45 protein-coding genes and 1 pseudogene (1 of these 46 running past the window's edge) are annotated in these 57,671 nt (G+C 44.8%); 26 read left to right on the top strand and 20 right to left on the bottom strand.

The features are described from left to right. Together GTQ48_RS13855 and GTQ48_RS13850 are read right to left on the bottom strand one after the other, a co-directional pair. Positions 1-529: the 5' portion of a Na+/H+ antiporter NhaC family protein gene (locus GTQ48_RS13855; RefSeq protein WP_163107291.1), read on the bottom strand. The gene continues 770 nt to the left of window position 1, outside the view; the window shows 529 of its 1,299 coding nt (coding positions 1-529); the start codon lies at positions 527-529; its stop codon lies beyond the left edge, outside the window. Between the two features lie 362 nt (positions 530-891). After that, positions 892-1,311, bottom strand: coding sequence for a CBS domain-containing protein (locus tag GTQ48_RS13850; RefSeq protein ID WP_163107203.1), 420 nt, complete (start codon positions 1,309-1,311; stop codon positions 892-894). Positions 1,312-1,654: 343 nt separating this feature from the next. Here GTQ48_RS13850 and sbcB point away from each other — a divergent pair, with 343 nt between their 5' ends. Continuing rightward, complete coding sequence (gene sbcB, locus GTQ48_RS13845) at positions 1,655-3,085, top strand: exodeoxyribonuclease I (RefSeq protein WP_163107202.1); 1,431 nt, start codon at positions 1,655-1,657, stop codon at positions 3,083-3,085. 196 nt (positions 3,086-3,281) lie between these two features. Beyond that, complete coding sequence (locus GTQ48_RS13840) at positions 3,282-4,937, top strand: DUF342 domain-containing protein (RefSeq protein ID WP_163107201.1); 1,656 nt, start codon at positions 3,282-3,284, stop codon at positions 4,935-4,937. Between the two features lie 148 nt (positions 4,938-5,085). On the opposite strand, the gene GTQ48_RS13835 is transcribed toward GTQ48_RS13840, so the two are convergent. From GTQ48_RS13835 to GTQ48_RS13820, 4 genes are all read right to left on the bottom strand, one after another. Next, positions 5,086-6,495 carry a diguanylate cyclase gene (locus tag GTQ48_RS13835; protein WP_235207814.1) on the bottom strand — a complete coding sequence of 470 codons (1,410 nt, stop codon included), beginning with the start codon at positions 6,493-6,495 and terminating at the stop codon, positions 5,086-5,088. Positions 6,496-6,649: 154 nt separating this feature from the next. After that, complete coding sequence (gene kynU / locus GTQ48_RS13830) at positions 6,650-7,885, bottom strand: kynureninase (RefSeq protein ID WP_163107200.1); 1,236 nt, start codon at positions 7,883-7,885, stop codon at positions 6,650-6,652. Further along, positions 7,878-8,828 carry an alpha/beta hydrolase family protein gene (locus GTQ48_RS13825; RefSeq protein WP_163107199.1) on the bottom strand — a complete coding sequence of 317 codons (951 nt, stop codon included), beginning with the start codon at positions 8,826-8,828 and terminating at the stop codon, positions 7,878-7,880. Before GTQ48_RS13825 ends, kynU begins: the two co-directional genes overlap by 8 nt. Positions 8,829-9,188: 360 nt before the next feature. Continuing rightward, positions 9,189-10,364 (bottom strand): thiolase family protein, encoded by a 1,176-nt coding sequence (locus tag GTQ48_RS13820; protein WP_163107198.1) that lies wholly within the window; start codon positions 10,362-10,364, stop codon positions 9,189-9,191. Between the two features lie 359 nt (positions 10,365-10,723). Here GTQ48_RS13820 and GTQ48_RS13815 point away from each other — a divergent pair, with 359 nt between their 5' ends. The 6 genes from GTQ48_RS13815 (at position 10,724) to GTQ48_RS13790 (ending at position 18,025) form a co-directional block, all read left to right on the top strand. Continuing rightward, positions 10,724-11,131, top strand: coding sequence for a MerR family transcriptional regulator (locus GTQ48_RS13815; RefSeq protein ID WP_032095765.1), 408 nt, complete (start codon positions 10,724-10,726; stop codon positions 11,129-11,131). After that, positions 11,128-12,297, top strand: a complete 1,170-nt coding sequence (locus GTQ48_RS13810; RefSeq protein WP_163107197.1) for an isovaleryl-CoA dehydrogenase — start codon at positions 11,128-11,130, stop codon at positions 12,295-12,297. The genes GTQ48_RS13815 and GTQ48_RS13810 overlap by 4 nt, the downstream gene beginning before the upstream one ends. A 352-nt stretch (positions 12,298-12,649) precedes the next feature. Beyond that, positions 12,650-14,257, top strand: coding sequence for a carboxyl transferase domain-containing protein (locus GTQ48_RS13805; RefSeq protein ID WP_163107196.1), 1,608 nt, complete (start codon positions 12,650-12,652; stop codon positions 14,255-14,257). 11 nt (positions 14,258-14,268) lie between these two features. Continuing rightward, positions 14,269-15,102: an enoyl-CoA hydratase/isomerase family protein gene (locus GTQ48_RS13800; RefSeq protein ID WP_163107195.1), complete on the top strand. Its 834-nt coding sequence runs from the start codon at positions 14,269-14,271 to the stop codon at positions 15,100-15,102. Continuing rightward, a complete protein-coding gene (locus tag GTQ48_RS13795) occupies positions 15,102-17,120 on the top strand; it encodes an acetyl/propionyl/methylcrotonyl-CoA carboxylase subunit alpha (RefSeq protein WP_163107194.1) in 2,019 nt (672 codons plus the stop codon). Before GTQ48_RS13800 ends, GTQ48_RS13795 begins: the two co-directional genes overlap by 1 nt. 5 nt (positions 17,121-17,125) lie before the next feature. After that, on the top strand, positions 17,126-18,025 hold the full coding sequence (locus tag GTQ48_RS13790; RefSeq protein WP_163107193.1) for a hydroxymethylglutaryl-CoA lyase: 900 nt from the start codon (positions 17,126-17,128) through the stop codon (positions 18,023-18,025). A gap of 199 nt (positions 18,026-18,224) precedes the next feature. Here GTQ48_RS13790 and GTQ48_RS13785 read toward each other — a convergent pair whose 3' ends face one another. After that, complete coding sequence (locus tag GTQ48_RS13785) at positions 18,225-19,385, bottom strand: MFS transporter (RefSeq protein WP_163107192.1); 1,161 nt, start codon at positions 19,383-19,385, stop codon at positions 18,225-18,227. Between the two features lie 162 nt (positions 19,386-19,547). After that, the gene (locus tag GTQ48_RS13780; protein WP_163107191.1) at positions 19,548-20,081 is read right to left on the bottom strand and encodes an SRPBCC family protein; all 534 of its coding nucleotides are present in this window, start codon (positions 20,079-20,081) and stop codon (positions 19,548-19,550) included. Between the two features lie 499 nt (positions 20,082-20,580). On the opposite strand from GTQ48_RS13780, the gene glgC reads away from it, so the two are divergent. Continuing rightward, the gene (gene glgC, locus GTQ48_RS13775; protein ID WP_032096867.1) at positions 20,581-21,846 is read left to right on the top strand and encodes a glucose-1-phosphate adenylyltransferase; all 1,266 of its coding nucleotides are present in this window, start codon (positions 20,581-20,583) and stop codon (positions 21,844-21,846) included. 28 nt (positions 21,847-21,874) lie between these two features. On the opposite strand, the gene GTQ48_RS13770 is transcribed toward glgC, so the two are convergent. Further along, positions 21,875-22,681 carry an alpha/beta fold hydrolase gene (locus GTQ48_RS13770; RefSeq protein ID WP_163107190.1) on the bottom strand — a complete coding sequence of 269 codons (807 nt, stop codon included), beginning with the start codon at positions 22,679-22,681 and terminating at the stop codon, positions 21,875-21,877. A 93-nt stretch (positions 22,682-22,774) separates the two neighbouring features. Further along, entirely contained in the window at positions 22,775-24,100 is a 1,326-nt protein-coding gene (locus GTQ48_RS13765) for a spinster family MFS transporter (protein WP_163107189.1), read from the bottom strand. A gap of 169 nt (positions 24,101-24,269) precedes the next feature. Between GTQ48_RS13765 and GTQ48_RS13760 the strand changes: the two genes are divergently transcribed. Continuing rightward, a complete protein-coding gene (locus GTQ48_RS13760; RefSeq protein ID WP_163107188.1) occupies positions 24,270-25,085 on the top strand; it encodes an acyl-CoA thioesterase in 816 nt (271 codons plus the stop codon). Positions 25,086-25,177: 92 nt separating this feature from the next. On the opposite strand, the gene GTQ48_RS13755 is transcribed toward GTQ48_RS13760, so the two are convergent. Beyond that, positions 25,178-26,023, bottom strand: coding sequence for an HDOD domain-containing protein (locus GTQ48_RS13755; protein ID WP_163107187.1), 846 nt, complete (start codon positions 26,021-26,023; stop codon positions 25,178-25,180). A gap of 447 nt (positions 26,024-26,470) precedes the next feature. Between GTQ48_RS13755 and GTQ48_RS13750 the strand changes: the two genes are divergently transcribed. Then, entirely contained in the window at positions 26,471-27,802 is a 1,332-nt protein-coding gene (locus GTQ48_RS13750) for a glycosyltransferase family 4 protein (protein ID WP_163107186.1), read from the top strand. A gap of 71 nt (positions 27,803-27,873) precedes the next feature. Here the strand turns inward: GTQ48_RS13750 and GTQ48_RS13745 are convergent, their stop codons facing one another. Both GTQ48_RS13745 and GTQ48_RS13740 read right to left on the bottom strand, forming a co-directional pair. Next, positions 27,874-28,275, bottom strand: a complete 402-nt coding sequence (locus GTQ48_RS13745; protein ID WP_203565241.1) for a SufE family protein — start codon at positions 28,273-28,275, stop codon at positions 27,874-27,876. A 30-nt stretch (positions 28,276-28,305) separates the two neighbouring features. After that, on the bottom strand, positions 28,306-28,866 hold the full coding sequence (locus GTQ48_RS13740) for a DUF2750 domain-containing protein (RefSeq protein WP_203565246.1): 561 nt from the start codon (positions 28,864-28,866) through the stop codon (positions 28,306-28,308). A 175-nt stretch (positions 28,867-29,041) separates the two neighbouring features. On the opposite strand from GTQ48_RS13740, the gene GTQ48_RS13735 reads away from it, so the two are divergent. The 5 genes from GTQ48_RS13735 (at position 29,042) to GTQ48_RS13715 (ending at position 34,345) form a co-directional block, all read left to right on the top strand. Next, positions 29,042-29,734 carry a heme oxygenase-like domain-containing protein gene (locus GTQ48_RS13735; RefSeq protein ID WP_163107185.1) on the top strand — a complete coding sequence of 231 codons (693 nt, stop codon included), beginning with the start codon at positions 29,042-29,044 and terminating at the stop codon, positions 29,732-29,734. 197 nt (positions 29,735-29,931) lie between these two features. Further along, positions 29,932-30,738 (top strand): exodeoxyribonuclease III, encoded by an 807-nt coding sequence (xthA, locus tag GTQ48_RS13730; RefSeq protein ID WP_163107184.1) that lies wholly within the window; start codon positions 29,932-29,934, stop codon positions 30,736-30,738. A 92-nt stretch (positions 30,739-30,830) separates the two neighbouring features. Then, complete coding sequence (locus tag GTQ48_RS13725) at positions 30,831-31,472, top strand: energy-coupling factor ABC transporter permease (RefSeq protein WP_163107183.1); 642 nt, start codon at positions 30,831-30,833, stop codon at positions 31,470-31,472. 108 nt (positions 31,473-31,580) lie between these two features. Next, on the top strand, positions 31,581-32,759 hold the full coding sequence (locus GTQ48_RS13720) for an FIST signal transduction protein (RefSeq protein WP_163107182.1): 1,179 nt from the start codon (positions 31,581-31,583) through the stop codon (positions 32,757-32,759). Between the two features lie 68 nt (positions 32,760-32,827). Continuing rightward, entirely contained in the window at positions 32,828-34,345 is a 1,518-nt protein-coding gene (locus tag GTQ48_RS13715; protein WP_163107181.1) for a sensor histidine kinase, read from the top strand. Between the two features lie 70 nt (positions 34,346-34,415). Here the strand turns inward: GTQ48_RS13715 and GTQ48_RS13710 are convergent. Next, positions 34,416-34,640, bottom strand: a pseudogene (locus GTQ48_RS13710) (hypoxanthine phosphoribosyltransferase); the annotation flags it as partial. 36 nt (positions 34,641-34,676) lie between these two features. Next, positions 34,677-35,909, bottom strand: coding sequence for a lipoprotein-releasing ABC transporter permease subunit (locus GTQ48_RS13705; RefSeq protein ID WP_163107288.1), 1,233 nt, complete (start codon positions 35,907-35,909; stop codon positions 34,677-34,679). 196 nt (positions 35,910-36,105) lie between these two features. Between GTQ48_RS13705 and GTQ48_RS13700 the strand changes: the two genes are divergently transcribed. From GTQ48_RS13700 to GTQ48_RS13675, 6 genes are all read left to right on the top strand, one after another. Continuing rightward, on the top strand, positions 36,106-36,705 hold the full coding sequence (locus GTQ48_RS13700; RefSeq protein ID WP_163107180.1) for a PilZ domain-containing protein: 600 nt from the start codon (positions 36,106-36,108) through the stop codon (positions 36,703-36,705). A 70-nt stretch (positions 36,706-36,775) separates the two neighbouring features. Then, entirely contained in the window at positions 36,776-40,279 is a 3,504-nt protein-coding gene (gene mfd / locus GTQ48_RS13695) for a transcription-repair coupling factor (protein WP_163107179.1), read from the top strand. A 1-nt stretch (position 40,280) separates the two neighbouring features. Continuing rightward, positions 40,281-41,825: a CsiV family protein gene (locus GTQ48_RS13690; protein ID WP_163107178.1), complete on the top strand. Its 1,545-nt coding sequence runs from the start codon at positions 40,281-40,283 to the stop codon at positions 41,823-41,825. Positions 41,826-41,837: 12 nt separating this feature from the next. Then, complete coding sequence (locus GTQ48_RS13685; RefSeq protein ID WP_163107177.1) at positions 41,838-42,353, top strand: cob(I)yrinic acid a,c-diamide adenosyltransferase; 516 nt, start codon at positions 41,838-41,840, stop codon at positions 42,351-42,353. A gap of 112 nt (positions 42,354-42,465) precedes the next feature. Continuing rightward, positions 42,466-44,409: a TonB-dependent receptor domain-containing protein gene (locus GTQ48_RS13680; protein ID WP_163107176.1), complete on the top strand. Its 1,944-nt coding sequence runs from the start codon at positions 42,466-42,468 to the stop codon at positions 44,407-44,409. 30 nt (positions 44,410-44,439) lie between these two features. Continuing rightward, the gene (locus tag GTQ48_RS13675) at positions 44,440-45,576 is read left to right on the top strand and encodes an MBL fold metallo-hydrolase (RefSeq protein ID WP_163107175.1); all 1,137 of its coding nucleotides are present in this window, start codon (positions 44,440-44,442) and stop codon (positions 45,574-45,576) included. Positions 45,577-45,645: 69 nt separating this feature from the next. On the opposite strand, the gene nagZ is transcribed toward GTQ48_RS13675, so the two are convergent. Then, positions 45,646-46,662: a beta-N-acetylhexosaminidase gene (gene nagZ / locus GTQ48_RS13670; protein WP_163107287.1), complete on the bottom strand. Its 1,017-nt coding sequence runs from the start codon at positions 46,660-46,662 to the stop codon at positions 45,646-45,648. A gap of 123 nt (positions 46,663-46,785) precedes the next feature. Between nagZ and GTQ48_RS13665 the strand changes: the two genes are divergently transcribed. Both GTQ48_RS13665 and ybaK read left to right on the top strand, forming a co-directional pair. Continuing rightward, positions 46,786-49,221, top strand: coding sequence for a penicillin acylase family protein (locus GTQ48_RS13665; RefSeq protein WP_163107174.1), 2,436 nt, complete (start codon positions 46,786-46,788; stop codon positions 49,219-49,221). After that, positions 49,218-49,703, top strand: a complete 486-nt coding sequence (gene ybaK, locus GTQ48_RS13660) for a Cys-tRNA(Pro) deacylase (RefSeq protein WP_163107173.1) — start codon at positions 49,218-49,220, stop codon at positions 49,701-49,703. The genes GTQ48_RS13665 and ybaK overlap by 4 nt, the downstream gene beginning before the upstream one ends. Before the next feature lie 137 nt (positions 49,704-49,840). On the opposite strand, the gene GTQ48_RS13655 is transcribed toward ybaK, so the two are convergent. The 4 genes from GTQ48_RS13655 to pheS all read right to left on the bottom strand — a co-directional run bounded on the left by GTQ48_RS13655 (position 49,841) and on the right by pheS (position 54,219). Next, a complete protein-coding gene (locus tag GTQ48_RS13655; RefSeq protein ID WP_163107172.1) occupies positions 49,841-50,404 on the bottom strand; it encodes a hypothetical protein in 564 nt (187 codons plus the stop codon). 129 nt (positions 50,405-50,533) lie between these two features. Beyond that, positions 50,534-50,833: an integration host factor subunit alpha gene (ihfA, locus tag GTQ48_RS13650; protein ID WP_032095099.1), complete on the bottom strand. Its 300-nt coding sequence runs from the start codon at positions 50,831-50,833 to the stop codon at positions 50,534-50,536. 3 nt (positions 50,834-50,836) lie between these two features. Beyond that, a complete protein-coding gene (gene pheT, locus GTQ48_RS13645; RefSeq protein ID WP_163107171.1) occupies positions 50,837-53,224 on the bottom strand; it encodes a phenylalanine--tRNA ligase subunit beta in 2,388 nt (795 codons plus the stop codon). Positions 53,225-53,238: 14 nt separating this feature from the next. Beyond that, entirely contained in the window at positions 53,239-54,219 is a 981-nt protein-coding gene (pheS, locus tag GTQ48_RS13640; RefSeq protein WP_032095097.1) for a phenylalanine--tRNA ligase subunit alpha, read from the bottom strand. A 334-nt stretch (positions 54,220-54,553) separates the two neighbouring features. Between pheS and GTQ48_RS13635 the strand changes: the two genes are divergently transcribed. Together GTQ48_RS13635 and GTQ48_RS13630 are read left to right on the top strand one after the other, a co-directional pair. Then, the gene (locus tag GTQ48_RS13635) at positions 54,554-55,387 is read left to right on the top strand and encodes a class I SAM-dependent methyltransferase (RefSeq protein WP_163107170.1); all 834 of its coding nucleotides are present in this window, start codon (positions 54,554-54,556) and stop codon (positions 55,385-55,387) included. Between the two features lie 631 nt (positions 55,388-56,018). Then, a complete protein-coding gene (locus GTQ48_RS13630) occupies positions 56,019-57,581 on the top strand; it encodes an acyltransferase family protein (protein WP_163107169.1) in 1,563 nt (520 codons plus the stop codon). Positions 57,582-57,671: the final 90 nt, after the last annotated feature.

The following is a 57,671-nucleotide window of genomic DNA, read 5'->3' as shown; positions in this document are numbered from 1 at the left end:
GGGTTCTGGTTGCAGCAATAGTGGTATCTGACACAAACGAGAGGTTATCACCAAACATAGCTCCGCCAACAACAATTCCCAGTGCCATTTCAATAGGAAGCCCGAGATTAGTAGCAAGGCCGGCGCCTATAGGTGATAGCGCGGTTATCGTTCCCATCGAGGTGCCCATTGCAAAAGAAATAAAGCAACAAATTAGGAATAAGCCCGGCAAAATGAGTGACGACGGGACAAACTGCAGCGCCATGTTAACTGTGGCATCACGGGCACCAATATCAATCGTAACGGCATAGAATGCCCCCGCAAGGAGGAAGATGAGCACCAGCAAGATGATGTTCTTATCACCACCGCCTTTACAGAAAGTTTGGACTTTTTCAGAAAAGCTCACTTTTTCGTTCTTGGGGTTAAGACAAAGGCCGTATCCAGCGCTGATAAAAAACGCAACTAAAATAGGCATTGAAGTGATGTCATTGGTCGTCACACCCGTCACAACAACAAGAACAACAAAAAGAAGAATGGGCGTTAGCCCCATTGGATTTGGCGCGACAGAATTAGTTGGATGCACAGGAACTCGTTTGTGTTTCGTCAAATTTCATTAGGTGGAGAGGATAAAAGGTTTTGATTATATTGCAAAAGAAAATTAAAAACCTAATGGGCTTTCAATTTATCACGCACGTGTTCTGTGCATTAAAAAGTGACACGTCCAAATGAGGGTAGAAGTACAAAGCGTAATGTATACGCTGCTTTGAATTTTCACCACGCCCAATGCATTTAAGGGGGCGCATTGAAAAAGAGGGAAATAGACAGATTGCAGTCTTACTTGGCGTGTTGACCTTGTCCCTTTTAGATAACCTCGCAACTATCGGTAAAAAGAGACAAAGCCAATGCATTTGATTAAACCGCGTGTCGATAGCCATCATTTAATTGCACATCAATGGCTTTTAACACCGACGTTCTATTAATGCATCCCAACAAAATGCCGTCATCATCTACCACCGGGTAGACTTTGGGTTTTTGTTTCAAAAATAATTCCCCTAACTCAATCACTGACATATAGGGTTTTACGGAGAGTACCGGTGTTTTCATAATATCGCCCACCCGACATATCTGCTCTCGGTAATAGCTAGACGCAATCATTGTAGCAATGCAATCTTGCTCGGATAAAAACCCGATGACTCTACCTTTTATATCGAGCACCGGACCTCCGCTTTGTTGGGTGGATAATAGTGCTTCTACAGCCTGCGCAACTGGCATCTCAGCGTTCAACTTTACTGGATGCGTATTCATATAATCACTGACTTGCAACGATTCCATTTTTGTTCTCCAGCCGACGCGCCTATTAGCAATTAAATCGTAAAAGAATAAGCGATGCGACATTTTCATTATTATAAAAATCCGTGAAAGCGACATTCCCTCACTGTTTTAGCGTAGACCGAGAAATTAGCTCAGGCCAGTTGATTTAACAAAATTTTTACAGTGATGATATGCAACCGTTAAAAATACGGATAAACACGATGCTTCTCACCGACGTTTGATGCTTTTTACAAACAAAATAATGCCACTGATAAAAGGTTAAAATGTAGCAGGACAGAAATTTGGCGCTGGCCGTATCCCAGTGTAAACTGGAGCGCAAATTTAAGGGAACATCTCGGTGGTTATGCAAACACCTACTTTTTTATGGCACGACTTTGAAACCTTTGGCACTAACACCCATAAGGACTTACCCTGCCAATTTGCAGCGGTGCGCACGGACGAAAACTTAAACATTGTGGGAAAGCCCATTAATATAATGAGCGCCATAGCCAATGACTATCTTCCCCACCCTGAAGCCTGCTTAGTGACAGGAATTACACCGCAGCAAACATTGCGTGATGGTTCTAATGAAGCTGACTTTGCTGCAAAAATTTATCAAGAAATGGCTACGCCCAACACATGTAGTGTTGGGTACAACAGCATTCGTTTTGATGACGAAGTTGCCCGTTTTTTGTTTTATCGCAATTTTTACGATCCGTACTCAAGAGAATGGAGAAACGGCAATAGCCGCTGGGACATCATCGATCTGGCCCGAGCGTGTTATGCACTTCGCCCTGAAGGTATTGAATGGCCTGAACGGGATGACGGCTCGCCAAGCTTTAAACTAGAACTGCTCACCAAGGCCAATGGACTTGAGCACGGTAACGCCCACGACGCATTAAGTGATGTGTACGCTACCATTGCCCTTGCAAAGCTAATAAAAGAAAAGCAGCCAAGATTGTTCGATTACGCCTTTTCTCTTCGCAGTAAACAGGCGGTAATGCAGCAAATCGATCTCTCAAAGCCATCGGTGTTGCTTCACATTTCTTCCAAGCTACCTGCTTCACAAGGCTGTTGTACATGGATAATGCCTATTGCCAAGCATCCAAAGAACGGTAATGGATTCATTACCGTCGATTTATCTCACGATGTTGATAGCTTACTGAACGACACACCGGAAGAGATAAAACAAAAACTTTATGCCCCAGCGGAGCAATTTACTAGCAAGCAAGAACGACCTGGTATTAAGGTTATTCATGCAAATCGTTCTCCGTTCATTACCACTGCGAAAGCCATGTCTGAAGAAAATGCACAACGGTTAGGCCTTGATCGCGACCGCTGTCTAGATAACTACAAAAAAATTGCGGCAAGCCCCGAGATAGCGCAAAAGCTAGTGGCACTGTATGACATTGAGGAGGAGCATGGTGAACAGGATATCGACCATGCGCTGTATAGTGGTGGCTTTTTAAGTGAGGAAGACAGGCGCTGGTGCGAGCAAGTCATTGAGTCTCGTCCAGAAAACTTGATAGCTATTGCTGACAATACCCAACATCAGGGGTTACGAGCACTACTTTTCAGATATCGCGCTAGAAACTTTCCAAATACCCTTACCGCTGATGAGATGACACGATGGCAGCGTCATCGCCACGCCCGTTTAACCGATGCTTCGTCTAATGGTTCTATCACCTTAGATACCTATTTGGTTAAACTCGAACAGCTTGCCCACGAGTATAGTGATAACCCTGACAAGCAGGCAATTTTGCGTGCGTTGTATCAATACGCTGAAAACCTCTGATACGCTGAAAACCTTTGACGCAAAGCCAGTATCAGAATAAATTGTTGGGTATAAGGAAATAATGGCCGATTGTCGCAATAGGTACGTTTTGTACTAACGATACGTCAGACAGTGACAATAGTCATAGAAAGTACCATTAAGTAACAATACGAGCGGCCGATAACACATCAAGGTGTGCTCAGAGGATTATGTTGTCATGAATGGCGTTACAATTAGTTTCGATAAATCTAGAACGTATATAAATATTCAGCTCGACCCTTCTTTATTTGATGCCGATATTGATATCAGTAGCATTCGCGCCGAGCTTGAACGCGGCGAAACATCGGGTCTATACGTTTCAGAAAAATCACTAAAGTCTGCATGTGATACTGCCAACCATTATTTTAAAACTGGCGACAGTACAATAGTAAGAGAGCGTATTGGCGAGCGAAAAAATGCCGAAGTAGAGTTTCGTATTCCCGAAGACAATATGTCGGCAAATTTAGTGTTAACAGCACCTTATGGCGGCAAACTCCCCTCAATGGGTGCAATAATGTCTCTTGCAATGAAAAGTAAGATTGTTAAGGGCATTAGCACAAAGCGCATTAAGACGTTGCTGATACGGGCGAAACACGCCACAAGCGGCGAAATCCTTGAAGACACCATAGCAAAGGGCCTTCCCCCAAGAAATGGTAAAAATTCTAAATTTATCCCCCTCGTTCCTAACGCATTAGAACGAATTTTAAAACCGCAAACCCAGGTGGGTGAGCGAGTTGATATGCGTAATTTGGGCGAGGTAATTTGCGTTAAAGTAGACACACCAGTATTGAAACGCACGGCACCTACAAAGGGCCGCACTGGATTTGACATCAAAGGCAACAAGCTTCCATCCGTGCCAGGCGAATGGCTTGATTTCAAAATGGGAAGCGGTACCGTCGTATCAGACAGCGATTCAAATCTGCTTGTATCAAGCATATCCGGCATGCCGAAATATCGCGATCAAATAATGAATATAGACGACACCTTTATTTGCACAGGCGTAAATGTGGGCTCCGGGCATGTAAATTATGAAGGTGCTGTACTGGTTAACGGCGATGTTACCGAAAAAATGCAAATTAAAGCGTCAGGCGATGTCACCATCAATGGCTTTGTAGAATCGGCTCTTATCGAATCAGGCGGCGATATCATTATTACTGAAGGAGCCATGGGCAAGGTTAACGATAACGATGGTGAATACCATTGTAAATTGATTGCTGCAGGCAGCATTCACGTTCAGCACGGACAAGGTGTTGAGGTGCAGTGCAAAGGCGATGTCACTGTTGGCAGACAGCTAGCCTACAGCAGGTTGCGCTGTGGCGGCGCTGTTATCGTTGGTCAGTTAGATAACCCCATGGGGAATTTGTTTGCCTGCGACATCATCAGCCAAGGGCGTGTTGAAGCGGGCACACTAGGCGCGGTATCTGGCAGTACGTTAAAAATAGATTTTAGCCCGGGCTTTAACTTATTATTGGAACGAAAAGACGGCTTAGATGAACTGCTTAAGCAAATTCGGGAAAATAACTCAAAGCACAAAGAAAAAATCGATTTACTGAAAAGTAAAAAAGTCCCTAAAGAGCTCAAACAAAAAATGACTGATGCTCTTGAGCTATTTAACAACGAAACTGCGTTACTTGAATGGATTGAAGGAAAAGCCTCTGAAGTGAAAGGCGCCAAAGAATCCTATCAATCAGACGTTAAGCTGATAGCGAATAAGCGACTTTACCCTGGGGTTACTGCCAAACTTAACAACAGAAACTGGCGTTCAGAGCGCGAGTACAATCGCTCCCAGATTCGCTACGATGCCCACCAGTGGCACTACGACCCTATTGTTTAGACGTTTTGTTTACCTTATGTGGTCGGGCTGTTTTTGATTGTGAGTGAGTCTTTTTGTGGGGGTATAAGCTAAGTCTCTGTATTGACCGAGCTAAGCGCAAGCGCTTAGCTCGTACGCCCAGCCCTTTAGCCCAACTTATGAGCTTGAATTATTTCTCGGCCACAGAGATGCTGTCTACACCTTCGCGCTTTGTTTTATTTAAAGCTTTGAGTGTTCGCTCGTACCAATCGGAAAACTCTTCTTCATCTTTCAGTTCAGCTAACCCCATAGACACACTCATTAGCGATGAAATTGCGTCTTCTTGCTTCATTCGTTCTAACAACCGATGAGCAAGCGTGGTTGCCGCATCCAGTTCTGTTTGAGGGCACAGAATAATAAACAACTGTTCGTTGAAACGAGACACCACATCCACTTCTCGTATTGTGCTTAAACAGCTTGCCGCTGTTTTTCTCAACAAATCCTCACGCACAAAGTCGTCGATAGCTCTCGCATTAACATCTCGCTGTGCTAAATCAATAAGAATGAGCGTTGCGGTTGTGTGAAAGCGCTGGAAACGAGAAATTTCCTCTTCAGCTCGCTGTATCATATGGTTTCGGTTATACAGCCCGGTTGTTTTGTCGTGGGCAGATAAGAAAGCGAGCGTACGGTTCTTTTCTAACAGCGTTGCCTGAAGCGCTCCTATTTCTTCATCTTTTTGCGCCACGATATGTTGGTATTTTCGCACATATCGATTGCGGTAAATTAACCATAGCAACACAAGCAATACGATAGTTACCCAAAGCATTAATTGAGAATAGCTGCGGCTATAGCGCATTTTAACGTTATTCCAGCGCTTATAGATTTCTACTTTCTTTTCTTCAGGAATGCGCTCTATGGCGAAATTCAGCTTTGGTATTAGGTGGCTCGACGATTTGTTCACGCCAAACGCTAGAGAGTCGTGTGGCTCTGCATACCCTACTATGCTTAAGTCTTTTAGGTTTTGATTATTGATATGCATGTTCACGCTAAGCAGTGAACCAACCATTACGTCGAACTTATCTTCACCGAGAAGATTAAGTCCTTCTTGCTCAGACGGCACCATCGCTAAACGTACATTGGGGTAATGACGATAAATGTATTCAAGCTGGCGATAGCCATCAACGATACCAACCGTTCGGTTACCTACCCCTGCATACCCTTGTAACATCGGAGTTCCCTCTTTTGCAATCAGCACATTCGGGGCTTCAAAGTAAGGGAGACTAAAATCGAGAAATTGCCGGCGATAGTCTGAAGTATTCAGCATAGGAATGACTTGGCAACGCCCTTGTTGAACAAACTCTAAGCTTTGCTGCCAGCTCTCTGTAGGAACTAATGTAAAAGAGAGGTTGCCGATGTCGGCGATAATGTCGAGGTATTCAGCAGATATACCAACATGAAGGTTATTGCGGATGGCTTCGTAGGGCGCCCAATTAGGATCGACGCAGTAGGTCACATTCTCAATAGTATTGTCGAGTATTTCGCTCTCAAACTCATTTTCAATTTGAGCGGATGCCGCGCAAATAAGCATATTTACGCTCAAGAAAACTGTCCACCCGACATAGCTAAATAATTTCAAAGCCTTACCATTAACACTACTTGCAAAAACAGCGAGAAAGTATTCATTCTTCACCGCCATTTTGCAATGTTTTCAAGAACGTTTTTCTGTGAATTTCTGTGATTTTGCAGTTAACTGGTTACGTAACGTGCTGTTTGCGTTGAAACTCGGCCTTTTCATATGTCTTTTTTTGCATGATATCGGCCAGTTTAGACACCGCGACTTCAATATCCTCAAATGATAAATAAAGTGGTGCAAAGCCTATTCGCAAAATATTGGGGGCCCGAAAATCTGCAATAACCCCCTTAGCAATCCACGCCTGGCATATTGCATAGGCTTCTGGGTGCGACAGTGCCACCTGACTACCTCTGTTTTCGATAGGAGGGCTGACAATATCCATATAGTCGCAAAGGCCTGCGCGCTTTCCTTCTGCGGCGAAAAAAGCTTGAAGCTTTTTGGATTTTTCATCTATCGCTTTCAAGCTTATATCGTCAAACACTGACAAAGCGGCATCAAGCACACTCATGCTCAAAATACCCGGGGTGCCGCATAGGTTCTGACTCACTGAATCATCAGCTTCGTAATCGGGCGTAAATGCAAATGGAGATTGATGACCCATCCATCCTGACAAAGGCTGTCTATATTGCTGTTGATGTCTTTGCGCTACATACACAAACGCCGGCGCACCCGGGCCACCGTTTAGGTATTTGTAGGTACAGCCTACCGCAAAATCCACGTTACACTTGTCTAATTCTACTGGAAACGCTCCTGCACTGTGGGCTAAATCCCACAATGTAAGAATACCGAGCTTCTGTGCTTGGCGAGTTATCGTCTCCATATTCAATTTAAAGCCGGAGCGAAAGTTTACCTGAGTTAGCATAAGTACCGCTATGTCGTCAGACAACTGGCCTTCAATATCGCCTTCATCTATGTAACGAATACTGTAGTCATCACCCAGCAACGTGAGTAGCCCCTGAACCATATAAATATCGGTTGGGAAATTGTCACGGGTGGTTGCTATCACCTTTTTGTCAGGCTGCATATTGAGCGCCGCGCTTAGCACTTTAAACAGATTAATGGATATTGAGTCACAAGAAACGACTTGCCCTGCCTCTGCTCCAATTAGCGCGCCTATTTTATCGCCTACTTTTTGAGGAAGTCTTATCCAGTCGTGACAGTTCCAACTTTTTATTAAATCCTTACCCCACTGGTTAGTTACCACGTCGCGAGCTCGCTCCTCAGCGGCCTTTGGTAGTGGCCCAAGTGAATTCCCGTCTAAGTAAATGGTATCGGGAGGCAGTGCAAATTGACTGACAACGTGGCGTAAGGGATCTTTATCGTCTAACTGCTTGGCGGAAAAAACCTTGTTAATCATTTGCTGTCACTACCTTTAGAAGTGCTTTGTAGGAGTCTGATTTAGGATGTAGCCAATCAAAATGGCCACCGTTTACAATAGAGATTGTTTTGGCATGCTCGCTTTCGCTGTGCAAAGCGGGCACTATGGCGTCCGCATCACCCTGCATCAGCACAACCGGATACCCAATACGCTCTAAATGTGGTGTTGCTTGCTTATACGCCTCAACACGCACTTCGGGCTTGCCGCCCATAAAATCAGGCGTTGCGGTTTGACAACTATTTGTACCCTTGGCGTACTCGGTTACATTGGTAATCGCTGCAAGGCCGATAACGGCTTTAATATTTACGCTCTTCGGTATATTTAGCTCAGAAGCGGCAGCAAGCAGGGCCAAGTGACCTCCTGCCGAGTGGCCTACAATGTAGACATTTTTTTCTTCATTTGTTTGGGAAAGTGAGCGCGTTATTGTGTTTATCGCGTCTTGAATATCGTTAAAACTGCCGGGCCAACCTCCTCCTTCATCGCCCGTTCTTCTGTACTCCACAGCGTAAGTATCGATGCCTGTGTTAGCCAAAGCTGAATAGAAGCCAGCGCCATGGGAGGCATCATACGCATTGAGCCAGCAGCCTCCGTGGATAAAAATAATGGCAGAATGAGATGCGCTTACTCCATCGCTATCTCTTTGAGCTTCGTATACTGACACCGTTTGAAGCGCATCGCTGCCGTAAGACATTATGCGTGTCGGCACAGATTTAGGTAGCAGTAAAAGTGAGCTGTAGGGAACTTGGTCGAAGGACGTTAATGACTCTGGCGTCTTAGTGTCGTTGTGTTTTTCATCCACAGCGGTCAGTGATGAACACCCGGCCAAGATCAAAATGGTAACGACTAGCAAAAGTAATTTATTCGGTAGCCTAATCAATGCAGGCAAGGCTTTCTCATGCCAATCCGTAGCAGCACAGTTCATGACAGCGCTAATTTTGTGGGTGCGTTTTTGATAGCGTTGATGCTTGCAGTGACGTTTGTACTTATATTTAAGTTAGCGTCAGTGAAAGTGAAAACTAAATTTCCAGTATAAGCTTTAAACTTCATATAACGTTCTTATTATGTATTTTTTGATTATTTAGACATAAATGGCACCACAAATGGTGCCATTTAAGCTATTAAAATTATGTAACTATTTATGTACTTACCTCTATATTTATAGGTGTATTTATTGATGTACGTACATAGTTATTTATCTACCTAGCTACATAATCGCTGTTAAGTGCATTTAACTTGCACTCAATGACTTTTTACTCAATGAAAAACGTTGTAGTAATCTAACCTACAGCATCTCAACAGCAAGTGCTACACCTTCACCACCGCCGATACATAAAGAGGCAATGCCACGCTTTTTATTGCGCTGTTTAAGCGCATGAAGCAACGTAACAAGTAAACGAGCACCCGAAGCGCCAATTGGATGACCAAGAGCACAAGCGCCACCCTTAACGTTTACTTTACTCTCATCGAGGCCTAACTTTTTAATGGCAAGCATAGTGACCATGGCAAATGCTTCGTTTATTTCAAACAGGTCTACTTCTTCTTTTGTCCAACCCGCCTTGCTTAGTACCTTTTCCATTGCACCTACTGGGGCCACGGTAAAGTTTTCTGGTTCAATAGAATGTGTTGCGTGGGCCACCACTTTGGCTAGCGGCGTTAGCCCCATTTCTTTTGCTTTTTCTTCGCTCATTACCACTAGTGCTGCTGCACCGTCTGAAATTGAGCTGGAGTTTGCGGCTGTAACGGTGCCGTCTTTTTTGAAAGCAGGTCGAAGCGATGGAATTTTTTCTGGACGGGCTGAGCCCGGACCTTCATCGGTATCGACAACCACATCGCCCTTGCGACCAGAAATAGTGACTTTGGCAATTTCGTCACCAAAGGTTCCGCTATTAATGGCTTCATGAGCTTTTGATAATGAACTTAACGCAAACTCATCCATTTCTTCTCGAGTAATGTTTTCACTGTCGGCGGTATCTTGGGCAAAGCAGCCCATTGCTTTTCCGTCGTAGGCGTTTTCAAGTCCATCCAGCATCATGTGATCGAGCACCTGACCGTGCCCCATTCGATAACCAGAACGGGCCTTGTCCAGCATGTAGGGTGCGTTACTCATACTTTCCATACCGCCAGCTACAACGGTGTCTGCACTACCCGCTTTAATTAAGTCATGGGCAAGCATGACAGCCTTTAGCCCTGAACCACATACTTTATTGATTGTGGTAACACCTGCACTTAGCGGTAAACCTGCACCTAGCGACGCCTGACGGGCAGGCGATTGACCAAGACCCGCTGGCAATACACAGCCCATTACCACTTCGTCGATTTGAGAGACATCCATGCTTTCACACGCGGCTTTAATCGCCACATTACCTAAATCTGTTGCACTCACTGGCGCTAGGCTACCGTTAAAACCGCCCATTGGCGTACGTTTAGCGGCAACAATCACTACTGTTTTATCACTCATAATCCAACCCTCAATATATAATAATTTCAATTACTTAAATGTGATCACTTTGCGTCATGTATACAAAAGTAAACACCTTGAACTGTGCTAAACAAAGACCGTCATCATGAAAAATTGACGTTAGCAAAATGTTACTTTACCTTTACGTAAAATGTAATTAACGTTAACGTAAACCTGTAACAAGGAACTGTCAACCAAACGCAACATTCTTACTTCACACAGAGAGTAAGCAAAGCCGAAGCGTAATCAAAAGAATGGCAGTAAATTATGCGCAATAAAGTATGCGCGCAACGTTAAGGACATGAGTCCACGTTTAAATTTTGGACAGCAAGAAAATGCTATACGACAAGGTACATGTAATGAGTCAGTCGGACAATGAAACTACTTTCGCCATTGGTGAGCTTGCGAGAGAGTTCGATATTACGCCCCGCTCCATTCGTTTTTACGAAGAGCAAGGGCTTTTATCTCCCACTCGCACTGGGCAAAACCGCGTTTATTTAAATAAAGACCGGGTTCGCCTAAAGCTAATATTGCGCGGCAAGCGTCTTGGCTTTTCACTTGCCGAAGTCAAGACACTATTCGACATGTACGACAGTAATCCAAACTCGGCCGTTCAGTTAGAAGCGATGCTAGAAATGTCCGAGCAAAAGCGTGCAGTGCTTAATCAACAATTAGAAGACATACAAATGTTGATGACAGAGCTGGACGACGTTGAAACCAGATGTAGAGAAGAACTCGCAGAACTTAAACGAGGAAAAATTGCATGAACACCTCCTACCCTACGATGAATTTTGGACTTGGCGAAGAAATCGATATGCTTCGAGATCAGGTCTATCAGTTTGCTCAAAACGAAATTGCACCACTTGCTGCACAGGCTGACGAAGATAACCAGTTCCCTAACCAGCTATGGACGAAGCTAGGCGACATGGGCCTTAACGGCGTGACGGTTTCAGAGCAGTATGGCGGATCAGGAATGGGTTATTTAGCTCATACCATAGCAATGGAAGAAGTAAGCCGTGCTTCTGGCGGCATTGGCCTAAGCTATGGCGCTCACTCAAATTTGTGTATCAACCAAATATACCGTAACGGCAACGAAGCCCAACGAGAAAAGTACCTTCCAAAACTCGTTTCTGGTGAGCATATCGGCGCCCTTGCGATGAGTGAGCCAAACGCCGGTTCTGACGTGGTAAGCATGAAGCTGCGCGCAGAGAAACGAGGCGACAAATACATCTTAAACGGTAACAAAATGTGGATCACTAACGGTCCAGATGCGCATACCTTTGTTATCTACGCAAAGACCGACCCAGCAGCGGGTCCAAGAGGCATAACGGCGTTTATCGTTGAGCGTGACTTCCCAGGCTTCAGCCGTGCACAGAAGCTAGATAAACTCGGCATGCGCTCATCAAATACATGTGAACTTGTGTTTGAAGACTGTGAAGTGCCAGCTGAAAACATCTTAGGAAACTTAGGCGAAGGCGTTCGCGTGTTAATGAGTGGTTTAGACTACGAAAGACTTGTGCTATCTGGCGGACCACTTGGCATCATGCAAGCATGTATGGATATTGTAGTTCCTTATGTGCACGACCGAGAGCAGTTTGGTCAATCAATCGGACAGTTTCAGCTAGTTCAGGGCAAAGTTGCCGACATGTATACGCAAATGAATGCATCAAGAGCCTATGTTTACGCGGTAGCACAGTCTTGCGATCGCGGTGAAACCACCCGTAAAGATGCGGCGGGCGCCATTCTTTATTCTGCAGAGCTAGCAACGAAAATAGCATTGGACGCCATTCAATTACTTGGTGGTAACGGCTATATCAACGAATACCCTACGGGTCGTCTTTTGCGCGATGCCAAGCTGTATGAAATTGGCGCAGGTACCTCTGAAATTAGACGTATGCTGATAGGTCGAGAGCTATTTAACGAATCTAAATAAGGTTTGTGAAATAAACAAGGCAGAGCGTCGTTAAAGGCTTAGTTAAATCGCATTGAACGCTCAGCGATAGCTGAGTGTACGAAGCGATTGGAAAGCGCGCAGACGCTAGAGACTGTAATTGCGAGACATGTATATTCAGTGAACTTCTGGTATAGATGTCTCTCGCACTTGCTTCCTAAGATTCAAGCCTATGCCAGAAGCTTTGCCTGTTTGCACATCTTAATTTTACGTTTGAAGCTTCGGATTAATAATAAAACGAAATACAACAACACCGACTATCCTTTTAGCTTCAAGATAATTTGAATAATAAATTAACAGCGCCGCTATCAAGTGCTAATACACAGGAGGGGGTATGCCCGTTCTACGTTCAAGTGTAAATACCAAATCTGAAACGTTCGCAGCAAACCGCGAACACATGCAGGCGCAAGTCGATGACTTGCACGAAAAAATAATGAAAATCGCACAGGGCGGCGGAGAGAAAGCTGCCGAACGTCATATCTCACGCGGAAAACTTCTCCCTAGAGATCGTATAAACGCCCTTCTCGATAAAGACACCCCATTTCTTGAAATTGGCCAACTTGCAGCATGGGAAGTCTACGACGACTACGTGCCGTGTGCAGGTGTAGTGGCAGGTATCGGTATGGTTGCCGGCACTGAATGCATGATTGTGGCCAACGATGCCACAGTAAAAGGCGGCACCTATTACCCGCTCACGGTTAAGAAGCATTTACGAGCCCAAACGATTGCCGAGCAGAACAATCTTCCTTGTATCTATCTTGTAGACTCAGGTGGCGCAAACTTACCTCGTCAATATGAAGTATTTCCTGACAGAGAACACTTTGGTCGAATCTTTTTCAATCAAGCGAATATGTCGGCCAAAAATATTCCGCAAATTGCGGTAGTGATGGGCTCGTGCACCGCGGGTGGTGCCTACGTTCCCGCCATGGCTGATGAAAGCATCATCGTGAAAGAACAGGCAACTATCTTTCTGGGTGGTCCACCGCTGGTAAAAGCGGCCACTGGTGAAGTGGTTAGTGCTGAAGAACTGGGTGGCGGAGACGTTCATACCCGTATTTCCGGCGTTGCTGATCAATTAGCCAATAATGATCATCACGCTTTATCGCTTGCTCGAAATGCAGTCTCCCGTCTTAACAGAGAAAAGCCAAAGCTGCTTGATGTTAAAGAGCCTAAGCCACCTAAGTTCGATCCAAAAGAAATTTATGGCATTGTGCCTAAAGATAGCAGGCAGACCTTTGACGTGAGAGAGATCATCGCTCGCATAGTCGATGATTCTGACTTTGATGAGTTTAAGCCACTTTACGGCACCACACTTGTGTGCGGTTTCGCCCGCCTTTTTGGGAATCCCGTTGGCATTGTTGCTAATAACGGCATTCTATTTGGCGAGAGCGCCATGAAGGGCGCGCACTTTGTTGAGCTTTGCGCTCAGCGAAAAATTCCTCTTATATTTTTACAAAACATCACCGGCTTTATGGTGGGTAAACAGTACGAGCATGGCGGCATTGCGAAACACGGTGCCAAAATGGTAACGGCTGTAGCCTGTGCTAATGTACCTAAACTAACGGTACTCATCGGCGGTAGTTTTGGTGCTGGTAACTACGGCATGTGCGGCAGAGCATACGACCCACGCTTTATGTTTATGTGGCCCAATGCACGTATTTCTGTGATGGGCGGTGAACAAGCGGCTGGCGTATTGGCTCAGGTTAAGCGCGATCAAAAAGAGCGTGCTGGCGAAAGCTGGAGCGAAGAAGAAGAAAAGCAATTCAAACAACCTGTTGTTGATAAATACGAAGAGCAAGGACACCCCTACTTCGCGTCAGCGAGATTATGGGACGATGGTGTGATTGACCCCGCAGACACTCGCTTAGTATTGGGTTTGTCATTATCTGCAGCACTTAATAAGCCAATTGAAGAAACGCAATTCGGCATATTTAGAATGTAGGAGCAGCACGAATGGACAACACCCAAAGAAATAACCCCCAAAAAGAAAATATAGTATCTGACGCAGTAACGTATCACGTAGATGACAAACATATCGCTACCGTTACATTGAACCGTGCTGAAAAGCACAATGCGTTTAATGACGACATGATTGCCGAGCTAGAAAGGCTTTTTAAAAAAGCAGGCCTTGATGACTCTGTTCGCGCTGTTGTTTTACGCGCTGAAGGCAAAAGTTTTAGTGCCGGTGCCGACCTCAACTGGATGAAAAAGATGGCCAGTTACACCGAGGCACAAAATCGTGAAGATGCCATGGGGCTTGCCTCAATGCTTCATACGCTTTACACCCTGCCAAAGCCTACCATTGCAAGAGTCCAAGGTGCTGCATTTGGCGGCGCGGTAGGGCTTATCGCCTGCTGTGATATCGCCATCGGCAGTAAACTGACTAACTTTTGCTTAAGCGAAGTAAAAATTGGTTTAGTGCCCGCGACTATCAGCCCTTATGTTATTGAGGCAATGGGTGCGCGCGTATGCAGACGCTATTTTCAAACGGCTGAAGTGTTTTCTGCAAGACGAGCCAGACGTTTGGGCTTACTGAGCGAAGCGGTCAATGAAGAAGACTTAGACAGCACAGTTAACGATATCATCGCTAGCATATTGAAAAATGGTCCGCAGGCCGTATCACAATCAAAGGCGCTGGTTCAGTGGGTATCCCATAAGCCAATAGACAGCGACATGTTAAACGATACCAGCAAACTCATCGCCAAAGTAAGAACTTCTGAAGAAGGCCAAGAGGGCCTAAGTGCGTTTCTTGAAAAGCGCAAAGCAGCTTGGTTGGAGGCAAAATAATGATAAATAAACTCTTAGTGGCAAACCGCGGCGAAATAGCATGCCGAGTAATGAAGACGGCAAAACACTTAGGTGTAAAAACCGTCGCCGTTTACTCTGATGCCGACGTTAACGCACGTCATGTTGCCATGGCCGACGAAGCCATTCACCTTGGACCATCCCCCTCTAAAGATAGCTATTTACGCAGCGACCTTATTATTGAGCACGCAAAAGCACTGGGCGTTGACGCGATTCATCCGGGCTATGGTTTCTTATCTGAAAATGCCGAATTTGCCAATCTTTGTAAGTCTAATGACATTATTTTTGTGGGGCCGCCGGCGTCTGCTATTGAAGCCATGGGCTCAAAATCTGCTGCCAAACGGATTATGGAAGAAGCGGGTGTACCGCTAGTACCAGGCTATCACGGTGATGATCAGCAAGAGTCTACGCTTAAACAAGCGGCAGATGACATGGGCTACCCAGTATTACTAAAAGCGGCCGCAGGTGGCGGCGGTAAAGGTATGCGTCAGGTGTGGAACGAAGGCGAATTCACTCAGGCACTTAACGCGGCAAAACGCGAGTCTATGGCAAGCTTTGGCGACGATCATATGCTTGTAGAAAAGTACCTCACTCGCCCTCGCCACGTGGAAATACAAGTATTCTGTGATAGCCATGGTAACGGCGTGTACTTATTTGAGCGAGACTGCTCGGTACAGCGTCGACACCAAAAAATTATTGAAGAAGCGCCTGCGCCAAACATGACCCAAAGCATTCGGGAAAGCATGGGTGAAGCGGCTATCTTGGCGGCAAAAGCGATTAATTATGAAGGTGCTGGTACCGTCGAGTTCTTATTAGATGAGGACGGCTCATTCTACTTCATGGAAATGAACACCCGCCTTCAGGTAGAACACCCTGTTACGGAAATGATCACTGGCGAAGATTTGGTCCAGTGGCAGTTGAGTGTGGCAGAAGGCAATGCGCTGCCTAAAACCCAGCAGGAATTAACGTTAAATGGGCACGCATTTGAAGCCCGTATTTACGCTGAAGATCCAGCCAATAACTTCTTACCTTCCACCGGTGTTTTGCACTTGTTGCAACCACCTGAAGAGTCTTCACTTATACGGGTAGACACGGGTGTTGTGCAAGGTGACGAGGTGAGTGTTTATTACGACCCAATGATTGCAAAGCTTGTGGTATGGGGCGAGTCTCGTGATATCGCGCTTAAAAGATTATTGCATGCCCTTGGCGATTATCATATTGCGGGTGTAACAACCAATATCGATTTTCTCAAGCGCGTAGCAAGCAATAGCGCATTTAAGGCTGCAGAATTAACCACCACCTTTGTTGAAAAGCACAACGACGCATTATTTGCTGAGGCTAAGCGCGACATTCAGGCAAAGTTACCGGTAATGGCGATATTGGCCGTATTACGTCGCCGTTTTGAAAAAGGCTTAGCTGCTGACAGAGCAAGCTATTCCCCTTGGTTTACAGCCGGTGCATGGCGGGCAAACGCGTCTCACGAAGAGCAGCTTACGCTATTAGTTGGCGAAGAAGAGTTCACGGTAACGGTGTGTCATGTGTTTAATGCCGATGCATCTGCGGCATGGGAAATTACAACGGCAAACTCCACGGTGAAAGTCAGTGGCGCCATCAATGATCATCAGCTTAACGTTGAAGTAGCAGGTATTAAATCGAAATACACCTTCGCAGTAAGCGATGGCGATTTTGGCTTATACAACCAAGATACGCATATCAACTTCACTGTTGTTGCCCCATCTGAAGGCGATGATGATGAAAATAGTGGTAACACTAACTTCGATGCCCCAATGAACGGCACCATAGTGGCTCACTTAGTGAAATGCGGTGAAAAGGTGAAAAAAGGCGAGCCAATTCTCGTTATGGAAGCCATGAAAATGGAACACAGCATTGTAGCCCCTAGCGATGGTGTTGTAGACAGCTTTTACTTTGAACCAGGTGAATTGGTAGACGGCGGCGCAGCCTTACTCGAATTCACAAGTGCCGACGCACAGGGAGCTTAGTCGCCATGGGTATACCACAGCACGTCAGTATTGTTGAAGTTGGGGCAAGAGATGGTCTTCAAAATGAAAAGTCCATCGTTACTGTTGATGACAAAATTGCGTTTATCAACTTACTGTCTGAAACAGGCCTGAAGCGCATTGAGGCTGGAAGTTTTGTTTCGCCCAAATGGGTGCCACAAATGGCTGATTCTGGCAATGTGTTTACGGGCATCAACAAAGCCAACGCTATAGTCTATTCAGCCCTAACCCCAAACGTTAAGGGGTTAGATGCTGCCATAGAGGCTGGAGTCACAGAGGTGGCGGTATTTGGCGCCGCCTCTGAGTCGTTTTCTAAGAAAAATATAAACTGCTCAATTGACGAGAGTTTGCAAAAATTTGAACCCGTTATTGAGAAAGCCCATGCTCATAATATGAGAGTACGTGGGTATGTGTCATGTGTTATGGGTTGCCCTTATGAAGGTGAAATAGCACCTAAAGCCGTTTCAAAAGTATCTAAGCAGCTGCTTGACATGGGCTGCTATGAAATATCATTAGGCGATACAATAGGCACGGGTACACCTGTGGCGACTCAGCGCTTACTAGATAGTGTGTTAACTGTGTTGTCCGTCGACGATGTTGCCGTTCACTTTCACGATACCTATGGACAGGCGCTTGTGAATATTTACGCGGCATTGCAATACGGAGTGGCGTCCATTGACTCTGCTGTAGCAGGCTTAGGCGGTTGCCCTTACGCTAAAGGTGCAAGCGGTAATGTGGCTACTGAAGATGTGCTTTATATGCTAAACGGCATGGGCATAGAAACAAACATCGACATGCAAAAGCTGCTTGTAGCGACAGACTTTATTTCGAAGGTGATCAATAAGTCTCCAGCTTCTAAGGTAGCCAACGCGCTTTTGACTAGCTAATTAGTGTCTTTTAGCCTAGGCGTTTTTGAGCTTAGGCTCATTTGGCAAAGGCTGTTTTAACCTATTTTTAAAGTAGTTTTAAAGTAACTTTAAACCACTGGGGCAGCCGCCTTAAACATATTAGGGTGCTAATTTATCGGCACCCTTTTTTTTTGTTGTCGAAAAAGGCCTGGCTTAATAAAATAGCCTTTTACCGCTTTTATTTTTCGTTCGGCAGTATCGCTGTGGATATCGTGGCCACAACCATCATGGCGGTCATAATATACACCACCGAGAACGACAAAAATGGGCCTATAGCGGCATACACCGCCCCGAAGGTGAGTAGGATTATGCCGATTGCCGTATTTGAAAACCCCACCAGTTCTGTGCGCTCCTGCCCTTCTTTGACATCAAGGCTGTATGTCTTTCGTCCCGTTCTTACCCCAGAGTGAGCAATAGACAAAATGAAAAACAAAACAGCAGAAATGATAAGTGTGTCAGACTCTATGATTAGTAAGCCTACGCAAGCAGCTATGGTAAGCACACCTGCTATTTGCAGCGTTAGCTTTGCGCTGTAATCTGCAACTTTTCCCCAAAGTAACGAAGAGCACATGGATGCTAATGCTTGCGCGGCAATATAAATAGGTAATAATTTCTGCGCATTATCACCATTTTCCAGCATGAAGTATGGGGCTACCAGCGCAGAATGAACAAAGAGACCTCGCACAAAGACAAACTGATAAACCGTTTTATCGAAACGGATAGAAAACATTTTGCCTTTATCATCACCGTTGTCTTCTACCTTTGTTTTCAAATTGAACATGCATAAAAGCGTAATAGTGAACGATACCGCAGCGCACACCAGTACGCCCAGCAAAGCGTTATCTTTAAACGTGTCATCAAAGATGAGTAGAGGAACCGCAACCAGCAGCGTCATTACGCCTGAAATAGTAGACGCCAATCCAACAAGATTACCCCGCTCTCCCTTGGGTACCACATCTGCTTCAATGTCTTTAACGGTTAACGAACATGCAGAACGACCTAAGCTCAGCAGTATGAGAAAGCCTAGAATGCACAGTCCCGCATTAAAGCCATCAAGTAAGACTGCAGAGCACAATATGCCCACTACTGAGGAAATTTGAATACAAATACCCACACGCCACACTTTATACCGAGCAGCATTATTACGTAGATACATGCTAATGAGCACTTGAGGTAGGAGTGCACCAGATTCACGGATTGGCACCAACCACCCGACCATCCAAGCCGGCGCGCCAAGAATAATGAGTAAAGCGGGAAGCGTGGTTTTCGCAGAAATAAGTAAGTCTGCTAATTTATTAAACGATAACCCAGTTACTAAAAGGTGCTTCTTGTTGGTCATGATGTAGATTCGTTTTTTATTATATGCACAGTTTTACGAGGTCTTATGTTTAAGGATCATGTTAAAAGGCTATGTAAAAGACTATATAAAAAATCATGTTAAACGAACAAGATAAACGCTTACGTTACTAGCTTTTCGGTAAGCGCTTTGTGGAGAAATGCATTAGGCGTTATTTTCCACCACGGTTTTTAAATTCTCTAAACCCATTGCGAAATCTGGGCCTATTATGTCGTCTATAAATAAAACAAACAGCTTATTAATCGGATTGTTATCCACCGTGCCCTCATCGCGCCAAGTCACGCGGCTACCACTGTCTGTGGCTTCAATTTCTACAACACCGCTCGACCCCATATCCATTTCTGGGAAATAGAGCGTGTAACCCACCTTGCTATTGTGCTCTAGTTGAACAATTTCCATTTCACCATCGCCTTCGGTATCGCTTTTCCACTCAAGTCGCATGCCGATAGCACGATCCGGTCCTGCATAGGAAAGTTCCATATTGGGGTCTCGTTTGAACCACACTCCCCATTTTTCCCATTGCTTTAAATTTACTACGTATGGGTATACATCTGACGTTTCAGCATCAATGATGATACTGCGTTCCACGGTATATTGTTGAGGCATAAAGAAACTGCTGACAATCACAAGGACAATTAGCCCGCTCACAGTAAACAATAACTTTTTTAACACACCCATGTTTTACTCCTCTTTAATTACCGACAACAAAATATAACATTTAATTAACAAATGTCATTGTGCATTTGTCTAAAAACCCTTTTTAATGAAAAAGTAATTTGTCTCTGTTAGTAAACCAATCATCTATTCACACTGTGGATCCTAAATCGGGCGCGTTTGATTAGGGCGGCACGGGCAGCGGGTGCTTAACGTATTATTTTCTGAATATGCTCTTTTTGGCGAACACATTTTTCTTATATGCTTAACGAAACAAAAGAAAGCGCTATCATTGTTATAAATGTTAATGAAAAAGTGATGTAAAGTGATGAAATCAACCTATTATTTTTACAGGTGTTCTGTAATATGAGACAAAGAAAGTCCACGTATCTATCGAGGCGTGGAGACAAGGGATTTAATAATCAAAGAGCGCATTCAGCCGTGTTAATAGCGATTTTACCTAGTCAAAGAGATTTATCATCGTGTTAAGTCGGCACCATTTATAAACAGGAGTTGTTAAGAAATGACTGATCGGAGTTCTCGTTACATAAGCAACCTTACTCGTGATACTTATGCGTTGATTCTAGCTGGTGGTAAAGGCTCTAGGTTACACGAGCTCACAGAATGGAGAGCAAAACCTGCACTGTATTTTGGTGGTAAATTCAGAATTATTGATTTTCCTCTATCAAATTGTATTAACTCAGGAATAAAGCGCGTTGGCGTTGTAACGCAATACAAATCACACTCTCTTATTCGCCATCTTGTTCGCGGTTGGGGTCATTTCAAAAGAGAGTTAGGTGAATCTGTAGAAATTCTTCCAGCTTCTCAGCGCTTTTCAGATAATTGGTATGAAGGTACTGCAGACGCGGTGTTTCAAAATATTGACATCATAAGGGATGAACTTCCTAAATATGTAATGATTTTATCTGGTGACCATATTTATCGCATGGACTACGGCGATATGCTGGCTAAACACGTTGAGTCTGGCGCTAAAATGACCGTGTCGTGCATGTCTGTACCTATTGAGGAGGCTGCTGGCTCGTTCGGTGTTATGTCGGTAGATGAGTCATACCGTATAAACGGCTTTGAAGAAAAACCGGAACACCCTACTCCGCTTCCTCATGACGATACTCGCTGCCTGGCATCAATGGGCAATTATGTTTTTGATACTGAGTTTTTATTTGAACAGCTGCGTGTAGATTCTAAGAACAGAGGCTCACAGCGAGACTTTGGTAAAGATATCATTCCTTCCATCATTGAAGAGCACTTGGTTCATGCGTTTCCCTTTGAAGCCGATAACGGTGAGAAAGCGTATTGGCGAGATGTGGGTACGCTTGACTCATTCTGGGACGCTAACATGGAAATGGTATCGCCTGTTCCGCAGTTGAACCTTTATGATAAAAAATGGCCTATCTGGACTTATCAAGAACAATTGCCACCTGCTAAGTTTGTGTGGGAAGACGAAGATAGACGAGGCGAAGCCATCAACTCAGTGGTGTCTGGCGGCTGTATTATCTCTGGTTCCACCCTGCGAAACTCAATCTGCTTTTCAAATGTTCGCGTGCACTCCTACGGACTAATTGAAGATGCAGTCATACTGCCTGGCGTTGAAATTATGCGCGGGTGCAAATTAAGAAAGGTAATCATAGACAGAGGCTGCGTTATCCCTGAAGGCACTGTCATTGGCTATGACCACGACGAAGACCGTGCCAGAGGATTCCGAGTATCAGAAAAAGGCGTAGTCCTTGTTACTCGAGAAATGTTAGGTCAACACGTAGGCGCTTACTAAGCGCCTAGCAATTTTACTATACCCTCGTTTACGAAGCATTCCATTGTTGTAAGGTGGTAGCAATAAATTCAGCTACCGCCTCTGGATGCTCTAGCGGAAACATATGCCCCCCTTCAAGCTCGGTGTGCGTTATTGCGTTATGCTGAAGTAATCGAGAATACATTTCTGGTCTGCATACCTTGCTTTTTGTACCGGTAACTAACACTGCTGGACACTTAAGCTTTCCTTTGTACTTTCCAAGGTTATGGGGCACGTTTCGAAACAGCGCCGCTTCCACATCGGCTTTAAACGTTAATGAAATACTGTCCGGCTTATTTGCTGTTACAGCATTAACGTAATCTCTTACACAGCGTTTATCCATATCTCTAAATAAGGCTTTGCTATGAAAGTAAGCCACCATATCGGTATTAGCGGGCCACTGTGTGTTTCTTGTTTGAGCTAACTTTGCCGGGGTTAATTTGTTGATTAATGGCGTGTACTTGGCCAACCTAAAAAAGTGGCTCATTGGCCCTACCACAAGGGGAGGGTCTAATAATATTAGGCCTCTAAATAATTCCGGCGCCTCACATGCGGCCATGTACGATATTACCGCACCAAAAGAGTGACCAACCGCGAATACTCCACGCTCGTCCTTATTTTCAGCCCTTATGTGGCGAATAAGTTCTTGTACTTGATTGCGCCAGTTACCATTTACGGGAAGCTTTGGATCGTGACCAAAGCGCTCAACATGTAAACGATTAAAATTATTTGGCAATTCTGAAAATAAGGTATTGTAGCTTCCCGCTGGAAAGCCATTGGCATGGGCGAAGTGAAAACTTAACTCTGCTGATGACACCGTGTCACTCCTGAACCTGATAAAAAGACTTCAAAATAAAAGGGGCTAATAGCCCCTTAATCATACAGTATTGCGATCGTTGGCGAGATAGTACTATAACCCTCTCGATTCTGCCATTTCCCAGTCTTTCACAATCTTTGTGCTTGTCCACAAGAATACGGCAATTGACAATGCGTACGGTACAACGAGATAAAGCAGTGCTTGCCTTAATGCTTCTGTTTCACCTAGTGATGGTACGAGGGATTGACTGATGATACCGGTTAGCGTTGGTCCGCCACCAAGGGCAATAATGTTAAGCACAAAGAAGAACAAGGCGGTAGACATTGCTCGCACGTTAATAGGTGCTAGTGTTTGCGCCATTGCAAAGCTTGGGCCTAAATAGGAACCGCTGGTGAACAACAGAAGCGCCATCAATCCTACCGATAACCACAAGTCTTGAACTTGAAGGGATGCATAAAACGCTGGCAAACCCACAATAAGCATAATAGCTGGCAACAGTGCATACGCTTTTTTATTGTGTTTGCCCCATCTATCAGCGATGTAGCCACCTAACCACACGCCTAGTGCATATGCAGTACCGTTAATGATGCCGAAGACTACCAGCAGCTGGGTAATGTCTAAACCAGCAAAGGCACGCACATAGTAATCAATGATCCAGGTCGAAATTGCGTAGTTACCGAAAGAGCCAAAGGAAATGCCTAAAGCCATTCCCCACCACGTAGGAATTTTGAGCAACTGCTTCAACGACTTTTTAACGCTTGGCTTATTAGCATTTTCTGTTTGCGAGGGAGCGGTAACAGAGCGAGTGGGCTCTTTAACCGTAAATTTAAGCAGCAAGGCAAGCAAAACGCCTGGTATGCCTACGCTGTACATAACCGTTCGCCAATCGGCCGAGCCGCCCTGTAAGAAAAACGCCGAGGCAAAAAACGCGAGCATTATGCCAAACGGTATCCCCAGTGAGTAAATAGACAATGCGCCCGCTCGTTTTTCCTTTGGAAACAAGTCGGAGATAATACTGTGTGAAGGCGGGCTTCCGCCGGCTTCTCCAATACCTACCCCAATGCGCGCTATTGCCAACTGAACATAATTGCTGGCAAGCCCTGAAGCTGCTGTAAAACCGCTCCATAGAGTGAGTGAAATGGCAATGATATTGACTCTGCTATATCGGTCGGCAAGCCACGCGATAGGAATTCCCATCACGGTGTACAGCAAAGCAAAGTAGATCCCTTTAAGCCATCCTAATTGCGCATCATCAAGACCCAAATCGGCTTTTATGAAGGGAGAGAGAATACCTATTATCTGACGGTCAATAAAATTGAATGCATAGACAAGTGTGAGAATAAAGAGTACGTAGTTGCGGTAACTTCGAGATACACCCGCTTCTTGTGCGGGTAAACCTTCAACGCTTGTATGGGCCATAACAGTCCTTTTAAATGAAGATAGGACAGTCTAGGCATGAGGTAAATTATTTGGCAACTAATTGTTACTTATTTGTAAACATAACGAAAATTTGTAACTGAGGCTTTTTGTTCCATACGGCTTAGGGTAGGATATTTAGCCTAAGACTCATCAGACCAGATAGGCAGTTATGACAGTAGATCAACTGTTAGATATCCCTTCCCTAACCCAAACTTCTGAAAATACCTGGAAGGTAGAAAACCTTGTTATTCCGAAAACATGGGGACAAGGTAGAACCGCATTCGGTGGTATTTCGGCAGGCATGTTGTACACCGCGGTAAAGCAGCAGATTACCGATGATAGGGTATTACGCTCATTCACCACCAACTTTGTTGGACCTCTCATGCTCGACACGCCTTTTTCAATAGAAGTTACCTTGTTGAGAATGGGAAAAAACGTGTCTCAATACACAGCGCACGCCATGCAAGACGGTAAAAGCTGTGTGTTTTCTCAAGCGTGTTTTGGCATTGGCCGAGAATCAGGCATACGGGTTGAAAATACCGAAACGCATCAGATGTCTACGCCTAACAAAGCGAAGTTTATTCCTCAAATCCCTAAAATAACGCCGAAGTTTTTACGCTATTTCGACCTAGCGATAGAAGATGGCGGTATTCCGTTTACTCGCAAGAAAACCAGCATTTATCACGGGTTTATGCGCTTTAAGCAGCCACCATCGCACATTACTGACGCTCATATCATTACAATGATCGATGCTTGGCCTCCTACGCTACTGCAAATGATGAAGCTCCCTGCCCCAGCAAGTACCGTAAGCTGGAACTTAGAGTTTATTCATCCGCATAAACCAGTATCACCCAGCGATTGGTTTGCGTATAAGGCACATACACGACAAGCTGCAGATGGATATGGCCATACAGAGGCAACCATTTGGGACAAAGATAACGAGGTTATCGCAATAAGCAGACAGACTGTGGCGGTGTTCGACTAGTCTTTTGGCACCAAGCTTTTTTAGCACCTGAGATTTGGCACCTAAGGTTTTAGTGGCCAGTGCCATGCTGGCCATTGTTGTTTCTCACAAACTCAATAAAGCATAAATGCGTTGGGGTTAAACAACGATATTACTGAAATACACTGAAGATTGGTGATATCTAAGGCATCCTCCAAGTCGTCTCTTTTTAATGTCAGTTGCTCGTGCAGCTCTGGTTTTAAATTATGATAGCTAGGGTAAATTTCAGGATTGACATTATCCAGTGACAGCACGTAAGAAAGTTGAAGTATGCGGTTTGAGTCTGATTGCGGATCGCCTTGTACGTTATGAATATTCGCTATTGGATCTGAAATAGTATCTGGAATGCCCCATTTTTTTATAAGGCCCGCAGACACTTGGCTGTACGTATAGCCTAACACGCCGTACTGAAGTTCAGCGGGGGTGACTTGTTCACTGTAATTCAGGCAGCGTTTCGCAGCCTCTGGCAATGTAGACACTACAACAAGCTCGCCGATATTGTGCAGTAACCCTGCAACAAAGAATCGCTCAGGCTCTTTGATTGCTTTAATTTCAGCAAAGTATTTCGCTAGCAATCCGCAGGATACGCTGTGCTCCCAAAATTTATCTAAATCAATAATTTGGGCATCGACTTTTCCAAACGCCTGACTCACACCATAGGCTAATGCGAGGTCGTAAGTTGAGCGTGTACCAACCACTTGGACCGCTCTGGATACCGTGTCTATCTTATTAGGGAATTGATAGAGTGCAGAGTTTGCTACACGCAACAGCTGTGTGGCTAAGGACGGGTCGAAAGCGATAATTTCACTGATGTCATCTATGCTTGACGCTTCATCATCCATACAGCTTTTCAAGCGTAATACTGAATCTGGCAATACGAATAAGTCTTCGGCTTTCGAAACTAATTCATCTATGTTCATGTGTGCACTCACTCCAATGCAACCAATGTGGCGTTTGTGTTGTTAGAGAGGTCCGATTCTCCGTCAATACTGTAGGTATAGGCGTATTTATCTTGCTGGTCAACAGATGCCGCATCATCAAAAAGTATGATTTCTTTTTATATCAGAAACTTAAAATTGCAAAAATAGACTAAAAGATAAAGCGCTCTGCTAAATAAGTTAATGCCTTTCACAGACTTAGCAAAGCGTATTGCGCTCATTATAGCGCTGTACGAGCTTAAATACTTTCCGATCCTCTTTGATTAATACTTTTTTATACGAAGAAGCGTTTTTCCCCTACTCTTTTTGTTCACCCTCTTTGATGCAACAGTGACTAGCTTATTCGCCTTGTTGAACCCTGTAATTCTCAACATCTCTTGATTGTTTTGGTATAGTCCGCGCACTTTCGTTGTGAGAAGAAATTTTAATATGCTTAACATAGTGGTGATTGGTTATGTATGGCCTGAGCCGAATTCGTCTGCTGCGGGGCAAAACATGCTTTCGTTGATAAGACAACATTGCGACGCTGGCAATAAAGTAACCTTTCTTACCGCTGCTGCCGACAGTATTCACAAGGCTGATCTGGCAAAATTTGATGTTACAAGCGAGGCGATTGCCCTTAACTGCAGCAGTTTCGATGAGCGTATTCGTGAAATAAGCCCAGACGTGGTTATCTTTGACCGCTACATGACGGAAGAGCAATTCTCCTGGCGAGTAAAAGACGCATGCCCACATGCATTAAGAGTGTTGAATACGGAAGACTTACACAGCCTTCGACAGGCGCGCCACGATGCGGTAAAAAGCTCAGGTGATGCATCTAATGCTCAGCTCAACACTGAGCTAGCGCAACGAGAAATTGCCTCTATTTTGCGTAGCGACCTAACGCTAGTTATTTCACAATATGAAAAACAGTTACTGGAAAACCACTACAACGTGCCACGTGCTCAACTTCGATTGCATCCCCTTTTTGTTGAGGACGCCCCCACAAGCACATTAGACTACTCACAGCGTCAACACTTTGTGCACATTGGTAATTTTCGTCATGCGCCAAATTGGGACGCTGTGCTCCAGTTAAAGCAGCATATTTGGCCAGCTATTCGCAAAAAAATTCCTGACGCCCAATTACACATTTACGGCGCCTATCTACCTAAGAAAGCCTCTCAACTACACAACGTTGCACAAGGGTTTATTGTAAAAGGCTGGGCAGATAATGCAGAGGAAGTTATTTCAAGCGCTCGCGTCCTCATCGCTCCCATTCGATTTGGCGCAGGCATCAAAGGAAAACTGCTTGATGCCATGCGCACACACACACCAAGCGTGACTACTTGGCTAGGCTCGGAAGGTATAAGCTTGGAAGGTATAAGCTTGGGAGGTATTAGCTCGGAAGGTATAAGCTCAAAAGGCGATTTGCTAGATACACACACCAACAACGAAAAAGAAGTAACGGCGATATCTACCCATTGGCCGGGCGCAATCTGTTCACCCATTATGGATAATCATGCTGTCGATAACTTTGTTGAGCATGCAGTATCACTGTATCAAAACGAAACAAGGTGGCAGAAAGCGAGCAAACAGTGCGAAGAGATGCTTAAGGCTTACAGAGCGCAGGCTGATGACATGACGCTACCTGAACATCTACAGTTGCTGTTCAACGGGCTAAAAAACCATCGAAAATCGCTCTTTTTGCAAAGCTTGCTATGGCACCAGAGTTTGAATGCGACAAAGTATATGTCGCAGTGGATAGAAGAAAAGAATAAATAGCAGGCTATAGCGTAAGGGCCAATATTAAAGAGGTTAAAGAGATTAAAAAGAAAAAAGAGGGTTAAAGGGATTCAACGCTCTTTTAATTGGTGCACCACTGATTTTATTCCGTTTCCTCGAGACTCGCTCATGTAGCGCTGCAGCTGGCACTCATTTAAGTAAGCCCCAAAATCAAAATTAGCGCGCTCTTGCTGTTCTAAACTATTGGCTTTTTCAAGCAGAACCGCGAGCACGCCTCGAATGACTTTACTTGGTGAATAGGCGACAAATTCGGTGTTGCTCTCTGCGTCTAGTAACGCCAACCACACTGGGCTCTCGCATCCCTCTACTGAGTTAGCATCGCGCCGCAAATACTCAGGCATTGCAGGTAATTTTTTACCTGCTAGCATTATGGTTCGAGTAAACTCATCCCAACTTTTAGCCTGTGATAGCTGCTGTGCAAGAGGAAGTAATTGCATATTCGCCAGTGTCATTTCTTTAAACCCGCTTCACTGTTTTGTTAACTACTTACTTTCGTCATCACCGAGCTTTGACGTTTTATCCTCACTTGGCTGATCATTTAGCTCTGAGCCTAGCTCTTCACTCAGCTCTGGCGCTGTCATCACCAAGTTTTCTACGTCGCTTTGCGTTGGAAACATAACCAGCTCGACGCCATTTGTTTCAAGGCCAGGTAGCCATGTAGATACAAACTCGTTTAACGGCGTGCTAACACACATACCGTCAAGGCCATTTGACGTAACAAAGGCATTCGCTAAGTCGCGATGGGGGAAAATAGGAAGACGCACTGCACCATCATCTTCAAGCATAACGAAACCTTCAGAGCCTTGTACTAACCACACCGCTTTGGCTTTACTCACATAACTGATAACCAACATCTGTCTTTCTTCTGCAGACAGCTTCATTGCTTGGTCTATGACTGTATCACTTAATTTTTCACTAATAGTATTTGGAAACACGGCGGTTCTCGTCTTAAAATTTTCGGCAAGTATACCTGTGCCAGTTGTGTGTGCAACGGCAATTAGTCCAATGTCGAGATGCCGCTTTTCAAACGTCTGTGATACCATTAACACGTGGTTTATTTATGACAGCATTTATTTATAACAACATTTACGGCGTTTTACTAAATCGTTTTGTTTGTTTCTAGTCAGGTATCTTTAACGTGCTTTTAGGTGTTATCCGAGTCTAAATAAATTGCCCAGAACACATACAAATGATGAGACAGGACAAAAGATTACCTCTATGCACACACTATTTACGGCGTTAAAACAAGATACTCTCGATAAACACACCACATTAGAAGAAACGCCCCCTTTTTCGCTATTTCACAACCTATCCGAGTTTAATACTTCAACGTATAGCGATGTGCTTAGCGTAATGTCAGTATTTCATAGCATCACATCATCTCATGTTTTAAAAGCGCTAAACGAAACCCCCAGTGTTAATAGGCTTGCAGAGATGTTAAACACAGATGAAGTTTCTGCCGCCCTTCATCGCGATACCAACGCATTGCATTGTAATTTTGCCGAAAGCTTTGATACTGAGAAAAGCGTTGAGACTGATATGTCCGTTGAGACTCAGGCACAAACTAGTCAAAACCTAGACAGTCAGACAGTCAATGCGCTTGAGAACCAACTCAGCTTTCGCGGGCAAAACTCAGCGGCTATCGCAGCCATATATGTGTGGCTAGGCTCTTCCATGGGAGCCAACATGATTAGCAGACGGCTTGAAAAGCTTAATAACGATATTCCAACAGCCTATTATTCAGCAATGGCAGGATGCGCTAAAGCATGGGTCCCGTTTAAGCAAACCGCTGAACATATATTGGCTGAATTAAAGCTTGATAATGACAAGGGTATTCGAGATATTGTGGAAGATGCAAACTCGTGGTTTTCATTTTTAATCTCCCTAGGCAAGGCCCAGACAGGTAAGTAATCCCTGAATCCCTCCATTTATTCCCCAACGTATAAATTATCTTAATCAACCCTCTCTGCTTGTTGGTATATTATTCTTTAAGAATTTATAAATAGCGTCAAGCACCGAACATTAGCGTCGATATGCATTAAGTCCGTTAAGCGTGTCGCAAGTTTCTGGTATTCTAGGCCCATCATTGAATTGTTAGAAAAGAAAGTATGAAAGTTGTATCGTTTAACATAAATGGGATCCGTGCCCGTCTTCATCAGCTACAAGCATTAATAGATGCTCATCAACCCGACGTTATTGGTTTGCAGGAGATAAAAGTTCACGATGAACAGTTTCCTGTGAAAGCTGTTGAGGACATGGGTTACAAGGTCTTTTTTCATGGCCAAAAAAGCCACTATGGTGTGGCCTTTTTAGCGAAAAAGTCGCCAACGGCTGTCATCAAAGGCTTCCCTACAGATGATGAAGATGCCCAACGCCGCATGATAATTCTCAAAACCACCGACGATGCAGGCGACCCCGTTACCATTTTAAACGGGTACTTTCCGCAGGGTGAGAATCAAAAGCACGAAACCAAATACCCCGCTAAGAAAAAATATTATCAAGATTTAATGACCTACCTTAACGACAACCATACGCCTGACGAAAAAGTCATTGTTATGGGAGATGTTAACGTGTCGCACACCGATTTAGACATTGGTATTGGCGAAGAGAACAAAAAGCGCTGGTTAAGAACGGGGAAATGTAGCTTCTTACCAGAAGAGCGTGAGTGGCTAAACACACTCATGTCTTGGGGTTTTGAGGACAGTTACCGAAGCCTAAACCCACAAAGAGACGATGAATATTCGTGGTTCGACTACCGCTCTAAAGGGTTTAACGATAACCGAGGCCTACGAATAGATTTGATCCTCGCTACACCATCGTTGCACAGTGCGCTGAAAGACGCAGGTATAGATTACGAATTACGGGGAATTGAAAAGCCCTCTGATCATGCCCCAATTTGGGCTACGTATGAGTAAATTAGTGACTCATACTCATTGGTAAACCTTAAACGCTCTTAAGTGCACAAACGCGTAGCGCTTAACTAATACTACTATACGCAGGAGAAACAGTGAGTACATTGCAAACGTTGGCGATGGTTGTTTACGGGCTTTTCGTTTTAGGCTCGCTTAAAAACATAGACCTCGTTCATTTCGCAAAGACCAAACACCAGCAACATCTGGTGTTTGGTACTGCTGCTGCACTTTTTGTGCTGTGGTTGCTAAAGGCAGGTATCTTTGAAGGGTTAGACGTGCACTTCCTTGGTCTGTCTGTACTCACGCTAATGCTCGGTTTTCGCTACGCGGTTATTTCATCTTTTATTGCACTTATTGGCGCTCACATCATTGGATACGGAACCTGGCAGAGTTTTGGGGTAAATGGCCTGCTCGGCACAGTACTTCCCATCGCCGTTACGTACTTTTTCTTTATGCTGTCGTTTCACCGTATTCCAAGGCAGCTCTTTGTTTACATATTTGTGTGCGCTTTTTTCCCAGCCGCAGTGGGTATTGCGCTAAAGACCTTTTCCTTAGGTGGTTATTTCTTTATCGAAGGCGTTTACTCTTGGGATATCGTTTTTTCAAACTACGTGGTGCTTATTCCACTGCTTATCTTTCCTGAAGCATTGCTTAACGGCATGGCAATTACCCTACTCGTTATTTATCAGCCCACTTGGGTTTATACCTTCCACGATAAGTTTTACCTCGATAACTGAGAATAGATAAACATGCTCTAGCAACCGAATCTCTATAACTAATTGTTAATGAGATTTTAAAAATTTTTAATCTACACTATGCCTAACAGCAATTAAGTAGTTCATTCTATGCGCATAAAAACCTATTCATCAGATGAAAAAGACACATTGGCGGCCGCAAAAGAAGCGTGCGGTGCACTTCAAAACGATGAACCAACATCATTAGTGATTGCGTTTACTAACGCTGAGCACGATGCCAGCACCCTAGTCGCGTCACTCAACGAATCTGGCGCCCCTTATCTATTGGCCACCTCATGCTTGGGAAGCTTATTGTGCGACGAGTCACGCGCGCAGGCAGACGCAGGTTTAAGTGTGCTGTCGATTTTTGATGAAGCTGGCGCATTTGGTGTTGGTAGCGCCGATTGTTCAGAAACTGACGCCTTTAGTGCAGGTGCTAGCGCCCTTGAGAATGCTCTTATGAGTGCAGGCCGTCCGTTTGAAAGCCCCTCTCTTATATGGTGCGCGCTTCCACCTGGTGAGGAAGAGGCCATACTCAATGGTTTTACCAGCGTTGTGGGCGAGCAAGTACCTATTTTTGGCGGCTCGGCCGCAGACAATACCGTTGAGGGCAATTGGTACATCAGTACGTCATCACACAGCGGCGCCAATTGCTTAGCAGTGGCAGTGATGTATCCTTCCTCGCCGCTAGGGCTTAGCTACAGTTCTGGATATAAGCCAACTGAAACCGTTTTTAAAGCGTCGAGTGCTCAAAACAGGCACATACTAGAGCTCGATGGCGTGTCCGCTGCAAAGGCGTACAACGAGGCGACAAATGGGTTGATAGCTAAAGAATTGGCCGGAGGTCAAATTCTAGGGCTTACCTCTACAGCCCCATTAGGCAAGCCAGTGCAGCTAGAAAATGGCGCACTTAATTACCTTTTGTGCCACCCCGATGAGGTATGTAGTGATGGCGGCCTTAACGTGTTCTCCGAGGTTATAGAAGGGGAAGAGCTGGTGTTGATGGAAGGAAGCATTGCCAGTTTAACGGCGCGAGCAGAGCGGGTTATCAACAACGCCATTATGCTGCTACCAGATGATAGCAAGCCCGTTGGCGTGCTGTTGGTCTACTGTGCAGGCTGTCGATTAACGGTTGGCGATGAAATTCACCCGATGCTCACATCCCTTCAAGAAAAATTTGAGAGCCTGCCTATTTGCGGCACTTACACCTTCGGTGAACAAGGTCGATTTTTAGACGGTAAAAGCAGGCATGGTAATTTAATGATATCAGCGGTCGTTTTTTCTCAATGAAGGTTTTTCTTGATAGTAGGTTTTTTGGCCTCAGTTTTTTAATAACCGTTTTTAATGGCAGCGTTTAGATGAGTAAGGATTACGAAAACGTTCTAGAAGACTTAGCCCTCGTATATCGGCTGAAAGAGCAGGCAGAAGCCCATAAAAAAGAAAGCGATGCGCTGCTCGCTGGCACACGGGCTTTGCTTACTGCAAAAAATGAAAAAGAGCTGTATACCAAAATGTTTGGTATTTTTCGCAGCCTTTACAGTTACGACGTTAGCTTTGTATTAGAGAACGACAGCAAAGGCAAAATGCGCTGCACCAATACCACTCACCCTAAGTTATTAGATACCATGTGGGACGTGGACGAAACACTTTCTCGGGCCATAAAAAGCTCTCCAGTGGCGCTTTTTAATGTAAAGCTACAGCCAACATGGCGCGAGCACCTTCACCTTTTTGATGCTCCGATAACCTCTGCATTACTGTGCCCATTTAGAGTGCACCACCAGCAGGCAGTTATGGTGTTTTGTCATCAAACCTTGGGATTCTATACCCAAGAGTATGTGGATATGGCAAACCGCTACCGCACCTTTACTCAACAAATGTCTATGAGCGTTCAGGCCAAACTAATGGCCCTAGAAACCATTAAACTAAAAGAAGAGAAGGCCCAAGTTGAAAAGAGCCTTATCTCATCAGAAAAGATGGCGTCTCTTGGTCTGCTAGCCGCGGGTGTCGCCCACGAAATTAATAACCCCATTGCGTTTGTGAATAGCAATATGATGTTTATTAAAGACGTATTACCATCGTTAACAAGCATGCAAGATATTGTGCAAGAGCTTGCGAGGGCCACCACTGACGAAGAGCGCGCTGCTGTGGCTGAAAAAGCGAAGCAGTGGACAAGCAACAACAAAATAGGCCCCATTGTGGATGAAATTGCCGATATCTGTGAGGAGTCTGGGGAAGGGTTAAATCGCGTTACTGAAATTATCACTAGCTTGCGCTCATTTTCACACAGCTCAGATGTATCAATTGATGACACCGTCAATATAAACGACTGCATCACTAACGGCCTTAGACTGGTTAATAGCGAACTTAAACACAAAGTGACCATCAATACCGACCTTGCAGATATACCGTTGATTAAGGGGAAAACCGGTAAATTAAATCAGGTGTTAGTAAATTTGTTCGTTAACGCAGCGCAGGCTATGGATAACGGCGGCACACTGACTGTTACAACACAATGCAACTATCTAGATGATAATGAAGTAGTGATAGTGACCGTGCAAGACACCGGTAGTGGTATAGAGAAAGACGATTTAGAAAAGCTATTCGACCCCTTTTACACGACAAAACCCACAGGCAAAGGCACAGGTTTGGGCCTATATATATCGTTTTCAATCATTGAATCTATGGGCGGAAAAATAAAGGTAGATAGCGAAGTCAATGTAGGCACTACCTTCACGCTTCAGCTTCCTGTTGCAAGCAGTGATAGTGAAACTGATGATAGTGAAACTGGTGATAGTGAAACTGGTGATAGTGAAACTGGTGATAGTGAAAGCGACAATGGCAATGCTGATAGCGCTAACGCTAATAAAGCGCCTTAAATAAAAAAGCCGCATCGATGTAATGATCAATACGGCTTTGATATTTACTAGAAAGCAGAATGTTGACGCTTTATTTCTTGAAAAGAATATCCATCACTTCAGATAACTCGCCTTTCCCAGCACGAATTTCTTCTTCCGATAAACCGGCAATCTCATGAGGGAAAACAAGCCATTCGTCGCTTTCGTTAATATGGTAGTCAGGCACTATGTCTGTTTTGTTGTTTTGCGGCTTGTACCAAGGACAAGCAATGCGAATGTCTGTAGGTGTGTTTAAACGCATCAGCTTGTTGATTTGTTATTCACTTACTTTGCTAGAGGCTCGGTCAGTAAATCATTCATTTTGTAGCACTTGAGAAGGCTGCGTTTTCATGGCTTTGAAGGCAGGGTAAATACTGGCCAATACGCATAGCAACACAGAAATGCCGGTTATGCTGACAATTTGCATGACATCCATATCAATTGGCAGCCCGCTTCCATCGGCCGCCAAAGCAAGTGGAGAGTTAACCAGTTCTAACACGTTATTAAGCTGACTGGTAATAATGCAACCCAAGACCAGTCCAATTCCCGCGCCTTTAATTCCGTTAAACAGGCCATTTAAAACAAAAATCCACATAACCGTTTTAGGCATCATGCCTTGGGTTTGCAATACGGCAATATCGCCCTGTTTTTCCGAGACCACCATTACCAGGGCAGATATAATATTAAACGCCGCCACTGCAATAATAAGCAGCAGCATTAACATCATCATGTTCTTTTCCATTTTTACCGCATCAAACAAAGGCCCTTGCCGCTCTCGCCATGTCTTTATATGGGCAATATCTATACCCAATTCACTTTGAAGAGTGTTAACTGTGGTTAAATAATCGAATGCGTCGTTTAAAAACAGCCGCACCGATTCGCCCTGCCCTTTAGTGTCGCGAAGCAGGCGATTAACGTCGTTGATATTCATGTACAGGACTTTATCGTCCATTTGCGAGCCCATATCAAAAACCCCTGATACTGTTACCAGGCGTTGGCTCGGCATTCTGCCAAATGGCGTATATACGCTAGCACCGGCAACCATGATGCGGAGTCGATTCCCTACGCGCACATCTAACTTTTGCGCTAATGCTCGACCTATGATCACTCTAAAGCTGCCCGCTTTTAAATCGGTAAAACGTCCCTGCTCCATGTTGTTCGCTACCATGGTGTGTTGCTTCATTTGGTCAGGATGAACTCCGTGAACCTGCACACCTCTTAAATCTCTTTTAGACTGCACCACCGCTTCCGTTTCTCGGTACGGCATAACCGCAATCACATCATTAATGGGCGATGTTGTAAGCGCGCTCGTTGTATTGTTTCTGGCTTCTGAGGTTATTACAATATGGGGAACAATGCCTAATATACGCTGTTTAAGCTGCCCTTCTAGCCCATTCATTACCGACACAACGATAATGAGCGCCGTAAGCCCTAAGGCAATACCTGCAACTGAAAAGCGATTGATAAAAGATACAAAGCTGGTTTGGTTGGCCTTGCTAGATTTGGCATATCGATAGGCTATTGATGCTGAAAGAGGATAGGACATGGCGCCTTGCTTTAATAAAGAAATTAACGTCTCGTACCCCAATGGCGTGGCCACCCCATTAACATGGTCTCCCCATTAGCGAGGATGAGGCTTTAATTAGTCAAAAGGTGAGATGACGAGATACACCCAAAATAGTAAAGTGGGTATACTACGTGTAAGCTACTGGCTGCACAAGAATTAGTGGCAGGGGAATGTCGTGAGTAAACTTAGCCTATATGAAAAGAAAGCCCAATTCGACGAATACTTTTCAATTGCCTCTGGCATTAACGTCAATGTTAGGCCGCTAAAGGACAATGAAACCGTTCCAGATGAAGAAGGTATTGAAGGAGCCATGCCCTATGCATTTCGTATTGCCAGTGAAATGGCAACCATCGAGGCGCAGGCAATTAGACCCCTTCGCAATTTAGGCGATCACGCCGAATCGTTGGCCGACTTTCTTAACCATCAGTCTAGAAAAATAGATCTCATGATGTCTTTTGTGCTGCATCAGCAAGACGAAGAGGCACAGCGCTATCGCTCAGTAAAATATGGAGGCGGAGGCGTTATTATTGAGTCAGCATCGCCGCTAGACATTGGCACCACCGCTGAACTAAAACTTTTTTTAGACGCCGAAGCGGCAGCCATATTCTGCTACGGTGAAGTTATTACTTGCGAGAGCGTGGAAGATAGCTACCATATAGCCTTTATTTTCAGTGCCATTAGAGAGCAAGATCAAGAATTACTGGTGCGAGCTAGTCTGCATGTTCAAACCCAGCAGCTTAGAAAGCGCGCGAAAGAGAAAAAATCTGGATCCTAATTGCCACCATAAGCAGTACTCATTGCCATCTTACATTGGTATAAATTGTATTAAACAGTTATAGGACGTCATGACAGCCACCTTATTATCGCTGCCTCTTCCGGCGCAGAAGAAAGACGCATCGTCTCAGGATCATAAGCAATGGGGGCAATTACAGGGTAGCAGTACTGCGCTTTGTATTAGCCAAGCACAGGAGCAGTATAACGGCCCAATAGTGCTGATTACTGCCGATACGCCATCGGCAATGAAGTTAGAAAAAGAACTCACGTTCTTTATGGCGAACAAGCCCTCGGCCAAAGATGTCCCTATTACGTTATTTCCTGATTGGGAAACCCTGCCCTACGACTCATTTTCTCCTCACCAGGACATTGTTTCTCAGCGTTTAGAAACCCTCTTCAGATTTACCCAGCAAGTTGACGGTATTTTTATTGTTCCCGTTAACACCTTAATGCAACGACTGGCGCCTACAGATTATCTTGCCAAATACTTGTTAATGCTGAACAAAGGCGAAACCCTAGACAGAGACCAATTCAGACGCAATTTAGAACAAGCCGGCTACTTACACGTTAGCCAGGTAATGAGTCACAGCGAATTTTCGGTGCGCGGCAGCATCATAGACCTATTCCCAATGGGTAGCGAACAGCCGTTTAGAATAGATTTATTCGATGACGAAATAGACTCTATTCGCTATTTCGACACTGAAACCCAGCGCTCAGGCGACGCCGTCGATAAAATTCGACTGCTCCCTGCTCGTGAATTTCCAACGGACAAAGACGCGATCACGCTGTTTCGACAGCAGTTTCTTGAAAAATTTGATGCCAACAACGCCTCAGAGAGTATTTTCTCTCAAGTGAGCAAAGGCACCATGCCTAGCGGCGTAGAATACTACTTACCGCTGTTTTTTGAAAAAACAGCCACGTTATTCGATTATCTTCACCCTAAAAGCATGCTATTGCTTCATGGCGATGTGCAAGATGCCAGTGAGTTTTTCTGGGCCGATGTAAAAGAGCGATACGAACAATACCGGTATAACCTAGCTCGCCCACTACTCGCACCCGATGATTTATTTCTACCTATTAATGAATTGTTTGGCCAAATAAAACAGTGGCCTCGCGCCTCTATGCGCAGTGAAGTACTAGAAGATAAAGCGGGCAGCACTAATATGCTGTGCGAAAAGCTAGACAACATTGCCATTAACTCACAGAAAAAAGTGCCTGCCGAACGCTTAATTGCCACCGTTAATGAGGCAACCAAGCAGGGCGCAAAAGTACTGTTTTGTGCAGAAACGCAAGGCCGTCGTGAAGGGTTAATGACCGTACTGGCAAAAGCAGGCATTAAGCCTAAGCCAGTTAACTCATTTAACGAATTTCTGTCAAATCACGATGCCATTGGCATTACCGTAGGTTTGGTAGAGCATAGCTTTCGTTGGAAGAGCAAAGAAGGCGAGCTGCTTTTTATTACTGAAACCGAGCTTCTCGGGCACAAGGTAAGTCAGCGCCGCCTTCGCGATAAGCGCACTGCAACCGACGAAAGCGCCATTATTCGCAACCTAGCTGAGCTGTCTGTTGGACAACCGGTGGTGCACCTCGACCACGGTGTTGGCCGGTACCTTGGCATGCAAACCCTCGATGCCGGTGGCGTCACCACCGAATATTTATGTATTGAGTATGCTAAGCAGTCGAAGCTGTACGTACCCGTTGCTTCACTGCATTTAATTTCTCGCTACACCGGCGGCGATGCGGATAACGCTCCGGTGAACTACCTAGGCTCAGATGCATGGTCGAGAGCCAAGCAAAAAGCCGCTGAAAAAGTGCGCGATGTAGCTGCCGAGCTACTCGATGTGTACGCCCGCCGCGCCGCTAAACCGGGCTTTGCTTACAACATAAACTGGGACGACTACCAAAAATTCTCTGATAGTTTTCCATTTGAAGAAACACCAGATCAAGCACAGGCCATTGCCGCAGTAATGTATGATATGGGCAACCCACTAGCCATGGACCGTTTAGTGTGTGGTGACGTGGGCTTTGGTAAAACAGAAGTGGCTATGCGAGCAGCCTTCTTGGCGGCCAACCACGGTAAGCAAGTGGCTATTTTGGTGCCTACTACCCTACTTGCACAGCAACACTATGAAAACTTTAAAGACCGTTTTGCCGACTGGGCCTTTGAAATAGAAGTAATGAGCCGCTTTGTAAGCGGTAAAGCACAAAAAGATGTCACCCAGCGCATTGGCGAAGGTAAGGTCGATATTGTGGTGGGAACCCACAAACTGCTATCAAGCGATATAAAATACAAAGATTTGGGCTTAGTCATTATCGATGAGGAGCACCGGTTCGGCGTTCGTCAAAAAGAAAAGTTAAAATCGCTTCGCGCCGATGTAGACATACTCACTCTCACTGCCACGCCTATTCCGCGAACGCTAAATATGGCGCTTTCTGGTATGCGCGATTTATCCATTATTGCTACACCGCCTGCCCGACGACTTTCCATAAAAACCTTTGTGCAACAGCGTAATAAAGCCACTATTCGCGAAGCCATTATGCGTGAGATATTGCGTGGTGGTCAGGTTTACTTCCTACATAATGAAGTAGACAGTATTGCGCGCACCGCCGAGGAAATAGCTGAAATTGTGCCTGAAGCCCGTATTGCCGTGGGCCATGGTCAAATGCGTGAACGGGACTTGGAAGGCGTAATGAGCGACTTCTATCACCAGCGTTATAATGTACTGGTGTGTACTACCATTATCGAAACCGGTATTGATGTGCCAAGTGCTAACACCATCATTATGGACAGAGCCGATCATTTAGGCTTAGCGCAACTGCATCAGTTACGGGGCCGTGTGGGTCGTTCTCACCACCAGGCTTACGCATATTTGTTAACGCCCCATCCTAAGCGTATGACCAAAGACGCCGGTAAGCGCCTAGACGCCATTGCACAGTTAGAAGATTTGGGTGCGGGTTTTGCACTCGCGACTCACGATTTAGAGATTCGTGGTGCGGGTGAACTGCTAGGCGACGATCAGTCTGGGCAAATAGCGAGCATTGGTTTCAGCCTTTACATGGATATGCTCGATAAAGCAGTCAATGCGTTAAAAGATGGCAGAGAGCCGTCGCTTGACGATGCGTTGTCTGGCCACACCGAAGTAGAGTTGCGAATTCCAGCACTACTGCCAGAAGATTACATTGCCGATGTAAATACTCGACTGTCGCTTTATAAGCGTCTTGCCAGCTGCATGACGCAAGATGATATTGACGAATTCCAAGTGGAATGTATCGACCGCTTTGGCCTTTTGCCAGAGCCTGCTAAAAACCTTGTGGATGTGGCTGAAATAAAAATAAGAGCCGCTGCCATAGGCATACTAAAAGTAGACTTGTCTGCTACAGGCGGTACCATGGAATTTAAAGAAACCACCAAGGTTAACCCTGCCTACATTATTAAGCAGGTTCAAACCAAACCCAACACCTTTAAGTTTGAAGGAAGCCAAAAGCTTCGCTTGGTGAAGAAAACCGAAACAGCTAAAGAGCGCATTGCGTTTATTAGCGATATCATTGCCGATTTTGCAAAGGAGTCGCGATAACATGACGTTATTTCGCAGGTGCACACTAACTGCTGTGTTGGCCGCTTTTATAGCCTCATCGTTGTTGGTCAAAGCAAGTGCCAACGACGACTGGTGGTTTGATGTAGAGGTTATTGCATTTAAACGCAACAAGGCACTGACTGAGCTAGAAGAACAGTTTAATTTGGCAGAGTCTTTTGCGGTTCCCCAGAGTGAGGCGGATGTGATCAGTGCGGTAATCATGCCTGACATTCGATTTATCAAGCAAAACTTGGCCACTTGCGATATCAACGGCTTACCTAAAGAGAAGCCCTTACCGACGTGGCCTAACGACCTGAGTTTACTTGTACCCGCTTTTGATACCGACTTTTTAGCGTTAAACACGAGTAACGCGCTTAACGAGATCGCGCTTAATCAGACAGGCCAGCTTGATGACTCGACTTCTATCGAAAGCCCAGAGTCTTTAGATTCTTCTGGCAGTGCCACAGTACCCTCTCTAGAAACCATTACATCGTATTGGGTAGACGCAAATTGGACTGATTTTTTCGGTACCAACTCAAAGCAAACAGTCTCAGCACCTCAATTCACCTACTGCGAAACCGAGAAGCCTTGGCTTAGCATTAACCAGCTAGCCAATGGTATTAAGTGGGTGCGACATAGCGTTGATAACAGTATGCCTGCGCCTGCGCAGCTTCCCGTTGTTATAGAAGGCAATGACTGGCCATTAGCATCAAAAACTCACTTGCTCTCTAGCGATACGCAAGAACTCACCTCTATTTCTCGTCAAATACGCTCTAATCGCCAGTTAGAACGCCTGCTTCATGTAGCGTGGCGACAGCCGGTTAAGTTTGGCAAAAATAAGGCGTTTAACGTGCGCCTTTTTGGCGGCACTAATTACGCAAGTCGCTTTAATAAAGACGGCGAACAAATAAAAGATAAACGCACTGCGGTTACTGAAACTGCAGTCACTGCAAACACAGCACAAGCAGCGAAAGAAGCGACAATAGGTGTTCTCAATCAGGATGAACAGACGGCCATCGTGAGCGACGTTTTTTTCACGTCGCTAGAGCAGCGTTTGTCACAACCAGAGCCTGTCTCGTTTAAAACCTTTCAGCGCTTAGAAACACAGGGCGATTTAAGCGACGAGACCACAAACGATAGTGATGCCTTCCGCGAGCCTATTTGGGAAATTGACGGCCGAATGAAGGTATTTCTTAAATATATCAACCGAGTGCCCTACCTACATATCGACAGTGAGATGTTTTATCGACATCAGGTACCTACACAATATTTCAGTGGAAGCGACCTAAGCTCAGAGCTTAATTCATCAATCAGCGACACATTTGTGAATGGTGATGGTGAAAGCAGCGTATTGGAAAGCAATGCATCAGAAACCAGCGCTCAAACAGTAGAATATCAGCTGGTATCCATACCGCTTGCCGAGCAACGTCGCGTGATCAGTAAGCAACTGCACTATTTTGACCATCCGCTGTTTGGATTTATTGTACAAATTCGTCGCTATGAACGTCCTTTACAGGCCGCCCCCCAAAACGACACCCAAAAATAGGATTGCTGTTAAATGAAAATTTATACTCGAACTGGCGACAAAGGCAGCACGCAAATATACGCTGACAAAGCGATCCGCGTAGATAAAGATGATTTAGTGGTACAAAGTTACGGTGACATTGATGAGCTTAATAGCCACATTGGTTTGCTTGCTGCCTCCGTACCTAAGCAACATCGCACACCGCTACACACCATTCAACGTAACCTTTTTCAGGCAGGCTTTGCCATATCGGCCAGCTCAGCGTTGACGCAGTCAGACATTGAGTCACTTGAAAGCCTTATCGATGAGTTAACCAATCAAATGCCGCCGAACACGTCGTTCGTATTGCCAGGTGGCAGTGAGGATGCGGCGCAAGCTCATGTTTGTCGAGCGGTATGCCGGCGTGCAGAACGTGCGGTAATAAGCTTGGCCAAGCACTACGACGTGCCCGAGGTGGTTCACGCCTACCTAAACCGCTTAAGTGACTTCTTATTTACCTTTGCACGCTTTTTGAATATCGAAGCTGGTGTAGACGAAGTAGCGGTTTAAAATCAGCCAAATGATAAAAGTAGAGCGCTGCATGCGATCTACTTTTTCATTTACTTTTAAATGAAAATAATTATCATGCACATTATAAATCAAACTTAACCGATTAAGCTGCATGTATAGGCCTTTCACCACTTTATCACTGCTATGTGCCCTCACCAGTACATCTGTTGCTCAAAGCAATGATGGCTATAGTGCCGAAAACAGCGACGCGGAAGAGCGTGCAGTTGAAAAAATCACAGTAACTGCGTCGGGCTTCGAGCAACTGTTGTCTCAAGCACCAGCCTCTGTCAGTATTCTCGATCGCAAACAATTGGCACAGCGCGCTTATAAGGATATAACCGATGCCCTTCGGGACGTGCCGGGCGTTACGGTGACAGGTGGTGGCTACCGTCAAGATATTAGTATTCGAGGTTTACCCGCGCAATACACGACCATTTTAGTTGATGGTAAGCGTCAAACTGGGCGAGAATCGCAACCTAACGGCAGCGGTGGATTCGAACAAGATTGGCTGCCACCGCTTGATAGCATTGAGCGCATTGAGGTAGTACGAGGCCCAATGTCCACTCTTTATGGTTCAGATGCTATGGGTGGCGTCATTAATATTATAACGCGTAAAAATTACCGTAAGTGGAACGGTAATTTACGCCTTGAAACTCGTTTGCAAGAAAATTCAGACAGTGGTGCAGATAGCCAAGCACAAATGTCGCTCTCGGGCCCGCTGATTAACGACGTTCTCAGCATTAGCGTTAACGGTCTTTACCAAAAGCGGGAGGAAGACAATATTGAGCGAGGCTTTGCAGAAAAATCGTTAAGCAACGTTCGTAGTGCGGTGCATTGGACTCCAACGAACGACGATGTCATTTCTTTTGAATTAATTGCGCAAGACCAAAGCCGTATTGCTACGCCCGGGCTTTCGTTACCCGAAAGGAATAACCAAAGTGAGCTAGAAAGCAAGCGCCAATCTTATGCGATCACCCACGAGGGCCGCTATGAAAACCTCGTATCGCGAAGCTACATTCAACAAGAATCGGTAGAAAATGTAGGCCGCAATATCACCATCGATAACACGTTAGCTAACTCTCAGTGGTCTATTAGCCTTATCCCACATCATAACATTACCGCTGGTGTTGAATTTCAAAAAGAATCTCTTGATGATTTTGGTACCAACAGCGGCAGCGCAACAAATATCGAAAACAGTCAATGGTCTCTTTATTCAGAAGATGAGTGGCATCTCTCAGATGCATTAGCGCTAACCATGGGGTTACGGCTAGATAACAACGACGTATTTGACGTTCAACTTAGCCCACGACTTTACGCAGTTTATAATATTAACGACAGTTGGGTAGTAAAGGGCGGTGTGTCTACGGGCTATCGCACGCCAGAGCTTAGAGAAATGGCTGAAGGCTGGATCCAAGAAAGTCGTGGCGGTAACGTGTATGGCAACCCAGGGCTACAACCAGAAACAACGGTTAATAAAGAGTTGGCTATCTATTATTCCGGTGTTAACGACCTTGAATACAGCGTTACTGCTTTTCACAACGATTTTGAAGATAAGATAGCAATTGCAGCTTGTGAGCTAAATGCATGTATCGACTCCACCGATCGCTACAGCATTAATATAGATGAAGCCATGTCCTATGGCGTAGAGTTTGCTACACGCTGGTCTGTCGACAATTGGTCGCTAAACGCAGCTTACAGCTTTACCCGTTCAGAGCAAGAAACGGGCGTTAATGAAGGGCTTCCGTTAGTTCAGCAGCCTAAGCACTTATTTACGCTTAACACAACCTATCGACTAAACGGCAATAGCAGCGAAAGCGAGATTTGGACGCGCTGGACAGTGCGTGGAAAAGAGACGGCGCTTGCTTCTGTATCGTCGCGCTCAGTGTTATCGCCCGGTGTAGGCCTTTTCGATATTGGCTACAACACTCTACTCACCCGACATATTAAATTACAAACTGGCTTATACAACGTACTGGACAAAACCATGCGCTTCGAAGAGTTCGGGTATGTCGAAGACGGCCGTAGACTGTGGCTTGGCGTAAACTGGTCTTTTTAACGTATGGTATTAAATAAAGGAACGTGAGCAATGTTGGCTAAACACATCTTATCGAGCGCCATATTTATCACCCTGTTATCCATATTTTTAGCAAATAACGTAGCGAGTGCTTCTAATTCAGGTTTAGGCTTAGGAGTGAATGCAGGAGAGGCTGAGAACAAACAAGCACGCAATACTAAAAGCGGAAGCATAACACTAGCGCAAAACTCTGCAGCTAAAGGCTTGCGCCATGCTGACATTTTTCCGGGTTTTGCAAAGCTTTGTGATATTGAAACTCCTTTGCGCGATATGAGCGTAAAGCACTTAAAAAGCGCGCACAGCAACGTCAAACGACTCAAGCCCTCTCGCACAAATAGTTTTCGTAAAAAGCAAACCCTTGGCCCAATGCAGGTATTCAACAACCTCTATTTTGTCGGCGCTGGAAACGTGTCGAGCTGGGCCATTGATACTGGTGAATCTATTGTGCTTATCGATGCATTAAACAATGAAGTGCAAGCTCAGAAATACATCATTGATGGGCTAAAAGCGCTCGGTTTAGATAACAAACCGATATCCCACCTAATTATTACCCATGGGCATGGCGATCACTATGGTGGGCAATCACTCATTAGCCGCCTTTATCAGCTTCAAATTATCATGAGTAGTAAAGAATGGAAGTGGCTTGCCGCTGGCGCAGGTGGGTTTAGTAGCGCTAGATGGGGCCAAGCTCCAGTGTTTGAAAAGAATACAGCTAAAGACGAAAAACCTGGTGGGACTTTAGGCGTCAACGATGCTAGCACAATAAGAGTTGGTGATAACACATTCACATTTTATGTGACACCGGGCCACACCCCCGGCACCCTTTCAGTGATGTTTAACGTTATAAATAAGGGTAATACCCACAAGGCAATTTTGTGGGGAGGTACTGGCCTAAACTATGGAGCTGATGCATCTCGCATCAAGACCTATACCGAGTCAGCAGCCAGAATGCGTCAATTAGCATTAGCTGAGAATATTGACGTTTTTTTGTCAAACCATCCTAAAATGGATGGAAGCGACAAGAAGCTAGCTGCGCTTAAAAAAGGCGGCCCCAACCCTTTCATTGTGGGTAACGATACCGTTGAAGCGGCTTTTGATATGCTTTATCACTGCACAACTGCGCAATACATCAAAGCAAGCCATCCTTAGGGCCATTGAGCAAAGCATACTTCTACCTACCGTGCTTTTCTCTAACCTGCTTCCTTCTGAAGGGCTTTGCTAATCTCTTTGAGGATGTAGCCTTTCTATGAGTGCTACTGCGCTTTCGTACTGCTCACGCAGGCCCGCAGGCAATACTCGCCCGTATAACTTCATCACGCGCTCGCGTTTCAGGCTATCTTCCTGAGACTGCTGTGCAATACGCCTTTCTAACCCATCAAGAATTTGCTCGGCCCCTTTAGCATTGTTACAAGCCAACACCATATCGCAGCCTGCACTTAATGCCGCATCTGCCCGCTCGACATAGCCGCCGGCAACAGACGCTCCGTGCATAGACAAGTCATCAGAAAAAACAGCGCCACTAAAACCAACATCTTTCTTTAATATCTGCTTAAGCCAGCGGGAAGAAAAGCCGGCCGGCTCTGAGCACACTTGATTATAAATTACGTGGGCAGGCATAACGCCATCTAGCAACTCGCGCTCTATTAACCGTTCAAACACCACCATGTCGGTGTGTTTAATCTCGTCAAAATCTCGCTCATCAAGAGGTAATGCAATATGTGAGTCTGGAGCTACGCTGCCATGGCCGGGAAAATGCTTACCAATAGCAGGCATGTTTGCCGTTTTAAGCCCATCGATAAGAGACGCAGCTAGCCGCACTACGTCTTTGGCATTATCAGCAAAAGCGCGGTCACCTATTACTTGCGACACGCCGTTAATATCTAATACAGGGGCAAAGCTAAAGTCGATATCAAGTGTTTTAAGCTCTACTGCTAACGCAAGCCCGCACGCATGAGCAAGAGCAGCGCTTTCGCCTTCGCTTTTTGTATGACGCAAAATATCGCCCATTGCAGGAATGGCGGTAAACCCTTCACGAAAGCGCTGTACTCGCCCTCCTTCGTGGTCAACTGCGATAAGCAAAGGCTTATTCGCATACCGGCGAATATCTTTTATCAGTGCCGAAAGTTGAGGCTTATCATGGTAATTACGAGAAAATAAAATAACTCCGCCGACGACGGGATGCGCCAGCTTTTCTTTTTCTTCAGGCAGCAACTCTTCGGCCTGACAATCGAGCATTAATGGGCCCACAGCACATCCTTATTGTTATCAAGAATTGTGCGTTCAGTTAGTCTCATAAAACATCACTTCTCATTGTTGAGTTTGTTGGGGTAGGATAGAGAAAAAAAGGGAGTAATTCACGTGATAAATTGGATCAAGTGGCTTGTTGTTGGTGCTGTACTGTTGTTGTCGATTGCTGCAGCTGCTGTGTACACCACATTATATTTAAGTTTACCCAAATTAGACGGTAACAGCGCCACCTATCACGTAACCCAACCTACCCAGCTATCGAGAGACTCACTAGGTCATGCTGTTGTAAACGCTGAAAACCTATTTGATGCTGCTTACGCCCTAGGGTTTGCTCACGGTCAAGACCGCTTTTTTCAAATGGACTTACAGCGCAGAGCAGCCTCTGGCAATTTATCAGCTTGGGTAGGAAGTGCAGCATTAGACACAGATAAAAACGCCCGTTTTCACCAATTTGAGCAACGAGCGCAAACCGTTTTTGAAAACTTACCCAGTAAACAACAAGAGCTGCTTATTCGCTATGCTCATGGCGTCAATGAAGCCATTGATGAGTACACCACCCTTCCCTTCGAATACATTGCAGCCGGTATGGAGATAACGCAGTGGCGCCCTACCGACAGTATTTTGGTTATTTACAGCATGTATTTAGATTTGCAGGACGGGCAGGTAAAGTTAGATCTTGCAAGAACCGCCCTTAAAGATACCTTTGGGGATGACATTTATCGCTTTGTAACCCAGCAAAGTCATTTTCAGGCTGCCCTTGATGGTAGCGAACTGCCTTTATCCGACGCCCCTATTCCTGAATATCCTAGTCAGTTTAAAGCCGCAGACGAAAGTAAAAATGAAAGTGAAAATGCAGATACTCAAGCTTATAACAACCGTAGCATTAATGGCGTATTGCTTAATGATTTAGCTCGTTATACCGACCCTCGTTATAACCGCGCTCGTTACAGCCGCGCTCGTTATACCTATAGGGGCATCGAACTTCCTGACATAGGCAGTAATAACTATGCGGTGTCAGGAAATATTACGCCCACCGGAGCAGGACTGCTGGCAAACGATATGCATCTAAGCCTTCGTGTACCCGTTATTTGGTATCGCACTCAACTTAATTACAGTGACGCAGGGCAAGATGTTTCTATTACAGGCGTGTCGCTGCCAGGTTTACCCGGCATTGTTGTGGGTACCAATGGCAATATAGCCTGGGGCTTTACTAACGCTAACTTAGACAACGTAGATTGGGTGGCGCTGAATAGCGATACAGAAACTACTAAAGTGACAGAAACAATTCCCCTACCCTCAGGCGCTCATGAATACACCATGGAAGTCAGTGAATTTGGCCCCGTTAAAACGCTCAACGGAAAACGCTATGCTCTTAATTGGGTTGCCCACCACAAGTTTGCTGCCAACTTAGCTATTACAGATTTTGGTGGTGCTAAGTCTGTAGATGAGGCTATAGATATAGGAAAGCGAATTGCCAATCCTACGCAAAACTTGGTGATGGTTGATAGTGAGGGTAATACGGCGTGGATGCCGGGCGGCGCAGTGCTTCACAGAGAAAAGGCATCGTACACCGCGATATCTGAACAAGATATGCGAAACAATCCCCCTCGCCCGGCAACCATGCTGCCTTTGGTAAAAAACCCTGTTTCTAATAGACTATGGACAGCGAATGCTCGGGTTATTTCAGCGAAAGACGTATCGCGACTAGGCGATGGCGGCTATGCGCTTGGGGCAAGAGGCAGACAAATAAGAGACCGGCTGTTTGAAAAAGACACCTTCACCGAAACTGATTTTTACGCCATTCAGTTAGACAATCATGCTCAGTTCCTTATTCCTTGGCATAATTTACTCAGTGGCCTACTCACTATGCAAAACGTCGAGTTTAAGCCAGATCTGACCTACTTAAACACATGGGGAGCCTGTGCTTGCGACGACTCTGTGGGTTATACCCTGGTAAAGCACTTTCGTCGTGAAGTAGTACAAACCCTTTTTGGTGAAATTTTATCATCCCTTGATGAACAGGGCGTACAAAGCCGCACGCTTCTGCGTGGCATTGAGCCTGCTACGTGGCAACTCATACAAAGTCAGCCAAGCAGCTGGCTTCCCGAGGGAACCGATACTTTCGATGAGTTGTTGGTAGATGCCTACAGGCGAGCCAAGCATAAGCTTCTTGATAAATACTCACCTCTTGAGGCGAACATGGACATGCTTAACTGGGGAAGTGTCAACGCGTTAACAGTGAAGCACCCTTTCTCAGCACAAATACCGTTAATAGGTGATAAGTTAAACATGGCCCCAGTTCCAGGTTTTGGTGATACCTATATGCCAGCGGTACAGTCTACTGGGTTTGGTGCTTCAGAGCGTTTCTTTGTGAGTCCTGGGCATTTAGACAATGCTATTCTCACACTACCTGGCGGGCAGTCTGGCCATCCACTGTCAGAATTTTTCACATCAGGTTTTGATGACTATGCCACCCAGGCAGCAACACCTCTTTTGCCTGGCGATATTATTTATTCACGCACATTTTATAAGAAAGAAGAAGAATGACGCCGGCCATTACGCTGCTATCAAAAAAGCGAGTTAAGCACATAGTGCTAAAATACGAGCACGACTCAAACGCCTCATCTTATGGGTTAGAAGCCGTTGAAAAATTAGGCTTGCCCGCTGAAAGTGTGTTTAAAACACTGGTAGTAAGCTATGACAACAAGGAAAACAAAGAACATAAAGAGTTAGCTGTAGCCGTTGTGCCGGTTACCACCAAACTCAGCGAAAAGAAAATGGCAAAAGTGTTAGGCACAAAGAAAGTGACCATGGCCAGTGCCGATGCAGTAATCACGTCAACAGGGTATGTACTTGGTGGGGTTAGCCCGCTAGGACAAAAAAAACGACTTGCTACTGTTATTCACGAAAGTGCCCTACAACTCGAGCTCATTCATGTCAGTGCAGGCAAGCGTGGCTTAGAGGTCGCGCTAAGTGCAGCCGACCTGGCCGCACTCACCAATGCAAAATTTGCCGAGCTGTCAATATAAGCGCTCTGTATAAGCTATCACTGCAAGCGCTTTGTATAATCTATCTGTGAAAGCGCTCAGTTTGAGCTTTAGGTATGAATGCTTAAGAGCCTGTTTTACCGAGCCCTTACTACCTAGCGCTTACTGCCCAGCTCTTACTACCGAGAGTTTACAGGCACCGCACTGGCCTGTTGAAGCCACTGCTCTCTCGCCTCTTTTGTTACCGCATCACTGGGTGAGTCGTTACCCGCAATAGTAACAGCAATTTGCTGAATAATAGCATCTCGCTTTTCAAGCAGCGCATCAGCACGGGCAAATAAGTCCTGGGCTTCTGGGTATTTAGCCTTCAGGCCCTCTATGCTTTCTAATGCATAGTAATGAGTCTCAAATTCTTCGTTAAAGAGCTGGCGCTTAGCATTAAAAACCACGTAGTCTTTCGCTGCGCGAGAGCGCAAGTATTCAAGGTCGTCAGCCGCTAAGTTAGCCGCATCACCAACCTCAGAGGCTTGCTGAAGCCAGTATTGAATTTCTTCATCGTTGTTTTGTTTTACTGCCTGCTTTACGCCCTCTTGCAGGTCGCTTGCATGCAATATTTCCATTACGGTAATAACAGGTACGTTCGACGCTTCCTGGTCGCGGTTATCAGCATCAACAGATAAGAAAACAAACCATGCAGCTATGGCGATGAACACAATAGAAAGAACGACAAGTGCTTTTTTCACACTATCCTCCGGAAAAATAACATAAGAAATTCAGTGCGGGTGCACTGTAAAAAGAAGAAACACAAAAGAGCGAGGGTGCTCCCCGCTCTTTTCATGTTTTACGACGTTATAATTGCGGCAGAGTGCAAATTACTCGTCGACAGGTGCTGAGTTTTCAACTCGGCTTTTAAGTTTTTGACCAGGGCGGAATGTTACCACCCTGCGCGCTTTGATAGGAATATCTTCACCCGTTTTGGGGTTACGTCCAGGACGTTCATTCTTATCACGCAGGTCGAAATTGCCAAAACCTGACAGTTTTACTTGCTCACCAGATTCCAGAGCGCCTTTAATTTCTTCGAAAAAAAGCTCTACCAGATCTTTAGCATCACGCTTGTTAATGCCTAGTTTCTCGAATAGGTGTTCAGCCATCTCGGCTTTGGTCAATGCCATAGTTTACTCTCTTAACGCGGCCCCAAACTCAGATTCCAAACCTTTAACTACAGTATCGACAGCATGCTGAATCTCAGCTTCTTCTAAGGTTTTTTCTGGATCTTGTAAATGAAGTGACAATGCAAGGCTCTTGTACCCAGGTTCAATTCCCTTGCCTTTGTATTCATCAAACAAGTTTAGAGCAACTAGTTGATTTACGCCAATTTTTTCTATGTAAGAAAGAACATTTCCTACACGCACTTCATCTTTCACTGTAATAGCTATATCACGACGATTAGATGGAAAACGCGATATAGGTGCAGCAGAAGGTAGTTTACGTTCACTGATAGCGTCTACCGCTAATTCAAACACAAATACACGACCGTTTACGCCCAGCAATTTAGTAAATTGTGGGTGAACAGCACCAATATAGCCAACTTCTTCATCGCTAAGCAAAATTTTCGCAGTCATACCAGGATGCAACGCGCTGTGTTCGCCTGTGACAAATTGAAACTCACCCTGCTTACCGGTAAGTGCTAATAAAGCTTCCACATCTGCTTTTGCATCAAAGAAATCGACTGGGCTATCGCCTAAGTCCCAGTGTTCTTCGTTACGACGCCCTGCTACTACACCACCAATTACTTGCTGTTGCAATACACCATTTGGCGCATCTTGTTGAGGTATAAAGCGTAATCCGGTTTCAAACAGTCGAATTCGCTGTTGCTGACGCTTCTGATTGTACGCAGAAGCGCCCAACAAACCTGGCCATAAACTCACGCGCATTACTGACATATCTGACGAAATTGGGTGCGGTAACACCATGCCTTTTACATCAGGGAACAATGCGTTTTGTATTTTAGGGTCGACAAACGAATAGGTAATAGCTTCGTTATAGCCTCTGCTTAACAACAACGACTTCATTGTACCTAACGGCAGCTGCGCTTCTTGGGAAGGCAACATAGCAAGCGTTGCGGCAGGCGCAACATTAGGAATGTTGTTGTAGCCGTAAACGCGGGCAATCTCTTCAATCAAATCTTCTTCAATTGAAATATCAAAACGATAGCTAGGTGCAATGGCTTTCCAACCCTCAATGGTAGCGGTAACGTCTAAGCCTAAACGAGAAAGCATCTCGCTTACTTTTGCGTCATCAATACTAATACCAAGCACCCGAGTTAAGCGGTCACGACGAAGCGTAACCGTAGCTTGTTTAGGCAGTTTATCTTCTGAAACCGCTTCAATAACCGGGCCCGCTTCACCGCCACAAATTTCTAAAACAAGTGCGGTAGCGCGCTCCATTGCTTTACGCTGTAATTTTGGATCCACGCCACGCTCGTAACGATGTGATGCGTCGGTGTGCAAACCGTACTGACGGGCACGGCCCATAATCACATCGCGACTGAAAAACGCACTTTCAAGCAAAATGTCTTTCGTTTCAGTGGTAACACCTGAATGCAAGCCACCAAAAATACCCGCCATGGCTAGCGCTTTGTTATCATCTGCAATTACCAGCGTGTTCTCTTTAAGGGTTGCTTCTGTTTCGTCAAGCAAAGTAAGCTTTTCGCCCTCTCTCGCCATACGCACATTCACATTACCTTCAATACTAGCAAGGTTGAACGCGTGCATAGGTTGCCCTAGCTCAAGCAATACAAAGTTAGTGACATCAACAATGGGGTCTATACTTCTAATACCGCAGCGACGTAGCTTTTCAACAAGCCACAATGGTGATGTGGCAGTTACATCAACGCCTTTAACCACACGGCCTAAATACCGCGGGCATGCATCGTCTGCGCTAAGGGTTATAGCAAGCTTGTCATCAACAGTAGAGGTAACGTCTTCAACTACCGGCTCGCAAACGTCTAAGTTATTAAGCACGCCAACTTCACGTGCAATTCCGCGAATGCCTAGGCAGTCGGCACGGTTAGGCGTTAAATCTACCTCAATAGCGTTATCGTCTAACCCTAGATATTCACGAATATCTGTACCTACTGGCGCATCTTCAGGAAGCTCGATAATACCGTCGTGATCATCACTTATGCCTAGCTCAGAAAAACTGCACAGCATGCCGAAAGACGGCTCGCCGCGAAGCTTGGCTTTTTTAATCTTAAAGTTACCAGGCAGTACCGCGCCTACACAGGCTACCGCTACTTTTATGCCTTGGCGGCAATTAGGTGCGCCACAAACGATATCTAGCAGCTCATCGCCACCTACGTTAATTTTGGTCACGCGAAGCTTATCGGCATTAGGGTGCTGACCGCACTCAACCACTTCACCTACTAGTACGCCGGTGAACTCGCCTGCAACAGGCTCTACGCCGTCTACTTCTAGGCCAGCCATGCTCAACTGTTCAGACAGCTCATGTGCCGACAGCGACGGGTTAACCCACTCTCTTAACCAATTTTCACTGAATTTCATGTGTACTCTCTGCCTTAATTGAACTGCTTGAGGAAACGAAGATCGTTTTCAAAGAACGCGCGCAAGTCGTTAACGCCATAACGCAACATAGTTAAACGCTCTACGCCCATACCAAAGGCAAAACCTGTGTATTCTTCTGGGTCTATTCCAACCGACTTAAGTACATTCGGGTGCACCATGCCGCAGCCAAGTACTTCTAACCACTGACCATTTTTGCCCATTACGTCTACTTCTGCCGAAGGCTCTGTAAACGGGAAGTAAGACGGGCGGAAGCGCACTTCTAAAGACTCTTCAAAGAAGTGATGCAAGAAGTCATGCAAAATACCTTTAAGCTCGGTAAAGCTCACGTTTTTATCTACCATCAAACCTTCCACTTGGTGGAACATTGGCGTGTGGGTTTGGTCGTAATCGTTACGATACACGCGTCCGGGTGAGATAATACGTAGCGGCGGTTTTTCTGCTTCCATAGTACGAATTTGAACGCCAGAAGTTTGCGTACGAAGCATCATGTCTGGGTTAAAGTAAAACGTATCGTGATCGGCACGAGCCGGGTGATTGGCTGGAATATTTAGCGCATCGAAATTGTGGAAACCATCTTCAATTTCAGGGCCTGTTTTCACCGAAAAGCCTAACTCGCCGAAAAACGATTCTATGCGTGCAATGGTGCGGCTAACCGGGTGCAAGTTGCCAGGCTTTTCAGTACGCCCAGGAAGCGTTACGTCTACCGCTTCCTCACTAAGCTTTTTATTGAGCTCTTCAGTGCGTAAGTGTTCGCCTTTGGCAGAAATTGCCTGCTGAATAACCTGTTTCGCTTGGTTAATTTTTTGGCCTGCGGCAGGACGTTCTTCGTTAGACAACTTTCCTAAGCCTTTAAGTAAGTCGGTAAGTTTACCTTTCTTACCCATAAATTCGACCCTAACTTGGTCTAGTGTGGCTGCATCTTCGGCAGCGTCAATCTGGCTCTGCGCCTGATTGATAATAGCGTCAAGCTCCATGGTTTCCTCAATGTGCATGATGACTGCATGGCTCTCGCAATAAGTAGAATAAATCTGCGCGCGAAAGCTTGCTTGAAATAAAAACGATAGTTTACACGAGTGACAGACATTACCGCTACCCTATATAGCTGATATTGGCAGAATTCGATAGAAAGTTGGAATTTTTACACGCTGTAATGCGCACTACGTTGTTGAAAAAATGAGTGTTTTGTATGTTTTTCCATCGAACGAATTAGGATTGGCACAAACAGCTTGAACATTTGTTCATACTCGTAAATCATGAAAGCATAAATAGGAATAAACATATTAAATAAATATTTACAGGGATCGTGATATGCAGTTAAGAAAGCCTCTTCCATCAAATCGTTCGTTCGAGCAAGTATCAAATCACTACAAAGTTGAGAAAAAGCTGGCTACGCAGTTAAAAGAAGCTGATAGAACATCACGAAAAGATATTTATAGTTCTATGTATGACGAGCTATTCAGTAAAGTACCTGATCACCCTCGCCTTACCAAAAGAAATGACAAGTCAGAAAGCCTAAAAAAAGTTGGCCATAGAATGGCGTTTATCAAACGCTTTCTAAAGCGCGAACAATTATTCGTCGAGTTCGCATGCGGTGATGGTAGACTTCTTAAAGAGGCAGCAAAATACTGTAAGCAAGCAATTGGTGTAGATATATCAGATCAGAGGGACAAAAACGAAGCTTTTCCACAGAATACTTCTGTAGTGGTTTATGACGGATATGACTTATCGCAAATAAGCGACGAAAGTATAGATTTCGTTTTTAGCGATCAACTTATTGAACATTTACATGATGAAGATGTTGAGCATCACTTTGCAATAGTCAAACAAACCTTGAAAAAAGGCGGGGCCTACGCATTTAGAACACCCCATGCTTACTGTGGCCCTCACGACGTATCTCAGTATTTTTCAAATACTCCAGAGTGCTTTCATCTAAAAGAGTGGACCTTCAAAGATGTGAAAGGCGTTGAAAAAATAGGTTTTAAGAAAGTGAAATACTATTGGAGCGCAAAAAACATTCATATACGAATGCCCCGTCTATATTTTTCTATTGTTGAAGCAATTTTTGAAAAGAGTAAATCGTATAAACTTCGTAAGGTTGCTCAGCTTTTTTTGCCTTCTGTTACTTGTGTTCTTATTAAGTAGACTGAAGTTACTAATTTCATATTTGGGTATTTGCGAAATTTACTTTGGCCGGTTCTCTCTAACGCTTTTTCTTCTATTTAGTTACGGTGAAAAGTGCGACAGCTTAGTCTAAAGCTAGGCTTTTCTTTACATGCCTTGGGTTTAGTTGTTAAAAGGTTACTAAAAAATCTTAAGAAAATTGCGCACATAAATTTTTGGTTACCCTCATAACTCCATTCACTGATAAACTGTGCGACCATTCTCTAGATTCGAGATATAGTGAATTAACCATTAAGAAGGTCTGGACTAACTCGCTCAAACAGATGTTCGTTAAAACGTCGTATTTCATACACTATAAATTCATAGGTTAAATCAGAGCAGATTATCACCAAAAAAGTGCAAAGCGCTTTGTTTACTCAATCTAGAGCCGCTCTTGGCAACAAAGAGACACAGACGACAAGTGGCCTAGAACCCGAAGTTTAAAAAACCGCAAAGTTGGCTGTTAGTTTGCATTATTTAATTTCTATGAGCAGTCAATTTTTTATTTTAAAGTCTTGCAGTCTCGACTAGTGATGATTTATGTAACACATAAAGTCAGCTAGATTTGGGATGAGTTTGACTTTTAAAGCCCTCAATAAAGAAGTAAATATAAATGAAGTTCAGGGAAGATATTAATGCGCTACGAGCAATAGCCGTAGTTTCTGTCGTTTTGTTTCACTTTAATCATGAATGGCTTCCCGGCGGCTTCGCTGGTGTAGACGTTTTCTTTGTTATATCTGGCTTTTTGATGACAATGATTATTGTTAAAGGCTTAGAAAAAGAGTCTTTCTCAATTTTATCGTTCTACAAAGCACGTGTTCGTCGAATAATCCCCCCATTAGCTGTTCTCTGCTTTGTTTTAATGCTCTTAGGGCTATTTTTGTTATCGCCAATAGACTATTTAAACCTTGGAAAACACTCTGCCGCTAGTTTAACGTTTCTATCCAATGTAGTTTATTGGACGGAATCGAATTACTTTAATCCTTCTTCAAATGAAAAGTGGCTTCTACATACATGGAGCCTTTCTGTTGAATGGCAATTTTATCTTATTTATCCAGTTGTATTAGTTTTACTAAGAAAATTTCTTACGCTACACCAGTTAAAAGCTGTCATTGCGATTAGCACTGTTTTAGCGCTCCTTCTTTCAATTTTAGTGACGATGAAATCAAGTAGTGCGGCGTATTTCTTGTTGCCGACAAGAGCATGGCAAATGCTAGTTGGTGGATTAGTCTTCCTATACCCACTTAACCTCAAAGCGAACACCAAGAGCCCTTTACAACTAATCGGTTTACTCCTAATAGTAACCTCGTTTTTTATTTTCACTCCCGCTACTCCATGGCCAGGTTATGCCTCAACATTGCCAATCATTGGTACTTGTTTGGTGCTTATCACTCACAACAATGAATCATTTGTTGTTAACAACAAACTCACCCATGCTCTCGGAAAATGGTCTTACTCTATTTATCTTTGGCATTGGCCAATAGTTGTCGCTGGATATTATTTTGAACTAGGTGCTTATTGGTGGGCAGTTGGTTTGCCACTTTCCATCGTGCTCGGTGCCGTGAGCTTTAACTATATTGAATCTAAATCCCTAAAAGATTATCGACTAGATAAGATAAAAGTAATTTTACGACCGATACCATTCGCTGTTATGTCATCCCTTTTAGGCCTTACCATTTTTCATTCAAACGGACTTTTATCTCGTTTACCGCAAAAGGAGCAGTTGTTAGTCTTGTCTGCAATAGAAGCTAAAGACGACTGGTTTTACCCTGAGCCCAACATAGAAATTGAAGGTCTAGAAATAAGGTTTATCAAGGGTAAGTCAAATAAGAATATATTAGTAATGGGCGCAAGTCATATTGAGCAAATCTACCCTTATGTCTCTAGCCTTGATAATGAATATAATATCTATTTTCTAACGCAAAGCGGATGTTTTGTCACACCATCTATGAAGAATCCTAAGTGGGGATGTGGTGATCTGCAAAACTACCAAAAATTACTCAATAAAATTAAGTTTGAGAAAGTGCTCACATCGTTTTACAGTTTTAACTCTTACTTACCCATTTCAAGTTCTAAAAGACAAACCGAAAAACTTATCAGGATCAAAGAGTATGATGATTTTTTGTTTAACTTGAAGAGCCCGAATTCAGATAATAAGTGCACCACTCTTGGTTAAATGGTGAGAAGAGATCAACTGCCTGTTGGTGGTACTCTGTAATCGCCAAAAAACAAGAGTAGTTACCATGAGTTACAAGCAGTTGATCGA

Source organism: Alteromonas genovensis (genome assembly GCF_010500895.1).
Taxonomy (GTDB): Bacteria; Pseudomonadota; Gammaproteobacteria; order Enterobacterales; family Alteromonadaceae; genus Alteromonas; species Alteromonas genovensis.
This window is presented reverse-complemented; position numbering and strand designations above follow the sequence as displayed.

Coding starts and splice junctions, on each gene's coding strand:
- GTQ48_RS13850 (WP_163107203.1), bottom strand. CDS start 1,311: ATGGAATCGTTGCAAGTCAGTGATTATATGAATACGCATCCAGTAAAG.
- sbcB (WP_163107202.1), top strand. CDS start 1,655: ATGCAAACACCTACTTTTTTATGGCACGACTTTGAAACCTTTGGCACT.
- GTQ48_RS13840 (WP_163107201.1), top strand. CDS start 3,282: ATGAATGGCGTTACAATTAGTTTCGATAAATCTAGAACGTATATAAAT.
- kynU (WP_163107200.1), bottom strand. CDS start 7,885: ATGATTAACAAGGTTTTTTCCGCCAAGCAGTTAGACGATAAAGATCCC.
- GTQ48_RS13825 (WP_163107199.1), bottom strand. CDS start 8,828: ATGAACTGTGCTGCTACGGATTGGCATGAGAAAGCCTTGCCTGCATTG.
- GTQ48_RS13820 (WP_163107198.1), bottom strand. CDS start 10,364: ATGAGTGATAAAACAGTAGTGATTGTTGCCGCTAAACGTACGCCAATG.
- GTQ48_RS13815 (WP_032095765.1), top strand. CDS start 10,724: ATGAGTCAGTCGGACAATGAAACTACTTTCGCCATTGGTGAGCTTGCG.
- GTQ48_RS13810 (WP_163107197.1), top strand. CDS start 11,128: ATGAACACCTCCTACCCTACGATGAATTTTGGACTTGGCGAAGAAATC.
- GTQ48_RS13805 (WP_163107196.1), top strand. CDS start 12,650: ATGCCCGTTCTACGTTCAAGTGTAAATACCAAATCTGAAACGTTCGCA.
- GTQ48_RS13800 (WP_163107195.1), top strand. CDS start 14,269: ATGGACAACACCCAAAGAAATAACCCCCAAAAAGAAAATATAGTATCT.
- GTQ48_RS13795 (WP_163107194.1), top strand. CDS start 15,102: ATGATAAATAAACTCTTAGTGGCAAACCGCGGCGAAATAGCATGCCGA.
- GTQ48_RS13790 (WP_163107193.1), top strand. CDS start 17,126: ATGGGTATACCACAGCACGTCAGTATTGTTGAAGTTGGGGCAAGAGAT.
- GTQ48_RS13785 (WP_163107192.1), bottom strand. CDS start 19,385: ATGACCAACAAGAAGCACCTTTTAGTAACTGGGTTATCGTTTAATAAA.
- GTQ48_RS13780 (WP_163107191.1), bottom strand. CDS start 20,081: ATGGGTGTGTTAAAAAAGTTATTGTTTACTGTGAGCGGGCTAATTGTC.
- glgC (WP_032096867.1), top strand. CDS start 20,581: ATGACTGATCGGAGTTCTCGTTACATAAGCAACCTTACTCGTGATACT.
- GTQ48_RS13765 (WP_163107189.1), bottom strand. CDS start 24,100: ATGGCCCATACAAGCGTTGAAGGTTTACCCGCACAAGAAGCGGGTGTA.
- GTQ48_RS13760 (WP_163107188.1), top strand. CDS start 24,270: ATGACAGTAGATCAACTGTTAGATATCCCTTCCCTAACCCAAACTTCT.
- GTQ48_RS13755 (WP_163107187.1), bottom strand. CDS start 26,023: ATGAACATAGATGAATTAGTTTCGAAAGCCGAAGACTTATTCGTATTG.
- GTQ48_RS13750 (WP_163107186.1), top strand. CDS start 26,471: ATGCTTAACATAGTGGTGATTGGTTATGTATGGCCTGAGCCGAATTCG.
- GTQ48_RS13745 (WP_203565241.1), bottom strand. CDS start 28,275: ATGACACTGGCGAATATGCAATTACTTCCTCTTGCACAGCAGCTATCA.
- GTQ48_RS13740 (WP_203565246.1), bottom strand. CDS start 28,866: ATGGTATCACAGACGTTTGAAAAGCGGCATCTCGACATTGGACTAATT.
- GTQ48_RS13735 (WP_163107185.1), top strand. CDS start 29,042: ATGCACACACTATTTACGGCGTTAAAACAAGATACTCTCGATAAACAC.
- xthA (WP_163107184.1), top strand. CDS start 29,932: ATGAAAGTTGTATCGTTTAACATAAATGGGATCCGTGCCCGTCTTCAT.
- GTQ48_RS13720 (WP_163107182.1), top strand. CDS start 31,581: ATGCGCATAAAAACCTATTCATCAGATGAAAAAGACACATTGGCGGCC.
- GTQ48_RS13715 (WP_163107181.1), top strand. CDS start 32,828: ATGAGTAAGGATTACGAAAACGTTCTAGAAGACTTAGCCCTCGTATAT.
- GTQ48_RS13705 (WP_163107288.1), bottom strand. CDS start 35,909: ATGTCCTATCCTCTTTCAGCATCAATAGCCTATCGATATGCCAAATCT.
- mfd (WP_163107179.1), top strand. CDS start 36,776: ATGACAGCCACCTTATTATCGCTGCCTCTTCCGGCGCAGAAGAAAGAC.
- GTQ48_RS13690 (WP_163107178.1), top strand. CDS start 40,281: ATGACGTTATTTCGCAGGTGCACACTAACTGCTGTGTTGGCCGCTTTT.
- GTQ48_RS13685 (WP_163107177.1), top strand. CDS start 41,838: ATGAAAATTTATACTCGAACTGGCGACAAAGGCAGCACGCAAATATAC.
- GTQ48_RS13680 (WP_163107176.1), top strand. CDS start 42,466: ATGTATAGGCCTTTCACCACTTTATCACTGCTATGTGCCCTCACCAGT.
- GTQ48_RS13675 (WP_163107175.1), top strand. CDS start 44,440: ATGTTGGCTAAACACATCTTATCGAGCGCCATATTTATCACCCTGTTA.
- nagZ (WP_163107287.1), bottom strand. CDS start 46,662: ATGCTCGATTGTCAGGCCGAAGAGTTGCTGCCTGAAGAAAAAGAAAAG.
- ybaK (WP_163107173.1), top strand. CDS start 49,218: ATGACGCCGGCCATTACGCTGCTATCAAAAAAGCGAGTTAAGCACATA.
- ihfA (WP_032095099.1), bottom strand. CDS start 50,833: ATGGCATTGACCAAAGCCGAGATGGCTGAACACCTATTCGAGAAACTA.
- pheT (WP_163107171.1), bottom strand. CDS start 53,224: ATGAAATTCAGTGAAAATTGGTTAAGAGAGTGGGTTAACCCGTCGCTG.
- pheS (WP_032095097.1), bottom strand. CDS start 54,219: ATGGAGCTTGACGCTATTATCAATCAGGCGCAGAGCCAGATTGACGCT.
- GTQ48_RS13635 (WP_163107170.1), top strand. CDS start 54,554: ATGCAGTTAAGAAAGCCTCTTCCATCAAATCGTTCGTTCGAGCAAGTA.
- GTQ48_RS13630 (WP_163107169.1), top strand. CDS start 56,019: ATGAAGTTCAGGGAAGATATTAATGCGCTACGAGCAATAGCCGTAGTT.